A 57,671-nucleotide genomic window follows, 5' to 3' on the forward strand; every position below is an offset into this window, starting at 1 on the left:
CGTCATCGAGATGTGGGCCGACAAGATCTCCAAGACTCGGGTGCAGTCAGCAGTGGTTTCGGTGATCGCCGTCATCGTGGTCGGGCACGCGGTTTACGCCTCGGTCTTCGCGCCGCATCTGGTCACCAAACTTGGTGGGTGGGTGACCGTGGGACCGACCGAGCAGTTGTTCCCCGGGGTCCCCAATCAACCGCGGTAGCGGAGCCGAGGGGGCTACCATCGCAACACATGGCGTCGCTACGCCCACATTATGAGACGTTGCAGTCGATCTACGACATCTCAGACGAGTTCTTCGAGCTGTTCCTGGGTCCGACGATGGGCTACACGTGCTCGTACTTCGATCGCGTCGGCATGTCTCTCGACGAGGGGCAGAACGCGAAGTTCGATCTGGCGCTGTCAAAGTTGGACCTTCAGCCCGGTATGACGTTGCTCGACATCGGCTGCGGCTGGGGTGGGGGATTGCAGCGGGCCGTCGAGACGTATGAGATCGACGTCATCGGTCTCACTCTCAGCCGGTCGCAGCGCGACTACGCCGAGGCCAAGCTGGCCAAGGTCCCAAACGGCCACCGCGTCGAGGTGCGACTGCAGGGCTGGGAGGAATTCGACGAGAAGGTCGACCGCATCATGTCGATCGGGGCATTCGAGCACTTCGGTCACGAACGTTATCCGGCGTTCTTCGAGATGGCCTACAACGCGCTCCCGGCCGGTGGATCGATGCTGTTGCACACGATCTGCGGCATCACTCAGGACGATGCGGTCCGGATGGGAATCCCGTTGACGCTGAGTGTCGCCCGGTTCGTCAAATTCATCATGGCCGAGATCTTCCCCGGCGGTCGGTTGCCCACGGGACCGATGGTCGAGGAACATGCCCGAGAAGCCGGGTTCGAGGTGGCCATGGTGCAGCCGATCGGCCAGTACTACCCGAGGACCTTGGAAGAGTGGGCGGCCAACCTGGAAGCACATCGTGACCAGGCCATCGCCCTGCAGTCCCAACAGGTGTACGACCGGTACATGAAGTACCTCACCGGTTGTCCGGACCTCTTCCGCGGCGGATACCTCGACGTCAATCAGTTCACACTGCGGAAGTAGCGAGGGCCTTTACCGCCGAGCCGCGATCTCAGTAGTTGTTGCAGCTGCCCGCGATCGAGTTGATCGGCCCGAAGTACTCCTGAGCGGCCGGGCTGGCCTGCAGCTGGGCCACCGTCTGCTGGCGCTGGGCCGGTCCCGACGCCAGGAAGTTACGCAACGCACCCTGGGCGAACGGGGACGCGTTGAACTGCTGTGCCAGATCAGGACGCTGGGCGTTGAGTGCCGCCATGACCTGCTCGTAGCTGCAGGTCGTGTTGACCACACCGCTGAAATCGGGTTGGGCGGATGCCACTCCCGTCACCAGCGGAACGGACAGGGCCAGACCGCCGAGAGCGGCCGCGATGTACTTGAAAGACTTGCTCACCTGCTGGAAACCCCCATGTTGTTCGCCCAAGAAGGCGACGCCTTGTACGTTTGCCGGACCCGACCTCACTCGAGGCTAACAGGCGGCAGACGTACAAGGCGTCCTAGCGAAACCGCTCCGGGTCCGCATCAGTCGATGACGGCGGCTTCCTTGCGCTCGGTGATCGGCCGGGCCAGCTCCTGCTCATTGCAGATGCGCTGCAACTTCTCCAGGGTCTCGTCCAGGCCGGGGCCCAGCTTCTTGCCCGGGGTGAAGCGCGCCGGCAGATTTCGCATGCCCTGAATGACGCCGATCGTGTCGTAGTGCACGGTGCCCTCGGCGTCGCACACGTAGTCCGGCATCCGGTCCAGGACCGCGGTGAGCATCGACTTGAACACCGTGCGCGCCACGTTCGAACCCACACAGCGGTGCACTCCGATGCCGAAGCTGAAGTGCCGGTTGCCCTTCCGATCCAGGACAATCTCGTTTGGCTGGTCGAACACCGACGGGTCACGGTTGGCCATCGCCCAGGACAGCCACAGTCGCTCGTACTGCTTGAACTGCTGCCCCTCGACCTCGACGTCCTCGGAGAACGTGCGGCCGTCACCGGGCGCCGGCGTGAAGAAACGCAGGAACTCTTCGGTGGCCGGGTCGAGAAGGGTGGCACGCTCGTCGCTCAGCCGGGTGCGTTCGTCAGGGTGCTCGCCCAGCCATTCCAACGCATGCGCGGTGAGTGCGGTGGTGGTGTCGAATCCGCCGCCGATGACCAGCCCGAGATTGCCGAGGATCTCCATGTCCGGTGCCGGTTCACCATCGATGCGTAGCTGCAGCATCGCGTTGACCAGCCCGGGCCGCGGCGTCTCCCGGATCTCCATCATGTTGTTGATGATGTCGATGCCCATCTCGCGGTGCTGCTCGTTGATCTTCTCGCGATCGGGGGAGTGTTCGGGTGTGTACACCGACGCATGGGTGGGCTCGCTGTAGACGTTCCACTTCTTGAGCTCGATGCCCATCATGGCCAGGGTGAATACCGCGGGCACCACGTTGGCCAGATGCTCGACGAAGTCGATCTCGCCGGACTCGATGTGCTCGTCGAGTGCGGCGCGGGTGATCTCGTCGACGAACGGTACCCACCGCTTGATGGCGGCAGGGGACAGGTACGGGTTCAGCGCACCGCGGTAGGCGCTGTGCTCCGGCTCGTCCATCTCCAGGATGCCGCCCCGCACCACGGTGGCCCGGCTGGCCTTCGGGATCGTGATGCCCTGATACGGCGTCTCGCCACTGATGTCGTGGTGATTCGAGACGACAGGGCAGCGGGCGAGCTCGAAGACATGCCTGCTGTCGGCGGCCACCCAGTGCCCGTTGTAGGCGTCGGTCCACGCCATGGGGCAGCGGGACTGCATCTCCTCGGTGATCTTCTCGAACTGCAACCGGTATTCCGGCGTGTGCCGGTCGAAGTGGTAGTTGTTCTTCTTGCGGTCGTCGTCGGTCGTGACATCGTCGATACTCACGGCGTTGTCTCCCTTGGCCTTTCGGTCTGCGTCAATCTTCGATGACGATGGCTTGCTCAGGGCAGGAGTGCGCGGCCTCGCGGACCGCGTCCTCCTGATCCGCGGGTACCAGGTCAGAAACCGGTGACGCGTGACCGTCGACGTCATCGAGGACGAACGAATCCGGCGCGATCATCGAGCACAGGGTGTGCCCCTGGCAGCGACTGGCATCAACCGAAACCTTCACTACGACAACTCCTTTCGAACCGCTGGTTGCGGAATCAGACGTGGTAGTCGTACCACTTGAGGTAACCGCCTGCGTCGACCCGCAGTTGCATGCCGGTGACGTACCGGGCCTCGTCGGAGGCCAGCCACAGCACCGCGTTGCTGATGTCCTCCGGCTCGATGAAGTTGACCTTCATCGCCTGCTGCACACCGAACACCGGCTCGGCATCGGCACGGGTGGGGTTCTCCAGATCCGGCCGGAACGAGCGGTACATCGGCTCGCTCTGCAGCATGTTGGTGTTGCAGTTGGTCGGGTGGATGACGTTGGCGCGGATGCCGCGCACCGCCAGTTCGGTGGCCAGCGCATGCACGTATTCGGAGATCAACCGCTTGGAGATCATGTAGCCCATGCCGCCTGGATCGGCGCCGGGGTTGGGCTTGTTGTGGGCGTCCATCAGCGCGGCGGCAGATGCGGTCGCGATGATCGAAGCACCTTCCTTGAGGTGCGGTAGCGCGACCTGGATGGCGTTGATGGTGCCGACGAAGTTGGTGTTGATGCCGTCGGTCCATGCCTGCATCGCAGGCTGCCCCTTCATCGCGGCGATGCCGGCCTGCGCGACGACGATGTCGACCTTGCCGAACTCTGCGAGCCCGGATTCCAGCGCGCTGCGCAGTTCGGCCTCGTTGCGGACATCGGCCTGTGCGGTGACGATGCGTCGGCCGGTCTTCTCGACGTAGTTCTTGGTCTCTTCGAGGTCTTCGGCCGTGGCCATCGCATAGCCGACGGTGTCGTAGTTCTTACAGATGTCGACCGCGATGATGTCGGCGCCCTCTTCGGCCAGTCGGATCGCGTGACTGCGGCCCTGGCCGCGTGCCGCGCCGGTGATGAACGCGACTTTCCCGGCAACCCTGCCTTCTCCGCTGTTTCCCACAATTGTCCTTTCGCTGATGATGTTTCGGGTGCGCCTGCGCGTCAGGTGTTACGGCCGCCGTTGACGCCGAGGATCTGGCCGGTGATGTACCCCGCCTCTTCGGAGACGAAGAAGGCGCAGGCGGCGGCGATGTCCTCCGGCTTGCCCATCCGGCGCACCGGCGTCTGCGCGATCTGCTTGTCGGTGTCGCCGAGGAAGCCCTTACCTTCGGCCTTGCGCAGCATCGGGGTGTCGATGAAGCCCGGCGGCACGGCATTCACGGTGATGCCGTTGGGGCCGAGTTCCAGCGCCAGGCTCTTGGTCAGGCCGTTCACTGCGGACTTCGCCGCGACATAGGGCGACATGAAGGGCTGGCCGGAATGCGTACTGGACGACGAGATGTTGACGATGCGGCCCCAGCCGGCCTCGAGCATGTCGGGCAATGCCGCCTGGATGCAGTGGAATACGCCATTGAGATTGACGTCGATGATCTGCTGCCACTTCTCGAACGAGACGTCGCTGAAACGCTTGAAGCAGTCCAGGCCCGCCGCATTGACCAACACCGAGATCGGACCGAGTTGGGCGCGAATGGCATTGAGCGCGGTGTCGACAGCGGCGCGATCGGTCACGTCGGCGACATGAGCGAACTCGTCATCCGAGGGCTGTAGGTCGAGAACCGCGACATTGAGGCCGTCAGCGCGCAACCGGGCGGCGATGGCCGCTCCGATACCGGAACCTCCTCCAGTGACAACGGCATTCTTCATGACAGTTCTCCGGTCGCCGGGCGGGGCCGGACTTTCTCAGGGGTCAAGAATCATCCTTCCGATTATGAGAACCGTACTCTCGGACCGGTGTTCCCCGCAAGATCCGGGCTCAACGTGCGCGCCTCCTGCGGAGATGGTGGATCTGCAGCGAATAGGGCATGACTAGCTGATCTAGCTTTCACTTGAGTTCTCATCGAGCGAATGTATGATTCGCCGGTGATGAGAATGCAGTTTCCATCACAGTAGTGAATCGCCTGAGGAGGATGATGCAGCAGGAAGCGCCGACCATCGCGGCAGAACAGCGGGCTGACCGGAAGTTGTTGATCGGCGGAGAGCTGCGCGAGACGCCGCGGACGTTTCCTTCCGTCAATCCAGCTACCGGTGAGGTGTTCGGATACGCGCCGGACGCAACGGTCGCCGATGCCCAGGCTGCGGTCGCCGCGGCCAGGCAGGCGTTCGACCACACCGACTGGTCCACCAACACCGAGTTCCGGGTCCATTGCCTGGAGCAACTGCACCGGGCGCTGGTCGAGAACCGCGACGAACTCGCCGCACTGACCACCACCGAGGTGGGGGCCACCGCGGCATTGTGCGCCGGTGCCCAGCTGGACGGACCGATCGACATCGTGCGGTACTACGCCGAGCTGCTCAGGACCTACCCGCTGACCGAGGACCTCGGGAACATCGAGAGCCGCGGCATGCAGCATCACCGGTGGGTAGAGAAGGAAGCGGGCGGCGTGGTGGCCGCGATCATCGCCTACAACTATCCGAACCAACTGGCCCTGGCCAAGCTGGCGCCCGCGCTGGCCGCCGGTTGCACCGTGGTGCTCAAGTCCGCACCGGACACCCCGTTGGTCACCCTGGCGCTCGGCGAGCTGATCGCCAACCACACCGACATCCCGGCCGGCGTCGTCAACGTGCTCTCGGGCGCCGACCCGGAGGTGGGTGCGGTGCTCACCACCAGCCCCGACGTCGACATGGTGACCTTCACCGGTTCCACGCCCACCGGCCGGCGCATCATGGCCGCGGCCAGTGAGACGTTGAAGAAGGTGTTCCTGGAGCTCGGCGGCAAGTCGGCCGCGATCGTGCTCGACGACGCCGACTTCAACACCGCCGCACTGTTCTCGGCCTTCAGCATGGTCACCCACGCAGGTCAGGGCTGCGCGCTGACGTCGCGGCTGCTGGTGCCCGCGAAGCACAAGGACGAGATCGTCGAGCTGATCAAGAACAACTTCGGCCTGGTGCGTTACGGCGATCCCACCGATCCCAAGACCTACATGGGGCCACTGATCAGCGAGAAGCAGCGCGACAAGGTCGACGGCATGGTCAAGCGCGCCGTCGAGGCCGGCGCCACTCTGGTCACCGGTGGCGAGAAGGTTGACCCCGGTTACTTCTACACCCCCACTCTGCTGGCCGATGTGGACCCGGACAGCGAGATCGCCCAGGAAGAGGTCTTCGGGCCGGTGCTGGCCGTCATCGCGTACGACGATGATGACGACGCGGTGCGGATCGCCAACAACTCGATCTACGGGCTGTCCGGCGCGGTGTTCGGCAGCGAGGACCGCGCGCTGGCCGTGGCCCGTCGAATCCGGACCGGCACCTTCTCCATCAATGGCGGCAACTACTTCAGCCCCGACAGTCCGTTCGGCGGCTACAAACAGTCGGGCATCGGCCGGGAGATGGGCACCGCGGGACTCGAGGAGTTCATGGAGTCCAAGACGTTCGCCCGGGTGCTCTCATGAGCACCGGCGGGCCACTCGCAGGCGTCCGCGTCCTCGAGGTCGCGATGTACGGCTTCGTCCCGTCGGCGGGAGCCGTGCTGGGGGAGTGGGGTGCCGACGTCATCAAGGTCGAGCACGCCGTCACCGGCGACCCGCAGCGTGGTCTGCGCCAGACCGGGCCGCTGCGCGTCGAGGGCGATCCCAACCCGAACATCGAGCATGCCAACCGCGGCAAGCGCAGTATCGGCCTGGACATGTCGGTGCCGGAAGGTCGCGAGATCCTGCTGGAACTGGCGAAGAAGGCCGACGTGTTCCTCACCAGCTTCCTGCCCGGGCACCGGCAGAAGTTCGGCATCGACGTCGACGACATCCGCGCGGTGAACCCGAACATCATCTACGCCCGGGGCAGCGCCCTGGGCCCCCGCGGTGAGGAGTCGGTGAAGGGCGGTTACGACATGACCGCCTTCTGGTGCCGCGCCGGCACCGCCGCGACCATCACCCCCGCCGGCATGGCGGGAATGATCGCACCGCCCGGGCCGGCCTATGGGGACACCATCTCGGGCACGAACCTGGCCGGCGGCATCGCGGCGGCGCTGTTCAAGCGGGAGCGCACCGGCGACCCGTCGGTGGTCGACGTGTCCCTGCTGGGCAGTGGCCTCTGGTCGATGGGCCACACCGTGGCGCTGACTCAACACCTGAACCAGTTGATGGTGACACCTCCACCCGGTGTGCACGGGTCGCCGATCAATCCGCTCGTCGGGTTGTACGGCACCGCCGACGACCGCTACATCTCGTTCGTGATGATGCAGCCGACCAAGTTCTGGGCTGACGTGTGCCGCCACATGGATCTGGAGAGCTACATCGACGATCCGAGGTTCGCGACTGCCGAATCGTTCGCAGAGAACACGCCCGACGCGGTCGAGATCCTCACCGAGGCGATGAAGAAGCGAACTTTGCCAGAATGGAGCGAGCGATTCACCACGCTGGCCGGACCGTGGGCTCCGGTGCAGGACACCCTGCAGGCGGGACAGGATGCCCAGATCCGGGCCAACGAGTACCTGGTGCAGGCGGGCGAGCTCGAGTTGGTCGCCAACCCAGTGCAATTCGACGTCACGGCGCCGAGCACGGGGCCGGCCCCCGGCTTCGCCGAACAAACCGACGACATCCTGGTAGAACTCGGTCTGGACTGGGATCGCATCATCGAACTCAAAACCGCCGGCGCGGTCACCTAGGCCACCTCCGTCATGCCCCTCGTCTCGTCCGCCGCGCACTGTGTGTCGTGGGGTGCTCCCACCGCAGCCCACGACACGAGCGGTCCTTCATGCGACCGGGGGTGTCCCAATTGTCAACTACCCGAGCAAGTTCTACGTTATTTGCCTCCGCGACAGATACCGGGTCCGATAGCATCAGGCACTCGGGGGGCGGTCACGGGGGCAAGTCTGTCCGGTTTCACCGGTGGGTCCGGTGAAGCGCACGAGGTCCGCAGGAAACAGGAGGTGCGTCAGATGTCCGAACGCGCCCCGTACCTGCTCTTCCTCGTGAAAGGCAATGTGCTCCAGTCGTATTCGTATGTGTCCGAGCGCCCGACCGGCCGGTTGGCATGTGCCGGCTCGGAGGTTGCGGCATGACCCGGCTCGGGCTCCGGGCCGCAGCACACGTAGTAGATCTGTTCGAGCACCCGCGCGGTGAAGCACTTAACATCGGCGCACCGACCGCGGCGTCGGCAGCCACTTGCCGGAACAGGAGTTCTGATGGCAGATAAATGGTCGACCGGAGTATCGCTACGCAACCTGTCGGGCCCGATGCAGGCCGTCGGGGCGCTGTTCGCGATGTCGCTGGACGCCATCCGGTTCATCTTCAAGCGTCCGTTCCAGGGCCGGGAGTTCCTCGAGCAGTGCTGGTTTGTCGCCCGGGTGTCGATGGCACCGACGCTTCTGGTGGCGATCCCGTTCACCGTGCTGGTGAGCTTCACCCTCAACATCCTGCTGCGCGAACTCGGTGCGGCCGACCTGTCGGGCGCGGGTGCTGCCTTCGGTGCGGTGACCCAGTTGGGCCCGATGGTGACGGTGCTGATCGTCGCCGGCGCCGGGGCGACGGCGATGTGTGCGGATCTGGGTTCGCGGACCATCCGCGAGGAGATCGACGCCATGGAGGTGCTCGGCATCAATCCGATCCAGCGTCTGGTGACGCCGCGGATGCTGGCCTCGGGGCTGGTGGCGCTGCTGCTCAACAGCCTCGTGGTGATCATCGGCATCCTGGGTGGCTACGTGTTCTCCGTGTTCATCCAGGACGTGAACCCGGGTGCTTTCGCGGCCGGGATCACCCTGCTGACCGGTGTGCCGGAAGTGATCATCTCGTGTGTCAAGGCCGCGCTGTTCGGCCTGATCGCCGGACTGGTGGCCTGCTATCGCGGATTGACGATCTCGGGCGGCGGTGCCAAGGCAGTGGGCAATGCCGTCAACGAAACCGTGGTGTACGCCTTCATGGCCCTGTTCGTCATCAACGTGGTCGTCACGGCCATCGGTATCCGCATGACGGCGCACTGAGGCAGGGGACGCAATGGGAACCATGACGATCCTGCGGTCGACCTACCCGCGGGTCAGCAGACAGTTCAACAAGCCGGTGTCGACCTTGAGTCGGATCGGCGATCACACGCTGTTCTATCTCAAAGCACTGGCGGGCACTCCGCACGCGGCGTTGCACTACCGCAAGGAACTGATCCGGCTGATTGCCGAGATCTCGATGGGTGCAGGCACATTGGCCATGATCGGCGGAACCGTCGTCATCGTCGGGTTCCTCACCCTGGCCACCGGCGGTGTGCTGGCCATCCAGGGCTATTCGTCGCTGGGCAACATCGGCATCGAGGCACTGACCGGCTTCCTGGCGGCCTTCATCAACGTCCGGATCGCCGCGCCGGTGGTGGCCGGCATCGGCCTGGCCGCCACCTTCGGCGCAGGCGTCACCGCCCAGCTCGGTGCGATGCGGATCAACGAGGAAATCGACGCACTGGAGGCCATGGCGATCCGGCCCGTCGAGTACCTGGTGTCCACCCGCATCGTGGCCGGGATGATCGCGATCACCCCGCTGTACGCCATCGCGGTGATCCTGTCCTTCCTGGCCTCCCAATTCACCACCGTGGTGTTGCTCGGGCAGTCGGGCGGCCTCTACGACCACTACTTCACGACGTTCCTCAATCCGATCGACCTGTTGTGGTCGTTCCTGCAGGCCGTCCTGATGGCCATCACCATCCTGCTGATCCACACCTACTTCGGTTACTTCGCCTCGGGCGGGCCATCCGGGGTCGGGGTCGCGGTCGGCAACGCCGTACGAACCTCACTGATCGTCGTGGTCTCGGTGACCCTGCTGGTGTCACTGTCCGTCTACGGCTCCAACGGAAACTTCAACCTGTCGGGTTAGGGAGAAGAGTTGACACGAAACGTGGGACCGGGCCCAGCCCACCGGTCCGAAACCACAAGTAGCGCTGTGCCGGTGGCAGCACGCCCCGGACGCAGCTTCGGTGCGCGGAGCTCCGCGCGGCCGTTGGCAGGCCTGGCGACCGTGGTCGCGATAGGTCTGATCTTCGGCCTGGCCGTCGCGCTGTTCCGCGGCAGCTTCACCAAGACCGAGCCGATCACGCTCATCTCCGACCGGGCCGGCCTGGTGATGAACCCCGATGCCAAGGTGAAGATGCGTGGCGTCCAGGTCGGCACAGTCAGCTCTATCGAGCACCGAGCCGACGGTAAGGCCGTGTTGCACCTGGCGATGAACCCGTCACAGCTTGGCCTGATCCCAGACAACGTTCAGGCCGACATCGCCTCCACGACTGTGTTCGGCGCCAAGTACGTCCAGTTGGTCGCGCCGGACAAGCCGTCGTCGGACAAGCTCCGCCCCGGCCAGATCCTGCAGGGCGACCATGTCACCGTCGAGATGAACACGGTCTTCCAGCAACTGACCAATGTCTTGAACAAGATCGACCCGGCGAAGCTCAACGAAACCCTTGGCGCGCTGTCGTCCGCGTTCGGCGGGCGCGGCGAGGCGATGGGGCAGTCCCTGTCCGACTTCGACGCGGTGTTGAAGAAGATCGAGCCCAGCCTCCCCAATCTGACCGGCGACATCGAGAGCATGGCTGCGGTGTCACGGGCCTACGGTGACGCGGCACCCGATCTGCTCAAGACCTTCGAAAACACCAACAAGCTGAGCGACAGCATCGTGGCCGAGCAGCAGAATCTTGACAACTTCCTGGTCAGCTCGATCGGCCTGGCCGACGCCGGCAACGACGTCATCGGCGGCAACCGGCAGGCCCTCAGCACCACGCTGAACCTGTTGGCACCCACCACCGATCTGCTCAACGAGTACGCCCCCGGTATCGAGTGCGGACTGAAGGGCATGAATTACATGGCGCACACGCCGCCCCAGCCGGAACCCGGCGTCGTGGTCAACGTGGCCTTCACGCTCGGCATCGAGCGCTACCGTTACCCGCAGAACCTGCCGAAGGTGGCGGCCAAGGGCGGTCCGCACTGCATGGGCCTGCCGTACATCGGATTCGGCAACAAGGCCAAGTACCTCGTCACCGATACCAACGCCAACCCGTGGAAGTACGGCAACCAGGGCATTCTGTTGAACTCCGACGGCCTGAAGCAGACGTTGTTCGGCCCGCTGGACGGCCCGCCACGTAACACCATGCAGATCGGACAACCGGGATGACGCGCGGCAGAAGCACATTCATCAAGTTCGTATCGTTCGCGGTGGTGATGGCCGTCCTCACGGCCTTCCTGTTCATGACGTTCTCGGAGTACCGCGGCGGTTCCTACTCGGGTTACTCGGCGGTCTTCGGTGACGCGTCGCGGCTTGAGGCCGGGGACTCGGTGCGAGTTGCCGGCGTTCGGGTCGGCACGGTGAAAAGCGTTTCGCTGCAACCGGATAAATCGGTCAAGGTCGACTTCGACACCGACCGCAACGTGGCGCTGACCACGAGTACCAAGGCCGCGATTCGCTACCTGAATCTGGTCGGGGACCGCTACCTGGAGCTGGTCGACAGCCCCGGCTCGACCAAGCTCCTGCCGGCCGGCTCACTGATCCCGAAGGAGCGCACCGCAAGTGCGCTGGATCTCGATCTGTTACTGGGCGGCCTGCGCCCGGTGATTCAGGGCCTCAACCCCCAGGATGTCAACGCGTTGACGTCCTCGCTGATCCAGATCTTTCAGGGGCAGGGCGACACCTTAGATTCACTGCTGAGTAAGACTTCGTCGTTCTCGAATACGTTGGCCAACAACGACCAGGTGATCCAGCAGTTGATCGACAACCTGAACTCGGTGGTCGGAACCCTGGCCAAGGACGGCAAGAAGTTCGACGGAACGGTCGACAAGCTCGAACAGTTGATCAGCGGTCTGTCGCAGGACCGCGACCCGCTCGGCACGGCGGTGACGCAGCTCGACAGCGGGACCGCCTCGCTCGCAAGCCTGCTCACCGAGGCGCGGCCGCCACTCAAGGGCACCGTCGATCAGATGAACCGGCTGGCGCCGTTGCTCGATGACCACCAGATCGTCCTCGACCGGGGCCTTCAGAAGGCCCCCGACAACTACCGCAAGCTGGCCCGGCTGGGTTCCTACGGCAGCTGGATCATGTACTACATCTGCGGACTTGCCATCCGTGTCACCGATCTGCAGGGGCGCACTGCGCACTTCCCGATGATCAAACAAGAAAGCGGGAGGTGCTCTGAGCCCTGATGCTTAAATACCGCGAATCAAATCTGATCAAGGCAGGTTTCATCGGCGTCGTGCTGATGATGCTCATCATCGCCGTCGGGCTACAACCTGAGCGGCTGCAGCAATGGGCCTCTTCCGTACGCCATCAGGCATTGTTCACCGAGGCCGGCGGTATCGCCGCCGGCAACGATGTGACCTTGTCCGGCATCAAGATCGGTGCGGTCACCGACGTGTCGTTGGAGAACGGCGACGCGTTGGTCACCTTCACCACCGAAGGCAAGTACCCGCTGGGGTCGCTGACCACCGCGCATATCCGCACCGGTTCACTGCTGGGTGAGCGCGTGCTCACGTTGGAGTCGGACGGCAGCGGAACGCTGCGCACCACCGATGTGATCCCGACGTCGCGCACATCGTCGCCGTACTCACTGACCGAAGCGGTCAGTGACCTGACCACCAATTCGGCGGGCACCGACACGACTTCGCTCAACCAGTCCCTGGACACGCTTTCCGCCACCCTCGACCAGGTCGCACCGAAGCTCGGGCCGACATTCGACGGGCTGAGCCGGCTGTCGAAATCGATCAACGGCCGCAACGAAAGTCTGGCCAGCCTGCTCAAGAGCGCCAGCGACGTGACCGTGGTGCTGTCGCAGCGCAGCGATCAGCTCAACACGTTGATCCTCAACGCCAATGATCTGCTCGGCGTGCTCAACGACCGGCGGCAGGCCATCGTCGATCTGCTGGCCAACACGGCCGCGGTCTCGCAGCAACTCAGCGGTCTCGTCGCCGACAACGAGGCGCAGTTGGCGCCGACGCTCAAGCGACTCAACTCGGTGACTGCGATGCTGGAACGCAACCGCGACAACATCAGCAAGGCGCTGCCGAACTTGAACAAGTTCCAGTTGTCCCAGGCCGAGACCCTGGCGAACGGGGCCTACTACAACGCCTATGTTCCCAACCTGCAGCCTGCTCAGCTGCTGCAGCCGTTCTTCGACTACGCGTTCGGGTTCCGGCGCGGGACGAATGCCGGTCAGCCGCCTGACAATGCCGGCCCGCGGGCCGAATTCCCGCTGCCCTACAACGGAATTCCCGGAGGTTCACGCTGATGAACCGCAGTCGTCTCGGTAAGTGGCTTGCGGTGGCGTTGGTGGCGCTGCTGGTTGTCGGCGCGGCAGTGCTGCTGCGTCAGACCTTCTTCGGACAGAAGACCATCTCTGCTCTGTTCACCTCGGCCACCGGCGTCTACCCGGGTGACGATGTCCGGGTCTCCGGCGTCAAGGTCGGCACGATCGAGGCGATCAAACCCGAGGGCACCCAGACTCGGGTGACCCTCAAGGTCGATCACGGCGTGCAGATCCCGGCGGATGCCAAAGCGGTGATCGTGGCCCAGAACCTGGTGGCCGCCCGCTATGTGCAGCTCGCGCCCGCGTACCGGTCCAGCGGCCCGACATTGCCGGACGATGCGGAGATCGGGTTGGACCGCACTGCCGTTCCGGTCGAGTGGGACGAGGTCAAGGAACAGCTGATGCGGCTGTCCACCGACCTCGGGCCGCAGAGCGGTGTCGACGGGACGTCGGTGTCCCGGTTCATCAACAGCACAGCCGACGCGATGGCCGGCAACGGTGACAAACTGCGCCAGACGATATCGCAGTTGTCGGGCGTGGCCCGAGTGCTGGCCGAGGGCAGCGGCAACATCGTCGACATCATCAAGAACCTGCAGACGTTCGTCACCGCGCTGCGGGACAGTAACCAGCAGGTCGTGCAGTTCCAGAACCGGTTGGCGACCCTGACCAGCGTGGTCGACGGCGGCCGGTCAGACCTCGATGCGGCGTTGACGAACCTGTCGGTCGCTGTTGTCGACGTGCAACGGTTCGTCGCGGGAAGTCGTGATCAGACCTCCGAGCAGGTGCAGCGGCTGGCGAATGTCACCCAGAACCTGGTCGACAACCAGGAGCACATCAAGCAGTTGCTTCACGTCGCACCCAACGCATTCATGAACGGCTACAACATCTACAACCCGGACTCGGGCAGCCCGGTTGGTCAGTTCGTGATGAACAACTTCTCCAACCCGGTCGAGTTCATCTGCGGCGCAATCGGTGCCGTTGAGAACACCACCGCACCGGAGACCGCGAAACTGTGCTCGCAGTATCTCGGCCCGGCATTGCGGCTCGTCAACTTCAACTATCTGCCGTTCCCAATCTCCCCCTACCTGATGCCGTCCGCCAGTCCCGAGATGATCGAGTACTCCGAACCGCGGTTGGCACCCGGTGGTGACGGTGGGGCGCCCACCCCGCCCGAAATCCCGCCGACGATCTCGGCGTACAACCCGGGCCCCGAGCCGCCTCCGCCGTTCACCGGACGGGATCCCGGGGTGCCGCCACCAGGGGCTCAGCAGCTCCTGCCAGGAGGCGAGTACTACCCGCCCAACATGCCGAACACGGTGTCGGACATGCTCAATCCCACTGGCGGTCAACCGGGTCCACCGCCGGGGCCTGCGCCAGGTCCACTGGCGGCCGAAGCCCCCGCGCCTGCGGCACCGTCACCAGCAGAAGGGACGCCACCAGCATGAGCAGGGGAAACCCGGTACGAGTGGCGATCGCCGTCGGATCCTGCGTTGCGCTGACCACCAGCGGGTGCGCCTTCCAGGGCGTGAACTCGCTGCCCCTGCCCGGGGCGGTGGGGCGCGGTGCGGACTCCAGCGTCTACCACGTCGAGATCGCGAATGTGGCAACGCTGGAGCCGAACTCACCGGTGATGATGAACGACGTCGTCGTCGGTAGTGTCCGTAGCCTCTCGGTGAAGGATTGGCACGCCGACGTGGAGTTCTCGGTGAAACCTGGTGTTGTGGTGCCGGCCAATGTGGTGGCCAGCATCGGGCAGACCAGCCTGTTGGGTTCGATGCATCTGGCGATCAACCCGCCCGCCGGTCAGGCTCCCGACGGAAAACTCCAGCCGGGAGCGACGATCCAGCTGAACAACTCGTCGACGTATCCGACGACGGAGCAGACGCTGTCCTCGCTGGCGACCGTGGTCAACGGCGGCGGTCTCGGCCAGATGGGCGACATCATCCACAACTTCAGTGCCGCGATCAATGGTCGGGAAACCGATTTCCGTGACCTGCTCACCCGCCTGGATACGTTCGTCGGTGCTCTGGATGCCCAGCGCGACAACATCGTTGCCTCCATCGAGGGTCTGAATCGCTTGGCCTCGACCTTCGCCGGGCAGCGCGATGTCATCACCCGTGCGCTGGAGAAGATTCCGCCGGCACTCGACGTGTTGATCAAAGAACGGCCGAGATTCACTACGGCGCTGCAGAAGCTGGGGACTTTCAGCAGTACCGCCAACCAGTTCGTCAACGAGTCGCAGGCTGATCTGGTCAGGAACCTGAAGAACCTGGAGCCCGCGTTGAAGGCATTGGCCAACGTCGGGCCGGACCTGGATTCGGTGCTCGAATATGCGCCACATTTCCCGTTCACCCAGAGCTTCATGGATCGGGTGATCCGTGGCGATTACTACAACCTCTATGCGTACTTCGACATGACCATCCCACATCTCAAGCGCAGCCTGATGATGGGAACCCGGTGGGAGCAGGGAGACGCACAGAACGTTCCGGTGCCGGGGGATCCGAGCTATCTGAACTACACCTACGACCCGCTCAAGACCGGGGTCGCTCCGCCACCGCCGGAAGGGTTGCCGCCGGCTCCGGACGGGCCGCCACCACCGGATCTCCCGGCGCCGACCTATTCCGGCCCGGTGCTCCCGGTGGTGCCTCCGGCGCCGATGACCATGCCCGGTGGCATGGCGCAGCCGGCTGCACCGTCGAGTCCGTCGACATCCGTGTTCGCCGGACCCTATGCGCAGCAAGGCGGTCCGGCTCCAGCTGAACGGCCGGCGCCACCTACTGCACCTACTCCACCGACAGGGGGTGGCGGATAAATGCTCACCCGCTTCATCCGGACTCAGCTGATTCTCTTCACCGTCGCGTCGGTCGTCGGTGTGGCCGTCATGCTGTTCGCCTACATGCAGGTGCCGACGCTGCTCGGCATCGGTCGCATCACCGTGAAGATGGAACTGCCGGCGACCGGCGGTCTCTACCAGTTCAGCAATGTCACCTATCGCGGGTCCCAGATCGGCAAGGTCACCTCCGTCGAGTTGACCGACAAGGGGGCCGAGGCGACGCTGTCCCTGGACCGCTCACCGAAGGTACCCGCGGACCTGGCCGCCGAAGTCCGCAGTATGTCGGCGGTCGGCGAGCAGTACGTTGAGCTGTTGCCGCGCACCAACTCTGGGCCCTACCTCGACAACGGTTCGGTGATAGCCGTGTCGAACACCAAGATTCCGCAGCAGGTCGGCCCGATGCTCGATCAGCTCAGCGCCCTGGTGGACACCATCCCGAAGGACAAGCTGAGCCAGCTCCTGGACGAGTCCTACAACGCGTTCAACGGGACCGGCTACGACTTCGGCTCGTTGTTGGACTCGGCGTCGACGATCACCAGGGACTCCAACGCGGTCTCCGACCAGACGCGGGCGCTGATCGACGACTCCAAGCCCTTCCTCGATGCGCAAGCACAGACCACCGATTCGATCCGGACCTGGGCGGCCAGCTTGGCCGGTATCACCGGGCAGGTAGCCGACAACGATCCCGAGGTGCGATCGCTGCTGCGCAACGGTCCGGGGTTCGCCCAGGAGACCACCAAGCTGCTCGATCAGATCAAGCCGACCTTGCCGGTGTTGTTGGCGAATCTGAGCACGTTCGGCCAGATCGCGGTCACCTACAACCCTTCCATCGAGCAACTGCTGGTGCTGTTGCCGCCGTACGTCGCGCAACTGCAGACCTACGCGCACACCAACAACACGAGCGGTCTTCCGATGGCGGACTTCTCACTGGGTCTGGGCGATCCGCCGACTTGTACGGTCGGATTCCTGCCGCCGTCGGCCTGGCGCTCCCCGGCTGACACCACCGTGATCGACACCCCGGACGACATCTATTGCAAGTTGCCGCAGGATTCGCCGATCGGCGTCCGTGGCGCGCGCAACTACCCGTGTATGGAGCATCCGGGCAAGCGGGCTCCGACGGTCAAATTGTGCGATGACCCCAAGGGATTTCAGCCCATTGCCCAGCGCCAGCATGCACTCGGGCCGTACCCGCTCGACCCCAGCCTGATCGCTCAGGGCATACCCCCGGATACGCGGGTGCTGCCGGACGAGAAGATCTTCGGGCCGCTCGGTGGCACCCCTCTGCCTCCGGGGGTGACTGCTCCGCCGCCGGGCGCGGCACCCGAACCGCAGCCGGCGCCGAACTTCGCCGGCACCAATCCCGGGTCGATGTTGCCGGGGCAGCCGATGTACCTGGAGCCGCCGGTGCCCGGCGTGCCACCGCCCCCGGCAGGCGATCCCAACGCGGTTCCGGTGCCTGAGGCGCACACGCCGCAAGCGACCGAGCTTCCAGCCGTCCCGCATGGCCAAGGGGTATTTCCGGATGCTCCGGAGCTGCCCATGCCTGCGGAACCGGGTGTGGCGCCGAGCGCGTTCAAGGGCGGTGCCGGAAACGGGCCGTCGGTGGCGATCGCCAAGTACAACCCGCGCACCGGGGAGTACATGGGCAGCGACGGCAATCTGTACAAGCAGACGGATCTCGTGTCGACGCCGAAGACGTGGCAGGACCTGATGCCGACGTAGCGGACCGTGCAAAAAGAACTGGCCCCGGGCAACAGCCCGGGGCCAGTTCTTTTGTCTTTGTTCGGTTTTGGCGCCGATGCCGGCTCGCCGCTAGGCGGGCCGCATGTAGAACGGCATCCGAACGACGGGCCACTGATTGCGCCCACACGAACCGCTGGGGCCCTTCGTGACGTCCTCGCCGGCGTATTCGGATGAAGCCTGGTCCACATGCCCGTCGAAGCCCACCGGGTAGAACTTGTACACCTGCATGCCTTCGATGGGGGTGCCGTCGGCGCAGAAGCGCCAGTTGGGTACGACCCGCTTGACGTACCAGAGGCCGTTCGTTGTGTAGATGGGTGCCGACCAGCCCGCGTCGCTGGTCACCGTGCCGTTGCATTCGGTGGGGGAGACGCACTGGGTCGAGACGGTCCAGTTGCTCCGTACCGGGGGTTGGTTCTCGTAACGGTCGTTGACCTTGGCCCAATCGCCATTGGACGATGTGGCAAAGGTGCCGTTGATGCCCCACTGCTCGCCCGCACTGGCCGGGGCGGCTCCGCTGAGGACGACAGTTGTCGCGGCGGCGATCGCCACCGCAACAGCACTTACCCGGGAGACTGACATGAACGCTCCTTCTGGCCGGCCTGTCGAGGCGGTAGCCATGTTCTCAGTTTCGGAGAATATCACTATCAGAGCCTGGTCCACGATGAATCTGACCAGTGTGACCCCCCTGGCTGCCGGCCGGAGGACCAGCGGTGGAGTGTTCGTAGTAATATTCTCCAAAACTGAGAGTTTAATTTCCAGCTATGCGAAAGTAGCAACGTGCGTGTGACGGTGATGGCGACCGCTTCAGTGATTGTCGCCGGGATGCTGGCTGCTCCGCAGGCAAACGCGGGACCGCAGACATGTAATGACGCGTTCTGTACGCCGGGTATCAATCCCAATGCGGTGCTCGGTGCTCCGTGCGACAACACCTCCTACTTCGTGTTCGGGGTCGACGCGCGCAACGGGTGGGGGCGGCTGGTGTTCTGCGGTTCGCCCCGGCGCTATGAGCCGCGGTGGTTCCGGTCGCCACCCATGGTGGGTATCCGCGACGAGAACAGCCTGTGCATCAACGAACAGAACTCGGTGGCGCAGGCCCCGGACGGCCTGTTCCTGAGCTGTGTGCCGATGAACGGTGAGACACGCTGGCTTCGCGGCGACGCCTGAGCCGGATGCTCGAGAAATGCCTGGGGGCGACGCGGTTCGCGTCGCCCCCAGGCATTTTGACGTTTCGGTCGTGAGTTCGAGGTCTACCAGTTCCGGATCGAACACAGCGCGCCCTTGGGGCCGCTGTTGGTCTTTACCACCACACCGTCGACTGTCAGTTTGCAGTTGAACCCGGGCGTCGGAAAGTTGGGTGACTCACCGCTCTGCACCAGGACCATCGCCCACAGGTCAGGATCGGCCAGCATCGCATCGAACACCCACGGCCTGTCCGGTGCGATGTCCACGTCGGCTCGCGGGCTGAACTCGTACGGGTTGTGGCTGTAATCCGAGAACTGCACGGGGTCAGTGTCGCGGTAGTAGATGTGGGCCCAGTACGGAGCGTCGGCGGTCACGGTGTACTGCACGTGGTGCAGCGGCGGACCGGCCGGCGCCGGATCGTCGGCGAATGCCGGTGCAGCCGTGGTGATCGCGCCGGACGCCAGCGCGGAGGCCATTGCGAAGGTCAGGGCTCGGCTCATCAGATGGCGCATCGATCACATCCTCGTCAGGCTGAACGGGTAGGTGAAGGAGCCGCCGGGCGCGCCGTCGCAGCCGGCATCGAACGTGGAGACCATCTCGCCCGCGAGGGTGTTCGCGTCCCACGTGTACACGTCGTGGGTCGGGATGGTGGGCCCGTAGTAGATGTCCCCGCACCGCAATCCGTAGAACTCGTCGATCGTCAAGGTGTAGCGACCGTCGACCAATCTCGCGTCTCCCGTATTGGGGACCGCCTTGGCGACCGGTTGCGGGATCGTCCGGATGGTGATGCAGTCCTTCAGGAAGGTGTCGGTCCCCGGTTCGTGGCAGGGCGTGATCGCCGACCAGATCCAGGTGTGGAAGTCCCTGCGGTCGGGCATGTTGAGGTTGTAATTGCCGAAGTACATGGCCTGTGACGGCGGTGCCAACGCGATTGCAGTCCCCAACCCGAGCACGGCGCTCATCGCCATACGGATCAAGCTGGACTTCACAGGCACCTCCACGGATCGGCACTGGTCGGCTGACTATAGAACGAGAGCAGGCCCCACCGTGCCGAAACCGGAATCTCGTCTTCGCCAGCGAGATTGTCATTCTCGCAATCGGAGAATAGCAAATGCGGCGAAGACGAGATACGCGGAATCGTCTGTCGAGCGGCGGTCAGCGCACGGGCTTGAACGTGATGTTCAGGTCGGTCAGTCCGCGCAGGATGAAGGTCGGCTCGTAGGTGTAGTGACGATCGTCGGCGGGGCCGTGGAACTCCTCGTCGATGGCGATATCGGCCATGCGGTCCAGGATCCGTTCCAACGACACCCGGCCCTCGACGCGGGCCAGCGGACCACCCGGGCAGCTGTGGACGCCACGGCCGAACGCGATGTGCTCTCGCACGTTCTTGCGGTCGAGGCTGAAGGTGTGCGGGTCTTCGAAACGGACCGGGTCGCGGTTCACCGCACCCGGGCACACCATCATGGTGGTACCCGCGGGAACGTCGATGTCGCCGAGCTTGGTGTTCTTCTTGGCCAAGCGGAACTGGCTCTTGACCGGAGCGTCCATCCGTAGGGCCTCCTCGACGAAGGTCGGGATACGGCTGCGGTCGTCGCGCAGGGCCTGCTGGATGTCAGGGCGGTCGCCGAGCACGCGCAGCGAGGCCGAGAGCAGCTTGGTGGTGGTCTCCTGGCCGGCGGCGAACAGGAATGTCGCGGACCGAACGACCTCGATGATGGGCGGTACAGAACCGTCCGGGTAGTTCGCCGTGGCCAGTGCCGTCAGCACGTCGTCGCGGGGTTCTGATCGCCGGTCTTCGAGGTAGCCGCTGAACTTCTCGTCGAGCCATTCCAACGGATTGCTGGCAACCAGGTCGCCGTCGAGGGAGCCGACCTGAGCGCCGGGCCGGGGGGCGCCCAGCACCGTCCGGAACTCTTCGTGGTCTTCTTCCGGCACGCCGAGCATGTCGGCGATCACCAGGAGCGAGAAGGGCTTCGCGTAGGCGCTGAGGAACTCGCATTTGCCGTCGGCGATGAAATCGTCGAGGCACTGGTCGGCGAGCCGCCACATGAAGTCCTCGTTCTCCTTCAACCGGCGCGGCGTGAGCAGCCGATTGAGCAGGGAACGGGCGTTGGTGTGGTCGGGCGGGTCCATGGTCACCATGTGCTCGAACATCGGCATCTGCGCGCGGTGCGCCGCAATCTGCTCGGTGATGTCGTCGCCTTCGGGCGTGAAGGGCAGCGGCGGGAATGGTCCGGCGACCGCGATGCAGGACGAGAAGGTGTCGGTGTCCTTGAGGACCGTGGTGGCCTCCTCGAACCCGGTGATCGCCATGACGCCGTAGTTCGGTTCCGTCACGACCGGACACTTGCTGCGCAGGTGGTCGAAGTACGGGTGCGGGTCGGGTACCAGCGACTGGTCGGTGAAGTAGTCGATGGTGTCGTAATCGGTCGTTCCGGAATCGGTCATGGTGTGCGCTGCCTCCCGAATTCGATGTGCGCTGCGGTGGTTTCGCGGCGGGCTGCACCGCGCGAAGAATTTTCGAAAATTGCTGAGCACCTGCTTAGCATGTCGTTAGAGTCATGGTCAAGATCACCTGGCTGCGTGAAAGTTACGATCAGCCATACATTGTCGGGAACTTGTCGTGAGGAGGACCGATGGCATCGGCGCGAAGGATCGGGGCGCCGGACGCGAAGAACCGGATCGTGCTGCTCGACGCCGCCGAGGCGCTGATGATCGAGGAAGGGTACGTCGCGGTCACGTCCCGGCGAGTGGCAGAACGGGCCGGGCTCAAGCCCCAGCTGGTGCATTACTACTTCCGCACGATGGACGACCTGTTCCTGGCGGTGTTCGTGCGACGTGCCGACGAAGGGTTGGCTGCGCAGGCAGAAGCCCTGAATTCGCCGCAGCCGCTGTGGGCGCTGTGGCGGTTCGGCACAGACCCGAGCGCTACGCGCTTGACGATGGAGATGACCGGGCTTGCCAACCACCGACCGGTGCTGCGCGCGGAGATCGGCCGCTACGCCGAGATGTTCCGCGAGGCGGAGACCAAGGCGATCGAGGCGGCGCTGCGGCGCTACGGCGTCGATGCGTCCGAGGTGCCGCCGATCGTGTGGACATTCATCGCGGCCAGTGTGTCGCGGGTGATGGTGATGGAGCAGGCGCTCGGCATGACGGCAGGCCACGCCGAGGTGCTTCAGTTCTGCGAGGACTGGTTGCGACGTCTGGAAGGTGAGCCGCAGCCGCTGGAGCTGCCGGCCTGAGGCCCGAGTCTGCCCGAGCGCACGCGAACGTCCCCCGAAACCACGGTTGCGGGGGACGTTCACTTGGGGGCCCGGGAAACTAGAGCGAGAGGATGGTGGCCGAGGCGGTTCCCGGCGCGCCGTAGACCTGGGCCAGGCCGACGCGCGGGTTGCCCGGTACCTGACGCTCGCCTGCCTCACCGCGTAGCTGACGCACGAGCTCGTGCATCTGGCGTAGGCCCGAGGCGCCGATCGGCTCGCCGTTGGCGATCAGGCCGCCGTCGGTGTTGACCGGCATCGTGCCGTTGATCTCCGTCGCGCCTTCGAGCAGTAGCTTCTCCTGGTCGCCATCGGCGCACAGGCCGGTTTCGGCCATGTGGATCACCTCGGCGCCGGCGTCGGTGTCCTGGAGTTGGGCGATGTCGACGTCCTCGGGTCCGATGCCCGCGGCCTCATAGGCGGCCTTGGCCGCGTACACCGTCGGCGAGGGGTCCTCATCCAGCGGAGCCGAGGTGCCGTGCACCTCGTAGGCGCCGTAGGTACGCGTACGGATCTCGCTGGCCCGCACATATACCGGCTTGTCGGTGTACTTGTGCGCGATGTCGGCGCGGCACATGATGACCGCGGCTGCACCCTCGTCGGGGGCGCAGAACATGTACTGCCGCAGCGGGTAGTTCAGCACCGGCGAGGCCATGATCTCCTCGACCGAGATCTCCTTGCGCCGGAACGCATTCGGGTTCTTCTCGCCGTTGCGGAAGTTCTTGTTGGCCACCCGCGCCAGCATCTCCTCGGAGATGTTGTGCTTGTGGATGTAGTGGTTGGCCTTGATGCCGAAGAACTTGGTGGTGACGAACTGGCCGTTCTCGGCGTACCACTGCGGCAGAGCGAGTTTCGCCGGATCGTCGGTGAACGCGCCGCGCGGGTGCTTGTCCAGGCCGATCGCGATGCCGATGTCGTACTTGCCCAGCCGGATGGTGTCGGCGGTCTGCTGGATCGCGCTGGCGGCGGTGGCGCACGCGTTGAACACGTTGGTGAACGTGATGCCGGTCAGCCCGACCAGGCGGGTGACCGCATCCGGGTTGGACACCTCATAGCTGCCGCCGAATCCGAACTGGATGTCCTTCCACTCCAGGCCGGCGTCCTCGAGCGCCAATTGGATTGCCTCGGCACCCATCTGCATCGCGGTCTTGTCGAAGCGGCCGAACGGGTGCAGGCCGACTCCGATGATGGCTACATCGTTGGTCATGTTGTTGCCTCTCTACACCGGCTGGAAGGCGAAGGTGACAACTTCGTTGCCATCTTCATCGGTGGTGAACGGGATCATGGTGAGTTCGACGTCCATGCCGAATTGCAGTTTGGCGGGGTCGTTTTCGGTGAGTCGTCCTTCGACGCGGATGACGGGTCCGTTGTCGTCGGTGAGCTCGACGAGGCCGACGCCGAAGGGGACGAAGTTCTTGCCGGTGGGGCCTTTGTAGGGGGCGCCGGGTGGGAAGCCCTGGGTGGTCCAGGCGATGACGGTGCCGCGTCGGGGCAGTAGGGCTTGTTCGGTGTTGCCGCCGGAGCACTTGGGGCAGCGGGCCTGGGCGGGGAAGGTGGTGGCCGCGCAGTCGGTGCAACGGCTGCCGATCAGCTGGGGTTCGGCGTCGGGCCACGTCGAGATCTCGGGCGCCAGAGCAATCTGTGTTGACACGTCGCTGACGATAACTGGAAATGCAATTCTCGTCTAGTGAGAACCGCTTCTCGGTAGGCTCTCGTGGGCAGTTCAGACGGGACGGCGGAGGGAGTCGGCTTGAGCGAGGTTCTACCCGGGGAGGTCCGCCAGATCGGGTACGTGGTCACCGACCTGGACGACGCGATATCGGGCTGGCTGAAGATGGGCGTCGGCCCGTGGTTCGTGATCCGCAACCTGCCGCAGCGAGTGAGCTACCGCGGTGAGCCCTGCGAGGTGAGGCTGTCTCTCGCGTTGTCCAACAGCGGTGACCTGCAGGTCGAGTTGATCCAACAACTCGATGACACGCCCAGCATCTTCACCGAGTTCCTCGCGGGCGCTCCGACCGGTGGCGGCTTTCACCAACTCGCCTATTGGACAGCCGATTTCGATACGGCGATGGCGAAGCTCGCCGAGGCCGGTTGGCCCCTGGTGTGGTCGGGTGGCGACGGCGAGGGCGTGCGCTTCGCTTACTTCGAACCGCCGACCGGGGCGGCGATCGTCGAGAGCCGCTGACCCATGCTTCGGGCGGCATGGGTGCCTATGTGCGGGAACAGGCTGTCGCTTGGGACGGCAGTGATCCGGTCCGGGAATTGGGCGGCTGATCCCGGTGCGGTGACGTATGCCCGCCGGCGATGATTCAAGCCGGCGGTCAGTGGGAACCCAGTCGTTCCGAGCGCAAAAAGTGCCCTGGCTGAACTGGAGTCTCACCATGTCAATAACCCGGCCTACGAGGACGGCCCGTAACGGCGACCCTTGGGTCCGTGTCCGGAAGTGGTCGATGACCGTGGGGATGGGCCTCGCGCTCACCGCGGCGCCACTCGCCGGTTGCGGGTCGAGTGAGGACACTGCCCCGTCGACGACATCTGTCACCACGCCCACCACCACCGTCACCACACCCGCCACTGTGGAGACCACGGCTCCGGCCCCCGGTGGCGAAGGCACCGTTCCGGGTGGTCCCACCGGTGGCGGCGGTCCCGAAGGCGGGGGTGGTTCGATTCCCGGTGGCCCGACCGGTGGCGGTGGCCCCGGCGGTGGCGGCGGTGAGATTCCCGGTGGCCCGACCGGCAGTGGCGGACCGGGCGGTGGCGGCGGCTCGATTCCGGGTGGCCCGACCGGTGGCGGCGGACCGGGTGGCGGTGGCGGCTGCGTTCCCGGCGTGGGCTGCGTGCACGTGCCCTGACGTTGCCCGCAAGGCCTACTTACCCTTGTTCATCACCTTGTCCGCGGCGGCCCAGTGCTCGTCGGCGCACCAGAGTCGGGCGAAGGCCGAAACGGCCTCGGTGGTGGACACACCGTTGATCACTCGTTTGACCTCACCGGCCTGACGCCGCGCCAGCAACTGCGCCGTCGACCGCCAGGTCTCGGCGAACTCGGCGCGGGGTACCACCTGGTCGATCAAGCCGAACTGCTCCGCCTCGCGCGCACCGAAGATCCGGCCGGTTCCGGCAAGCAGCAGGGCCCGGCTGCGACCGACCAGAGTGGCCAGCCGTTCGGCCCCGCCCCAGGCAGGCATGATCGCCAGGGCGACCTGGTTGAAGCCGATCTTGATGTCATCGGCGGCGATTCGGATGTCTGCGGCCACGGCGACCTCGGCCCCGCCGCCCAAGGCATGGCCGTTGAGCGCCGCGATGACCGGTCCGTCGAACCCGGCGATGCGGTCGCAGATCGTGCGCATCCGCCAGGCCATCTCCGACGCCTCGAGTTCCGTGCGCAATGCTGCCAGTTCTTTGAGGTCACCTCCGGAGACAAAGGCGCGGTCGCCGCCCCCGGTGATCACCAGAGCGGAGGCGCCGGCGGCGCCGTCCAACGCTTTGTTCAGCGCATCCATGGTGTCCAGCGAGATGGCATTGCGTGCCTGCGGGCGGTCGATCGTGATGACCGCCAGTTCGCCGTCGATTTCGAGGTCGACCATCAAACGTTCTCCAGTTCCGGGATTGGCATTCTCGTTTGATGAGAATAACATCACCGTTGTGCGCGACATCCCCGTTGAGCTGACCAAACGGTACGTCGAAGAAGGCTGGTGGCGGCCCGAAACCTTGGGCCAGATGCTGGCCGACGGTCTGGCTGCCAGCCCCGATGCCGGCTTCCACGTGCATTCCGCGACACGTCCGTACCGCGGCACCTTCGGCGAGGTCGAGCGCACCGCCCGGCGCCTGGCGGCCGGGCTTCGTGATCGCGGAGTCGGGCCCGGCGACGTCGTGGCCATGCAGCTGCCGAACTGGATGGAGGCTGCGATCGCGTTCTGGGCCTCGGCGTTCCTCGGAGCTGTGACGGTGCCGATCGTGCACTTCTACGGACGCAAGGAACTCGGCCACATCATGGCCACGGCGAAGCCGAAGGTGTTCATCACCACCGAACAGTTCGGCCGGATGACGTTCCAGCCCGACCTGTGTGCCGAGGTGCCGATCGTCGGGCTGGTCGGACAGGCCAGTTTCGACGACCTACTCGCCGACGAGCCGATGAGCGGCACGCTGACCGCCGATCCGGCGGCGCCGGCCCTGATCGCGTTCACCTCTGGAACCACCCGTGAGCCCAAGGGCGTCATCCACAGTCACCAGACGCTGGGCTTCGAAACCCGCCAGCTGCTGGAGAACTACCCGCCGGACCGGGGCCGTCAGCTCACCGCCACGCCCGTCGGGCACTTCATCGGCATGCTCGGCGCGTTCCTGATCCCGGTGCTCGAGGGTGCGCCGATCGATCTGTGCGACGTGTGGGATCCGGGCAAGGTGCTGGAGCTGATCGAGCAGGACGAATTGTCGATCGGCGGCGGGCCACCGTATTTCGTCACCAGCCTGATGGACCATCCGCAGTTCAACGAACGCCATCTGGCCCGGTTCACCACCGTCGGGCTGGGTGGCTCGACGGTGCCGGCGGCCGTCACCCGGCGACTGGCCGATCTGGGCCTGTTCGTCTTCCGTTCCTATGGGAGCACCGAGCATCCGTCGATCACCGGGTCCGGCGCAGGGGCTCCTGAAGCCAAGCGGTTGTACACCGACGGCAATGTGCGGCCCGGCGTGGAGATCAGGCTCGGGCCCAATGGCGAGATCTTCAGCCGCGGACCAGACCTGTGCCTCGGCTACACCGACGATGCCCTGACCGCAAAGCATTTCGACGCCGACGGGTGGTACCGGACCGGGGACATCGGGGTGCTCGACGACGACGGGTATCTGACGATCACCGACCGCACCACCGATCTGATCATCCGCGGCGGCGAGAACATCAGCGCGCTGGAGGTGGAGGAGGTGCTGCTCGGCCTCCCGGATGTGATCGAGGCGATCGTGGTGGCCGCTCCCGATGCCCGGTTGGGGGAGCGGGTGGCCGCCGTGCTGCGGGTGCGCGACGGCGGCACGATGCCCACCCTCGATCAGGTCCGGTCGCATTTCGAATCCAACGGGGTGGCCCGGCAGAAGTGGCCGGAAGAGCTACATCTGGCCGAAGACTTGCCCCGCACGGCCAGCGGCAAGGTGCAGAAGTTCGTCATCCGTCAGCAGATTGCTGCAATCGCCCGTTGAGCAGCCTCTGGGGCCAGCTGGGCATTGCGGCAGCTAGCAAGTGAGAATATGATTCTCGTGAATTGCAAAGGAGTTTTCCATGGGACAACTGTCGCATAGGGTCGACATTCCGTTTCCGCTGTTCGATGCGGACAACCACCTGTACGAGCCGCCGGAGGCGATGACCAAGTACCTCCCCAAGGAGTACAAGGACATCGTCCAGTACGTCGAGGTCAACGGCCGCACCAAGATCGCGATCGACGGCCACATCAGCAACTACATCCCGAACCCCACGTTCTCGCATGTCGCCAAGCCCGGCGCCTGGGAGGAGTACTTCAAGTTCGGCAACCCGGACGGCAAGAGCAAGCGTGAGCTGTTCGGTGAGCCGATGCGGTCCATCCCGGCGTTCTTCGAGCCGGCTCCGCGGCTGGAGCTGATGAACGAGCTCGGTGTCGACCGCAGCCTCATGTTCCCGACGCTGGCCAGCCTCATCGAGGAGCGGCTGCGCGACAACCCGGTCGCCATCCACGTCATCATCCACTCGCTCAACCAGTGGCTCGACGAGGTGTGGGGCTTCAACTACCAGAACCGCATCTTCGTCACCCCGGTCATCACCCTGCCGATCGTCGAGAAGGCCATCGAGGAGCTGGAGTGGGCCGTCAAGCGCGGTGCCCGCGCCATCCTGGTCCGCCCGGCGCCGGTGCCCGGCTTCCGTGGCCCGCGCTCGTTCGCATTGCCCGAGTTCGACCCCTTCTGGGAGCGCTGCGTCGAGTACGACGTGTTCGTCGGCATGCACTCCTCCGACAGCGGTTACTCGCGCTACACCTCGGAATGGGACGGCACCGTGCAGGAGATGCTGCCGTTCCAGACCAACGCGATGGGCATCCTCAACGAGTGGCGCCCGATCCAGGACGCGGTGGCATCCTGGGTCATCCACGGAGCCCTGTTCCGGCATCCGAAGCTCAAGGTCGGCATCGTCGAGGCCGGCTCCAAGTGGATGTTCCCGCTACTGGATTCGATGGCCGAGGTCTGGAAGAAGGCTCCGGAAGCTTTCCTGGGCAACCCGATCGAGGAGATCAAGAACCGCATCTACGTCAGCCCGTTCTACGAGGAAGGCATCGACGACCTGATCAACCTGATCGGTGTCGACCAGGTGCTGTACGGCTCCGACTGGCCGCACCCGGAGGGTCTCGCCGAGCCCACCCACTACGTGACTGCGCTTGAGCACCTCGCTGTCGAGGATCAGGCCAAGATCATGGGTGGCAACCTCGGTCGCCTCGTCACCACGTAACGGGTGTCGAACTGGCAGACCATCCCCGAGATGGTCTTGAGTGCAGCGGACCGGTTCGGCGAGGCCGAAGCTGTCGTCGACGGTCCGCTGCGTCTGTCGTTCACCGAACTCGTCGAGCGCATCCGGAGGGCTTCGGGTGCGTTCGCCGAGTTCGGCGTCGACAAGGGGGACCGGGTCGCGGTCTGGGCGCCCAACTCGGCCGAGTGGATCATCGCCGCGTTCGGGATCATGGCCGCCGGCGGCGTCCTGGTTCCGGTCAACACGAGGTTCAAGGCCGACGAGGCCGCCGATGTGGTCGCGCGGAGCGGCGCCAAGGCGGTGATGATTCAAAAGGGTTTCCTGGGACAGGATTTCGCGTTCACCGGGACCGATCTCGATGTTCCGACGATCGATCTGAAGTCGGACTTCTTGAGAAGTGGAACCCCGTTCACCCGGGACGTGAGCCCCACGGACGTCTCCGACGTCATCTTCACGTCGGGTACCACCGGCAGGCCCAAGGGCGCGATGATGAATCATCGTCAGACGCTGCGGGCCTACGAGGAGTGGGCCACCCTGGCGGATCTGCGCGAGGGTGATCGCTATCTGATGATCAACCCGTACTTCCACACCTTCGGGTTGAAGGCCGGGTTGGTGGCTTCCTTCCTCCGCGGTGCGACGATGCTGCCGGTCGCGGTGTTCGACGTCGACAATGCCGTGGAACTCATTGAGCGCGAGCGCATCACGATGCTGCCCGGGCCGCCCACGCTGTACCACTCGCTGCTGGCCGTCGCCGACCGCGACCGGCTGGCGACGTTGCGCGCTGGGGTGACCGGCGCCGCCGACATTCCGGTGGAACTGGTGCGACGCATCCGCGAGGAGCTGCCGTTCCAGACGCTGATGACCGGCTACGGGCTCACCGAGGCGGGCAACGTCACGTTGTCGCGACCCGGTGACTCGGCCGAGGACGTGGCCACCACCGCCGGACTTCCGTGCGGGGACGTCGAGGTGCGCATCGCCGATGACGCGGAGGTGCTGGTGCGCGGATACAACGTGATGCAGGGCTACCTGGACGATCCGGCTGCCACCGCCGAGGCGATCGACCCCGACGGCTGGTTGCACACCGGAGATCTCGGCGAGTTCACCGAATCCGGTCGGCTGCGGATCGTCGGACGCAAGAAGGACATGTTCATCGTCGGTGGCTTCAACGCCTACCCCGCCGAGATCGAAGGATTCCTGCTGGAGCATCCGGCGATTGCCCAGGTCGCCGTCATCGGCGTCGCCGACGAGCGGATGGGCCAGGTCGGCAAGGCGTTCGTCGTGCTGCGGGCCGAGCCCGCGGTCTCGCCTGTGGTGGCCGAGGACCTCATCGCGTGGAGCCGCGAGCGCATGGCTGGCTACAAAGTGCCTCGGTATGTCGAGTTCCTCGACGAACTACCGCTCAATGCCACCGGAAAGGTGATGAAGAACCAGCTCGAGTCCCGGATAACCGCCAGCCCGGGTTAAGTGAACGCACAGCACGTAAACATCATTTCCGCAGGTAAATGGCCATTTAAGTGCCTGCTGTCGATGATGTACTCTCGGGTCACTACCGCAAACTGATAACGTTATTCGCGTTAAGCAGGCTGCTGAACGGACAGGAGGTCGGCATGCCGTCCCGCAAGCCTTCGTCGCCGGTACTCGATACTAGCGAAGATGACGCGTCGCCAGGCGACGCACTCGAACAGGCCGAGTTGGCCGAGGCCGAGGCCGCAGAGGCCGAGGCCGTAGCGGCTGCCGCACGCGCCAGGGCCCGCGCCATTCGGCTGCGCAACCAGGCTGCCGCGGACGCGGTGGTCACGACGGTGGCCGAAGATGCCGACGATCCGGCGGACACCGAAAGCTCCGATACCCCTGAGATCACCGAAACCACCGGCGTAGATGCAGAGGCAGGAGCCGTCGAGGCCGAATCGATCGACGATGCCGAACCGGAGACAGCAGTAGCGGTCGCCGACGGCACGTCGTCGCGTCGCCTGCCGCGGCTACACGTCTCGCGCCTGTTCTGGAAGGTGCTGGCGAGCTGCCTGACGATCATCGTCATCGTGGGCCTGCTCGTCGCCAGCGGCTGGATGATCTGGCACCACCGCCAAGCTGAGCATCGCCAGCAACTCGCGGCCGAGTACACCGCCGCAGCCCGCCAGACCGTCGTGACGCTCATGTCGCTGGATTTCAACCACGCTCAGGACGCCGTCAAGAACATTCTCGACAACTCGACGGGCGAGTTCCGGGACGATTTCGAGTCGCAGTCGAAAGACTTCGTCAAGCTGGCCCAGGACGCCAAGGTGGTGACCGAGGCGAAAGTAACCGCCGCCGCCGTGGACACCATGAGCGATGACAAAGCAGTGGTCCTGGTCGCGGTCAACACCCAGGTCACCAACACCACAGGTGCCAACAAGCAACCGCGGCCGTGGCGGGTGGCCGTTGACATGGTCCGCGAGGGCGACCAGATCAAGCTGTCGAAAGTCGAGTTCGTGCCGTGACCGTGGACATCAAGAAGACCGAGAAGGACACCGAGACGGCAGTCGAGATCGACGGCACCGAGACGGCAGTCGAGATCGACGGCACCGAGACGGCAGTCGAGACCGAGAACACCGACGAGGCCGACGAGCAGCAGGCCGCGACGGAGGCCGACGTGGCAGAGGACGTCACCGACACCGCAGCCGACGAGCCCGCGTCAGGGTGGTCTCAGAAGCTGGCGAAGCTGTGGGTCCCGCTGGCACTGGTGGTGGCGCTGGTCGCGTCGGCAGCTCTGGCCGGATGGCTGTACTTCGCGCAGTTCCGCACCGACCAGCAGGCCGGTGCGGCAGCGTCCGCGACGGTACTCAAGGCCGCGAGCGACGGCACCGTGGCTCTGCTGAGCTACGCGCCGGACAGTCTCGACCGGGACTTCACAGCCGCCAAGACGCACCTGACTGGCGATTTCCTGTCGTACTACACCCAGTTCACTGAGGAGATCGTCGCCCCGGCGGCGAAACAGAAATCGGTCAAGACCACCGCAGCGGTGGTGCGCTCGGCGATCTCGGAGATCCATCCCGACTCCGCTGTGGCGCTGGTGTTCGTCAACCAGGCCACCACGAGCGCCGAGAACCCCAACGGGAGCTTCACCGCCAGCGCGGTCAAAGTGGGAATGAGCAAGATCGACGGCAACTGGTTGATCTCGTCGTTCGACCCGGTGTAGCGGGACCTTCCACCGACTGGCGTCAATCCTGAGCGTGACGCTCGTACTCCCACCGCTCCAGCCACGTCTGCAGCTCGTGCACCGCCAATGCGGTCGCCAATGCGCTGACCGCGACGAGGCCGAGCAGCAACGCACTCATGGCCGGCACCATGCGTTGTCGCTGTGGCGGAGGCCCCCGCGGGCGGCTGGACGGTGCGCAGAGCCACCGACTGCGTAGTGCGTTACCTGCCTCGGCACGGCGCTGTCGGGGATGTCCCGAACAGACTGCTGGATGGCGCGGTAGCGGTCACGCTCGGTCTTGCACCAGGGATCGGTCCAGCCTTCGAGCAGGTCACCGCTGCGCACCAGTCGATGCAGTGTCGGATGAGCGCCCGCAGGCACCGGCCGTCCTTCGATCATGGTCAGCGCCTCGTGCAGGGCGACCGCTTCGTGCCAGTCGACGGTCACCTCGGGCGCCAGGCTGACGTACTGGTGTCGCACGACGAGCAACGCATCGGCGCCCAGCGGTCGTAACCGCCACAGCGCAGAACGTAGCGAGGACACCGCCTTGTGCGGAGGGCTGCCCGGCCACAGCAAGTCACAGACCCAGCTGCGGTGCAGCTCACGGCGCTTCACCGCGGCGAGCGCCACCAACCGGCGACACGAGGGCGGCAACACCAGCGGTTCCGTGTCTCGATACACGGCGAACTCGCCGAGGAGGTTCAGCCTGAATTGCTTGGACATATACACATCCTCGAGTGAGGCCGGAGCCCTGGCATCAGTAGTCGACTACTTGTATTTCGGTGAGTTTCTGCCCACCACGCCGTCGGCAATCCACTGTCCTGCGCCCGGATGCGATGGAATTGCGGGAAAGCGTGGTGAGAAAGGGACACATCAGGTTGAACGAAGACACGCCTAACCCGGTTCAATCCCACCGCCTGAGCAGGATGTCCGGACGCGACCCGCACGAGCAGCATCGGGTGGCGAGTCCGTTGGAATTGCTGTTCGACCTGACGTTCGTCATCGCCTTCGGGGTGGCCGCCTCACAGTTCGCGCATCTGATGGCCGAGGGGCATGTGTCGGCTGGTCTGGTGGGCGTGGATGAACTTCACCTGGTTCGCGTCCGCCTATGACACCGACGACTGGGTATACCGCGTGATGACGATGCTGCAGATGGTCGGCGTCATCATCCTCTCGCTCGGCATACCGGCGATGTTCGCGTCCGTCGAACACGGTGGGCACGTCGACAACTCGGTACTGGTGGCCGGTTATGTGGTGATGCGAATTGCTCTGGTGGGGCAGTGGTTACGGGCTGCTGCGCAGGATCGACAACATCGGTCCGCCTGCCTGACGTACGCCTGTGCGGTCGTCGTCGCCCAGATCGGCTGGATCGTCCAGATCTTCGTGGAGACCTCGGTTCCGGTCTTCTTCGTCACCGCGCTGGGGCTGGTGCTGGTGGAGATCAGCGGTCCGCTGCTGGCCGAGCGGCGCATGGGAGGCACGCCATGGCACGCCCACCACGTCGCGGAACGATACGGACTGCTCGCGATCATCGCGCTGGGCGAAGGTGTGGTCGGCACCGTGGCGTCGTTGACGGCAGCGGTGGGGGAGCACGGCTGGTCCACCGACGCCATCCTGCTGGTGGCTGCAGGCACCGGGCTGACGTTCGGTATGTGGTGGGTGTATTTCCTGATTCCGGCCGGCGAGTTGCTGCACGCCAGGCGCCAACTGTCGTTCTGGTACGGCTATCTGCACGTGGCAGTGTTCGGTGCCATCGTCGCGACTGGCGCCGGACTCCATGTGGCCGCCTACTACGTCGACGGCCAGTCGAAGCTGGATTCCGTCGGCACCGTGCTGGCGGTGGCCATCCCGGTGGGCATCTACCTGTTGTCGATGTTCGTCATCTACTCATGTCTGGTGGGCGAGGCCGATCTGCTCCACGCGCTGTTGCTGGTGCTCGCCGGGGCTGCGCTGGTGGCTGCGGTGGCGCTGGCCGCATCCGGAACGTCGATGGCGGTGTGTCTGTTGATCGTCACCGCGGCTCCCGTGGTTGTCGTCGTCGGGTTCGAGGCCGTCGGGCACCGGCATGCCGCGGCGATCGTCAGTCGGCGTCTGGACATTCATCGACCGGGGTGAGTTTCGAAGCTTTCCAACAGCATTCGTTCCTGCTCGGCAGCCAGTAGGCGGCGCGTCTTGTGGCGGGTGATCAGGATTCCGATGGTGGCCAGGACCCACACCGCGTACTGGACGGACCATGCCACGCGGAACGAGGCGAACGAGTAGCTGTCGGTGCCGGACAGGATCAGTCCCATGGCCTGCATCACCAGCAGTGCCGCCAGGAAACCGCCCATGTTCACCATGCCCTGCGCGGTGCCGAGGTTGTGACTCGGATTGAACGTGCGGGCGAAGTCGAAGCCGACCATCGACCCGGGGCCGCCCACCGAGATGACCACGATGAGCACCACCAACAACCACACCGGCGCCGGGCCGGGCAGGGCCAGCACCACGGTCCACACCAAGGCGTTACTGGCGATGATCCAGAGCACGAGGCGCGACCTGCGGTGTGGATGGCGCCCGGTGAAGATACCGATCATGATCCCGGCGGAGATGGCGGCCACCACCGAGACGGTCAGCAGCGACCCCGCCGCTGTCTCCGAAAGCCCCTGCGCCACGGTGAGATAGGGCACCCCCCACATCAACGCGAAGACCGTCACCGAGAACTGGGTGCCCATGTGGGTGAAGAACCCGAGTCGGGTGCCGGGTCGGAGCCAGACGGTCTTGATGCGAGACAGCGTGGTGTGCATCGAGATCGGCTCGGGCGTCATCGCCGAACCGTGCGGTGTATTGCGGATCAGCGCCAGTGCCAACACGATCACCACCAGGCCGAATGCGGCGACCGACAGATAGGCGGGCGTCCAACCCCTACCGGTGAGGATCGCCAGGAACGGGACCGCGGAGAGCACCTGGCCGAGCTGGCCGCAGATGCCGGTCAACTGGGCCACCAACGGGACCCGAGCCGGCTCGAACCAGTGGGGCACCAGGCGGAGAACCGAGATGAAGGTCAGTGCGTCGCCGAGGCCGACGATTGCCCGTGCACCGATGGCGGCCGGTAACGACTCGCTGAGCGCGAGCACGAGCTGCCCGGCGGTCATCAGCGCGGCCCCGCAGACGATGAGAACTCGGGAACCGAAGCGGTCCAACAGTAGTCCGGCGGGAACCTGTGACGCGGCGTAGACGATCACCTGCAACACCACGAATGTGGACAGGACACCCGGACTCGCGGCAAACCTGTCGGCTGCCTGCAGGCCCGAGACGCCGAGCGTGGTGCGGTCGAGAACGGCGATGATGTACGCGAGTAGCCCGGTGGCCCAAACGATCCAGGGACGCACGCGGGCACCTTTCGTCAAATGTGTTTCGCGGGGCAGGGGTACATCGTCTCTCACCGTAGGCGTCGGAGCGACAGGGCCTGTTTGTCGCCGTTGTGAATTTCGCCTCCAACCCGGCTTCCCACCGATTCACCAAGTTGGCTGAAAATGCACTCTCATGTACGACTTGAGGGAGGGTGTAGGGCATATCCGCAGCTGATCGGGCTGCCGATCCTGCCATCGGGTGATGGAATGCTGGAGCTGCGAATTCGCTCGCGCCAATAACTGGGGAGTAGGGTGTCGGCATGAATCGCTGTTCAAACCGACGCGGAGGACGCCGGCTTGGCTGAGTACCGTCTTGAAGACCTGGCGCGCATTTCCGGCGTCAGCGCTCGCAATATCCGCGCTTATCGTGAACGCGGGTTGCTCGATTCGCCGCGGCGCGTCGGGCGCTCGGCGTATTACGGCGAGCGGCACCTGGATCAGCTGACAGCGATCAGCCAGCTACTGGCCAAGGGTTTCAACTCGGCACACATCGCCGAATTCTTCGTGGCGTTGCGCGGCGGCAAGGATCTGGCCGACGCCTTGGGGATTCGGGCCTCGGACTGGTGCCGGCCGGCGACGCTGGTTTTGAACGTGGACCCGACGGGAGCTGACGTCCACACGCTTGTGGAGTTCGGGTTGGTACGCATCGTGGACGGTGCTGTCGAGGTGACCGATCCCGCCTTGGCCGCGCTCATCAACGGTGCCGAGGACCATCGGCGCCTCGTCCGCAGCATGGCCCACCTCGCCCGGGTGACAGGACCGGCGATCCATCGTCTGGCCGAGTCTGCTGCCGCTGCTGTCGCTGAATGCCAGGAGGGACCTTCGGATGCGGGCCTGCCCGAGCTGGCCCGGGCGGTGGTCTCGGCCGGGGTGGGCCAGGCCCTGCGTGCGGGCGCGGCCACCGCTGAGTGATCGTCCACCCACAGCCAACGGTGCCGGCGGGTCGCCCAATGTCGGAGGCATCGGAGTGGACATCAACCACGTCCTGAAGCCGAGATTCGGTCAGCGGGACTGAATAGTTACCGGTGAGTAAGATATTCCAGCAAACTTTCGGCTCGGATGAGTGTGATTCGCTAGACAGAATCGGCCCGATTGTCTGCTGGTTCGCGGCCGGTTCGCGGGCCTGGATGCGGCGGAAAATTTAGATAACGATTCGATAACAATACTGCCTTGATCTGCGCAGTTATCCCTACTCGACCGTAACCACCTGCCAACAGGACGTTTGTCCCGAATGTCTTTGGGCGCCACTCGACGCGGCGTTACGTTACCGGCGGTTACCCATGCGTAGAACTCGCCAGTAACCAATCTGGGCGGAAAAAGCCCACCACCTCTTATGACACTCTTAGTACGGCGGGAATGTGCGTGACACCGTCCGGAGGGCTCCGGCGGCACCGCGTTCCTCGCCTGATTCGACGCTGAATCGCCGTGGACCTGTCGCCGGGCAGCCACACCGCCCCAGACATGCAGACAGATACCCAAGACCGCACGCGACAGCCACACGCGACACCATTCACCGCAGAACCACAGCAGCACCGAGGAGATAGCGCCAGTGACGATCTATGAACACGACCGGGTGTCCGCCGGTCGCAACGACGACTCAGGATCCGACGGTCGGCAGGCTGACTCCACCCACGCTCTCGTGGACCGGCTGAGCGCCGGTGAGCCCTACGCTGTCGCCTTTGGCGGCCAGGGCAGCGCATGGCTGGAGACTCTTGAGGAGTTGGTGTCCTCGGCCGGTATCGAGGCCGAACTGGCGACCTTGGCCGGCGAGGCCGAGCTGTTGCTCGAGCCCGTGGCCGCCGAGCTCGTCGTGGTCCGGCCCATCGGGTTCGAGCCCCTGCAGTGGGTCCGTGCGCTGGCCGCCGAGGAGCCGGTGCCCTCTGACAAGCAGCTGACGTCTGCCGCGGTGTCGGTGCCCGGCGTCCTACTCACCCAGATCGCCGCCGTGCGGGCACTGGCCCGTCAGGGCATGGACCTGGCCGCCACCCCGCCGGTGGCTGTCGCCGGTCACTCCCAGGGTGTGCTGGCCGTCGAGGCCCTGGCCGCCAAGGGCGCCAAGGACGTGCAGCTGCTGGCGCTGGCGCAGCTGATCGGTGCAGCTGGCACGCTGGTCGCCCGTCGTCGCGGGATCACCGTGCTGGGTGACCGCCCGCCGATGGTGTCGGTGACCAATGCCGAACCCGAGCGCATCTACGAGCTGCTCGAAGAGTTCAGCCAGGACGTGCGCACCGTACTGCCCCCGGTACTGTCCATCCGCAACGGCCGGCGTTCGGTTGTGATCACCGGCACGCCCGAGCAGCTGTCGCGGTTCGAGCTGTACTGCAACCAGATCGCTGAGAAGGAAGAGGCCGAGCGCAAGAGCAAAGTCCGCGGCGGTGCCGTCTTCGCCCCGGTCTTCGACGCGGTGCAGGTCGAGGTCGGTTTCCACACTCCGCGGCTGGCCGACGGCATCGAGATCGTCGCCCGCTGGGCCGAGGCCGTCGGCATCGACGTCGAACTCGCCCGCGCGATGACCGAGTCCATCCTGGTCAGCCAGGTGGACTGGGTCGACGAGATCACCGAGATCAGCGACGCCGGCGCTCGATGGATTCTCGACCTCGGCCCCGGCGACATCCTGACCCGCCTGACCGCCCCGGTGGTCCGCGGACTCGGCATCGGGATCGTGCCCGCCGCAACCCGCGGTGGCCAGCGCAACCTGTTCACCATCGGCGCGGTGCCCGAGGTGGCCCGCCCGTGGTCCAGCTACGCCCCGACCGTGGTCAGCCTGCCCGACGGTTCGGTCAAGCTCTCGACCAAGTTCACCCGTCTCACCGGGCGTTCGCCGATCCTGCTTGCCGGTATGACGCCCACCACAGTGGACGCCAAGATCGTCGCGGCCGCAGCAAACGCCGGCCACTGGGCCGAACTCGCCGGTGGCGGACAGGTCACCGAGCCGATCTTCAACGATCGCATCGCCGAACTGGGTGAGCTGTTGGAGCCCGGCCGGGCCATCCAGTTCAACACCTTGTTCCTTGATCCGTACCTGTGGAAGCTGCAGGTCGGCGGCAAGCGTCTGGTGCAGCGCGCCCGCCAGTCCGGCGCGCCGATCGACGGCGTCATCGTCAGTGCCGGCATCCCGGACCTCGAAGAGGCCGTCGAGCTGATCGGTGAACTCAACGACCTCGGCATCAGCCACGTGGTGTTCAAGCCGGGCACCGTCGAGCAGATCCGCTCGGTCATCCGGATCGCGGCCGAGGTGCCCACCAAGCCGGTGATCGTCCACATCGAGGGCGGCCGCGCGGGTGGCCACCACTCGTGGGAGGACCTCGACGACCTGCTGCTGGCCACCTACTCCGAGCTGCGCAGCCGGTCCAACATCACCATCTGCGTCGGCGGCGGCATCGGCACCCCCGAGCGGTCCGCCGAGTACCTGTCCGGCCGCTGGTCGGCCGCCCACGGCTACCCGCTGATGCCGATCGACGGCATCCTGGTCGGCACCGCCGCCATGGCCACCCTTGAGGCGACCACGAGTCCGCAGGTCAAGCAGCTGCTGGTGGACACCAAGGGCACCGACGCATGGGTTGGGGCCGGCAAGGCCTCGGGCGGCATGGCCTCCGGGCGCAGCCAGCTCGGCGCCGACATCCACGAGATCGACAACACCGCGTCGCGTTGCGGCCGGCTGCTCGACGAGGTGGCCGGTGACGCCGATGCGGTGGCCGCCCGCCGCGACGAGATCATCGCCGCGATGGCCGACACCGCCAAGCCGTACTTCGGTGACGTCGCCGACATGACCTACCTGCAGTGGCTGCGCCGCTACATCGAGCTGGCGATCGGCGAGGGCAACAGCACCGCCGACACCAAGCGTGACCACTCGCCGTGGCTGGACGTGACCTGGCGCGATCGCTTCGAGCAGATGCTCAAGCGCGCCGAAGCGCGTTTGAGTGCACAGGATTTCGGCCCCATCGAGACGCTGTTCGATGCCGCCGGCGACGGCGAGGCACTGCTGGAGGACCCGAAGGCCGCTCTGGCCGCGCTGGTTTCGGCCTACCCGGACGCCGCTTCGGTGCAGCTGCACCCGGCCGACGTGCCGTTCTTCGTCGAGCTGTGCAAGACGCTGGGCAAGCCGGTCAACTTCGTCCCGGTGATCGACAAGGACGTGCGCCGCTGGTGGCGCAGTGACTCACTGTGGCAGGCCCACGATGCGCGCTACGCGGCCGATCAGGTCTGCGTCATCCCCGGTACCGAAGCGGTGGCCGGTATCACCCGGGTCGACGAGCCCGTCGGTGAACTGCTGGACCGCTTCGAGCAGACCGCCGTCGACGAGGCGCTGGCCGCCGGTGCGCAGCCGCAGGCCGTGCTGTCGCGCCGTCAGGGCCGCGACGACGTGACCGGCCCCTTGGCCGTGCTGCTCGACGCCCCCGACGTGTTGTGGGCTGGGCGCACCTCGGTCAACCCGGTGCACCGCATCGCGGCGCCGGCCGACTGGCAGGTGCGTGAAGGATCTGAGAACCGTTCGGCCGCACACCCTTCCACGGGTGCGCGGCTTGAGGTGGCCGACGATCAGCACGTGGTGCTGTCGGTGCCGCTGTCGGGTACCTGGATCGACATCCGGTTCACCCTGACCGACGCCGTCCGCAGCGGCGGCGCACCCGTCGTCGAGGTCGAGGACGCGGCGACCGCGATGCGGTCGGTGCTCGCCATCGCTGCCGGCGTCGACGGACCGGACGCCCTGCCTCCCGTCCTCGACGGGGCCGCAACGGTCACCGTCGCGTGGAACCCCGAGCAGGTCGCCGACCACACCGGCGTCACCGCCACGTTCGGTGCCCCGTTGGCGCCGACGCTCACCGTCGTCCCCGACGCGCTGGTCGGCCGCTGCTGGCCCGCGGTCTTCGCCGCGATCGGTTCCGCCGCCACCGACTCCGGGTTCCCGGTCGTCGAGGGTCTGCTGAGCCTGGTGCACCTGGACCACGCCGCGCACCTGTTGTCGGCGCTGCCGACCGAGCCTGCCGAATTGACCGTCACCGCAACGGCTTCGGCCGCACATGACACCGAAGTTGGCCGCGTTGTGCCGGTTTCGGTGACCGTGACCAGTGCAGATGGCACCGAGCTGGCCAAGCTCGAGGAGCGGTTCGCGATCCGCGGCCGCACCGGCGAGGCCGAGCTGACCGACCCGGTTCGAGCCGGCGGCGCGATCTCGGACAACGCCACCGACACCCCGCGTCGTCGCCGTCGCGACGTCACGGTCGGCGCGCCCGTGGACATGCGGCCGTTCGCCGTGGTCTCCGGTGACCACAACCCGATCCACACCGACCGGGCCGCCGCACTGCTGGCCGGTCTGGAATCGCCCATCGTGCACGGCATGTGGCTGTCGGCTGCTGCACAGCACGTCGTCACCGCCACCGACGGCAAGCCGATTCCGCCGGCGAAGCTGGTCGGCTGGACCGCCCGCTTCCTGGGCATGGTCAAGCCGGGCGACGAGGTCGACTTCCGGGTCGACCGGGTCGGAATCGACGTCGGCGCAGAGGTTGTCGAGGTTCAGGCCCGCATCGGCTCCGAGCTGGTGATGGCCGCGACCGCGCGGCTCGCCGCACCCAAGACCGTCTACGCGTTCCCCGGCCAGGGCATCCAGTCCAAGGGCATGGGCATGGAGGTCCGGGCCCGGTCCAAGGCCGCCCGCAAGGTGTGGGACAAGGCCGACAAGTTCACCCGCGAGACGCTCGGCTTCTCGGTGCTGCACGTGGTCCGCGACAACCCGACGTCGCTGATCGCCTCCGGTGTGCATTATGAGCACCCCGAGGGCGTGCTGTACCTGACACAGTTCACCCAGGTCGCCATGGCCACGACGGCCGCGGCCCAGGTTGCCGAGATGCGCGAGCAGGGTGCGTTCGTCGAAGGGGCGATCGCCTGCGGCCACTCCGTCGGTGAATACACCGCGCTGGCTTGCGTTTCCGGGGTGATCGAGCTCGAAGGTCTGCTGGAGGCGGTGTTCCACCGCGGCTCCAAGATGCACGACATCGTGCCGCGTGACGAGCGGGGCCGGTCCAACTACCGGCTGGCCGCGATCCGGCCGTCGCAGATCGACCTCGCCGATGATGACGTCGAGACCTTCGTCGCCGAGATCGCCGAGCGCACAGGTGAATTCCTGCAGATCGTGAACTTCAACCTGCGTGGTTCGCAGTACGCGATCGCCGGAACGGTGCGCGGTCTGGAGGCGTTGGAGGAAGAGGTCGAGCGTCGTCGCGAGATCAGCGGCGGCAAGCGGTCGTTCATCCTGGTGCCCGGCATCGATGTGCCGTTCCACTCCAGCGTGCTGCGGGTGGGCGTGGACGATTTCCGGCGCAGCCTGGAACGCGTCCTGCCGCGCGACCGCGACCCGGAGTTGGTCGTCGGCCGCTACATCCCGAACCTGGTGCCCCGGCCGTTCACGCTGGACCGCGACTTCATCCAGGAGATCCGGGATCTGGTGCCGGCCGAGCCGCTCGACGAGATCCTCGCCGACTACGACACCTGGCGTAACGAGCGTCCGATCGAGTTGTGCCGCAAGATCGTCATCGAGCTCCTGGCCTGGCAGTTCGCCAGCCCGGTGCGCTGGATCGAGACGCAGGACCTGCTGTTCATCGAGGAGGCCGCAGGCGGACTCGGGGTGGAGCGGTTCGTCGAGATCGGCGTGAAAAACGCGCCGACCGTCGCCGGTCTGGCCACCAACACGCTCAAGCTGCCCGAATACGCCCACAGCACCGTCGAGGTACTCAACGCCGAGCGCGATGCCGCGGTGCTGTTCGCCAGCGACACCGATCCGGAGCCGGAGCCGGAGGCTGAAGAGGTCTCGGCAAGCCCGTCCGCTGAGGCCGCACCTGCGGCCGAGGCCGCCCCGGCACCGGCAGCCGCCCCGGCGGCTCCGTCCGGTGGCCCACGGCCCGACGACATCACGTTCGACGCGGCCGACGCCACAGTGGGTCTCATCGCACTGAGCGCCAAGATGCGTATCGACCAGATCGAGGCGCTGGACTCCATCGAGTCCATCACCGACGGTGCGTCCTCGCGTCGCAACCAGCTGCTGGTCGATCTGGGTTCCGAGCTGAACCTGGGCGCCATCGACGGTGCGGCCGAAGCGGATCTGGGTGCGCTCAAGGGACAGGTCAGCAAGCTGGCCCGGACATACAAGCCGTTCGGTCCGGTGCTCTCGGACGCCATCAACGATCAGCTGCGCACGGTGTTCGGCCCGTCGGGCAAGCGCCCGGGCTACATCGCCGAGCGGGTCACCAAGACCTGGGAGCTCGGTCCGGGCTGGGCCAAGCACGTCACCGTCGAGGTGGCGCTGGGCACCCGTGAGGGCAGCAGTGTTCGTGGCGGCGACCTGGGCGGTCTGCACCCGGGTGCGCTGGCCAGTGCCGCCGATGTCGACAAGGTCATCGATGCCGCGGTCGCCGCGGTGGGTGCCCGCCAGGGTGTGCCCGTGAGCCTGCCCTCGGCCGGCGGTGGTGCCGGTGGCGGCGTGGTCGATTCGGCCGCGCTGAACGAGTTCGCCGAGAAGGTCACCGGTGCCGACGGTGTGCTGGCCTCGGCCGCGCGCACGATCCTGGGTCAGCTTGGTCTGGATGCCCCCGTGGGCGCCCCCGAGGCTGCCACCGATGCCGAGCTGATCGACCTGGTCACCACCGAACTCGGTTCGGACTGGCCGCGATTGGTGGCTCCGGCGTTCGATGCCAAGAAGGCTGTCGTGTTCGACGACCGCTGGGCCAGCGCACGTGAGGACCTGGTCAAGCTGTGGCTGGCCGACGAGGGCGAGATCGACGCCGACTGGCCGCACCTGTCGGAGCGGTTCGAGGGTGCCGGGCATGCCGTTGCCACGCAGGCGAATTGGTGGCAGGGCAAGGCGCTCGCCGCCGGTCGCACCATCCACGCGTCGTTGTTCGGTCGCATCGCGGCCGGTGCTGAAAACCCGGGCAAGGGTCGCTACACCAACGAGGTCGCCGTGGTGACCGGTGCGTCGAAGGGCTCCATCGCCTCATCGGTCGTCGGGCAGCTGCTCGACGGCGGTGCCACCGTCATCGCCACCACCTCGCGTCTGGACGACGACCGGCTGGCGTTCTACAAGAAGCTCTACCGCGAGAACGCCCGCTTCGGCGCCACCCTGTGGGTGGTCCCGGCCAACATGGCGTCCTACTCCGACATCGACAAGCTGGTCGAGTGGGTCGGTAGCGAGCAGATCGAAAGCCTTGGGCCGCAGTCGATCCACCTGAAGGATGCGCAGACCCCGACGCTGCTGTTCCCGTTCGCCGCGCCACGCGTGGCCGGGGACCTCTCCGAAGCGGGTTCACGCGCCGAGATGGAGATGAAGGTCCTGCTCTGGGCCGTGCAGCGGCTCATCGGCGGCCTGTCGACGATCGGCGCCGAGCGTGACATCGCCTCGCGCCTGCATGTGGTGCTGCCGGGCTCGCCCAACCGCGGCATGTTCGGCGGCGACGGCGCGTACGGCGAATCCAAGTCGGCGCTCGACGCGCTGGTGAACCGCTGGAGCGCGGAAAGCTCGTGGGCCGAGCGGGTCAGCCTCGCGCACGCGCTGATCGGCTGGACCAAGGGCACCGGGCTGATGGGTCACAACGACGCCATTGTCAGCGCGGTCGAGGAGGCCGGCGTCACCACCTACAGCACCGCGGAGATGGCGGCCATGCTGCTGAACCTGTGCACGGTGGAGTCCAAGGTGGCCGCGGCCAACGCGCCGATCAAGGCCGACCTGACCGGCGGTCTCGGCGACATCAAGATCGACATGGCTGAGTTGGCTGCCAAGGCTCGCGAGGACATGTCCAGTGCCGCAGGCGAATCCGAGGAGGAGGGTGGTAGCAACACCGTTGCGGCGCTGCCGTCTCCGCCGCGCGGACACAACCCGGCGCCTGCGCCGGAGTGGGCCGACCTGGATGTCGACCCGGCCGACCTGGTGGTCATCGTCGGTGGTGCCGAGCTCGGGCCGTACGGCTCGTCGCGTACCCGCTTCGAGATGGAGGTCTCCGGCGAGTTGTCGGCGGCCGGTGTGCTGGAACTGGCCTGGACGACCGGTCTGGTCAAGTGGGAAGACGATCCCAAGGCCGGCTGGTATGACACCACCACCGGTGACCTGGTGCCCGAATCGGAGATCGTGGAGCGCTACCACGACGCTGTCGTAGAGCGTTGTGGCATCCGCGAATTCGTCGACGACGGTGCGATCGATCCCGATCACGCCTCGCCGCTGCTGGTCAGCGTGTTCCTGGACAAGGACTTCTCGTTCGTCGTCTCCAGTGAGGCCGACGCTCGGGCGTTCGTGTCCTTCGACCCCGAGCACACAGTGGCCCGGCCGGTTCCCGAATCCAGTGACTGGCAGGTGATCCGCAAGGCGGGCACCGAGATTCGAGTTCCGCGCAAGACCAAGCTGTCGCGCACGGTCGGTGCCCAGATCCCGACGGGCTTCGACCCGACGGTGTGGGGCATCACCCCGGACATGGCCAACTCGATCGACCGGGTTGCGCTGTGGAACATCGTCGCCACCGTCGACGCGTTCCTGTCCTCGGGCTTCACCCCGACCGAGCTGATGCGTTGGGTTCACCCGAGCCTGGTGGCCTCCACGCAGGGCACCGGCATGGGCGGCATGACCTCCATGCAGACCATGTACCACGGCAACCTGCTGGGCCGGGCGAAGCCGAACGACATCCTGCAGGAGGTGCTGCCCAACGTCGTTGCGGCACATGTCATGCAGAGCTATGTCGGCGGCTACGGCGCGATGGTCCATCCGGTCGGCGCCTGCGCCACCGCGGCCGTCTCGGTCGAGGAGGGTGTGGACAAGATCCGCCTCGGCAAGGCCGACCTGGTGATCGCCGGCGGCTTCGACGATCTGACCCTGGAAGCCATCATCGGCTTCGGTGACATGGCGGCCACCGCCGACACCGAGATGATGCGGGCCAAGGGCATCAGCGACTCGAAGTTCTCCCGCGCCAACGACCGTCGTCGCCTCGGCTTCCTGGAAGCCCAGGGCGGTGGCACCATCCTGCTGGCTCGCGGTGATCTGGCCGCCAAGATGGGTCTGCCGGTGCTGGCCGTCGTCGGTTACGCGCAGAGCTTCGCCGACGGTGTGCACACCTCGATCCCGGCTCCGGGCCTGGGTGCCCTGGGTGCCGGACGTGGCGGCAAGGACTCGCAGCTGGCCCGCTCGCTGGCCAAGCTGGGTGTCGGCGCCGACGACATCGCGGTGATCTCCAAGCACGACACCTCGACGCTGGCCAACGATCCCAACGAGACCGAGCTGCACGAGCGGCTGGCCGACTCGATGGGTCGCTCGGCGGGCAACCCGCTGTTCATCGTCAGCCAGAAGACGCTGACCGGACACGCCAAGGGCGGTGCGGCGGTGTTCCAGATGATGGGTCTGTGCCAGATCCTGCGCGACGGCGTCATCCCGCCGAACCGCAGCCTGGACTGCGTCGACGACGAGCTGGCCACCTCCGGCCACTTCGTCTGGGTGCGCGAGACTCTCGACCTGCGCGGGAAGTTCCCGCTCAAGGCCGGTCTGATCACCAGCCTCGGGTTCGGTCACGTGTCAGGTCTGGTTGCCCTGGTGCATCCGGAGGCGTTCATCGCGTCGCTGGATCCGGTCGAGCGCGACGAGTACCGCAAGCGTGCCGAGCAGCGCACGCTGGCCGGTCAGCGCCGCCTGGCCGGAGCGATCGCCGGCGGGCGTCCCATGTACGAGAAGCCCGCCGACCGCCGCTTCGACCACGATGTGCCGGAGAAGCGTCAGGAAGCCGCGATGTTGCTGAACGCAGACGCCCGGCTCGGTGAGGACGATCTCTATGTGCGGTGAGTGCGGGCACGGAGAGGTGAGCTAGGTTCGCTTCCATGGCGATTATGGGCATAGGCATCGATGTGGTTTCCATACCTGATTTCGCCGAGCAGGTGGACCGGCCGGGAACCGTATTCGCCGAGACGTTCACGCCGGGTGAGCGCCGGGACGCCGCGGACAAGAGTTCGTCGGCGGCCCGGCACCTGGCGGCCCGGTGGGCGGCCAAGGAAGCTGTGATCAAGGCCTGGTCCAGCTCACGGTTCTCCAAGCGGCCGGCCCTGCCGGAGGGGATCCACCGCGATATCGAGGTGGTCACCGACATGTGGGGTCGGCCCAAGGTGCGGCTGTCCGGCGAGATCGCCAAGCACCTCGAAACCGTGACCATTCACGTCTCGCTCACCCACGAGGCCGACACCGCCGCCGCGGTAGCGATCATCGAGGAGCTCTAGCGTTGCTCCGCGAGCGTGCGTGTCTGCTGCCAGACACGCCGTGATCGAGCGGCACTTCGTGCACGTTCGCAGCATTCGAGAGTGCGGCTAGTGTCGACACCATGACTGATGTCGTGCAGCGGGTACAGCAGGTGTTGCCGTCGGTGCGGTCGGATCTGGAGGATCTGGTACGTATCCAGTCGGTGTGGGCCGACCCGGCCCGCCGTGACGAGGTGCACCGCAGCGCCGAGGCCGTCGCAAAGCTGTTGGCCGAGACAGGCTTTCCTGAGGTCCGCATCGTCAGCGAAGGCGGTGCGCCCGCCGTCATCGCGCATTACCCGCCACCTGCGGGAGCACCGACGGTGCTGCTGTACGCCCACCACGACGTGCAGCCTGAAGGGGATCCGGCCCAGTGGGATTCCGCACCGTTCGAGCCCACCGAACGTGACGGCCGGCTCTACGGCCGCGGCACCGCCGACGACAAGGCTGGTATCGCAACCCATCTGGCGGCCATCCGGGCGTTCGACGGCAAGCCTCCGGTCGGCGTCACGGTGTTCGTCGAAGGCGAGGAGGAATCCGGTTCTCCGTCACTGGGTGCACTCCTGGCTGCCCACAAGGAAGCACTGGCCGCCGACGTCATCGTCATCGCCGACTCCGACAACTGGAGCACCGAGATCCCGGCGCTGACCGTGACCCTGCGTGGCCTGGCCGACTGTGTGGTCGAGGTGGCCACCCTGGACCACGGCCTGCATTCGGGCCTGTGGGGTGGGGTGGTGCCGGATGCGTTGAGCGTGCTGGTGCGGTTGCTGGCCAGCCTGCATGACGACGACGGAAACGTCGCGGTCGCCGGCCTGCACGAGGCCACCGCTGCCGACGTCGACCGTGGCGCCCACTGGGTCCGCGAGGAATCCGGACTGCTGGACGGGGTGGCCGAAATCGGTTCCGGCTCAGTGGTGCAACGCATGTGGGCCAAACCCGCGATCACCGTCATCGGCATCGACACCACATCCATCGACAAGTCGTCGAACACGCTGATCCCGCGGGCCCGCGCCAAGATCAGCATGCGGGTCGCGCCCGGCGGTGACGCCCACGCGCATCTCGAGGCGTTGACCCGCCACCTCGAGACCCATGTGCCCTGGGGAGCCCAGGTCACCGTGACTCCCGGCGATGTCGGCCAGCCCTACGCGATCGATTCCTCCGGTGCGGTGTACGACGCGGCCCGCACGGCGTTCCGGACCGCCTGGGGCACCGACCCGGTGGACATGGGTATGGGCGGATCGATTCCCTTCATCGCCGAGTTCGCCGAAGCCTTCCCGGCCGCGACGATTCTGGTGACCGGCGTGGAGGACCCTGGAACCCAGGCGCACAGCGTGAACGAAAGCCTGCATCTCGGGGTGCTTGAGAAAGCGGCGACGGCCGAAGCGTTACTGCTCGAGGCACTGGGCAGTTAGCCCGAGATGGCCAGCAGCGTCGGCTGGTTCGTCGTCGGCCTGATCGCCTTGGCGATCGGCGCGGAGGTGATGGTCCGCGGCGGTGCGAAACTTGCTGCGCGCCTGGGAATCAGCCCGATCCTGATCGGACTGACCGTGGTGTCGATCGGCACCAGTCTTCCCGAGCTGGCTGTCGGCATCACCGCCGCGACCACCGGCAGCGGCGAACTGGCCGTCGGCAATATCGCCGGCACCAACGTCGTCAACATCTTGTTCATCCTCGGGCTCAGTGCGTTGATCCGTCCGCTGGCGATCCAACAGCGCACCTTGCGCTTCGACCTGCCAGTGATGGCGGGAGCCGCGGTCCTGCTCTGGGTGTTGGCCGTCAACGGCGTGCTGTCGCGCGTGGACGGGCTGATCCTGGTGTCTGGAGCCATCGTGTACACCGCTGTGCTGATCCGGATGTCGCGGCGGGAGAGCCGGGCAACTGTGGCCGGGTACGCCGAAGCCTTCCCGTCGGGACAGGCAAGCGGTGCCGCGGCGAAACCGCTTGGCGGCGGCGCACTTCAGGATACGGTCATGACGGTAAGTGGTATCGCCGTGGTGATTCTCGGGGCCGAATGGCTGGTAGGCGGGGCGGTGGGGATCGCCCGCGGATTCGGGGTGTCGGACGCGCTCATCGGCCTGACCGTCGTGGCGATCGGAACCTCGGCCCCGGAGTTGGTCACGACGATCGTCTCGACGGTGCGCGGCGAACGCGACATCGCAGTGGGCAACCTACTTGGCAGCAGTGTCTACAACATCCTGCTGATCCTGGGCATCACGTGCCTGGTACCCGCGCACGGGCTGGAGCTGACACACAACCTCGTGTGGATCGACATCCCACTGATGGTCGCGGCGAGCCTGGCCTGCATCCCGATCTTCGTCTCGGGCCGGCGGGTGCACCGAGCGGAGGGGGCCGCGATGATCGCGGCCTACCTCGGCTACCTGATGTTCCTGCTGACGACCCAGTTGTGACCAGTGTCAGACCGACAGTTCGCGGCGCAACTTGGCGACGTGGCCGGTGGCCCGCACGTTGTACTGCGCGACGGCGATCTTGCCCTTCTCGTCGACGAGGAACGTCGACCGGATCACACCCTGAATGGTCTTGCCGTACATGGTCTTTTCGCCGAAAGCGCCCCAGGCCGTCAACACCTCACGGTCCGGATCGGACAGCAACGGGAAGGTGAGTTCCTCCTTGTCGCGGAACTTGGCGAGCTTCTCCGGCTTGTCGGGGGAGATACCGATGACATCGAGGCCGGCGCCGTTGAGCTCGGCGAGGCTGTCACGGAAATCGCACGCCTGCTTGGTGCAGCCGGGTGTCGATGCCGCGGGGTAGAAGTACACGATGACCTTGCGGCCCTTGTAGTCGGAGAGCTTGACGACGTTGCCGTCGGCATCGGGCAGGCTGAAAGCGGGGGCGGTGTCTCCCACCTCGAGGCGCGGGGTTTGCGGCATTCGTGGGTATCCCTTCTTGTCGACCGGTTCCGTCGTCACGGCGCCGGCTGATCTAGGGTAGTGCGGCAGGGCAGCACGACATGGAGCGGCTTGGAGGAGCAAACAGTGGCGAACCGGGACCCGGAGAGCATCAAGCGGGATATCGATCAGGCTCGCGATCAGCTGGCGGTGACTGTCGACTCCCTGGCAGAGCGGGCCAACCCGCAGCGCCTGGCCGACGATTTCAAGTCGGCTGTGATCGGCTTCATCAAGAAGCCCGCCGTGACGGCGTCATTGGCCGGTGCAGGAGTGCTGGTGGTGTTCGTCGTCGTGCGACGGATCAAGCGGCGCTGAGTGTAGATCCGCAGGGCGCGCGTTGTGCGCCCTGCGGAGATGCCGCGTTCAGCGGCCCCGGCCCATTCGCCGCTCAGCGGCGGCGGAACAGGAGCCAGTCCGCCAACGAGAAACTCGGCGGATTGGCGATCCGGCCCAGGCGGTTACACGTATACACCATGACGGGCTGGTTCGCAGCAACAAATGCGGCGGTCGATGCAGCTGTGGGATCGGCGCCACCTACGGCAGGCATCAGCTAACACCCCTCATCTTGGCGCAATCGCCACGCGGTACCGGATCGCAATTAATCAGCTAACTTGAGATTAACACGGTTTCTGCCGTCTGACCAGCGGAAGCGCTGGAGTTGAATTCTAAGCAGTAACTTACGACTACGTCAACGCCAGAGTGTTGCCGTGACTCGTCGGGTTGCGTCACGGTTATCAGCACATTATCGAAGTATGTCGTCGACGGGCCTCTGGCTGTTACGGGTACCGTTCACCGCAAATTCGGCCGGGCCCTCTGGTGGCAGATGGAGAGTGGCTGCGTAGCGCGGGATGGAATCGGATCGGTTCACAGAAAAGTTTGCTGGCATGTTGGCGTCGCGTGACGCGTGGTCAGCCGTTCTGTCCTGATCCACGCTGATTTGGTGGGGAAAACGATTGGCAAACACGTATCGGTCTGATAATCGCCGGGTCTCTGTGCAACTCGGTGTCGAGCGGGCGCGATAGCTGAAATCTGCTGCATAGCAGGGTGGGAACGGCTCTTTCTTGTCGAACCGGTTGCTAGTGCATAGGTGTCCAGCTAAGGTCGACGTCGGGTCAGGATCGGGGAGGCGACCCTGGGTATTGATCCCGACCGCAACACGGGACAATCGTGTGACAAGGGGGTATTGCGTTGCAGCTAACTTATTTTCCGTTTGCCAGGATCGCTGCATGGGCTATCGCCGGTCGAGCCGATCCCGGCGGGCTCATCGTCGGGATTCGCTGACGACACCCAATGGCTCATGTCGAACTTCTGTAAGGCGATGTGGGCCGTGGTCACACCGACGGGAGGTAGCCATATGGCGCATGTGAGCGACGAGACCCTGGGCGATCTGCGCAGGGAGCTCGACCGCTTCAAGAGCGAGCAGTACCGGGATCGCGGTTATGCGGCCGCACATCTGGCCGGGGCCGTGGAGATGTTGTTGGAAGAGGCTGAACCCAGCATCGGCGACCGACTGGCCGAGAGGTACCGAGCCTGACAGACGATGAGCAATCCCGGTAACGCCGAAACCCTGAAACGCAAAAACCCTGCCGAGGCAGGGTTTTTGGTTGGTGCGCCGTCAGGGTTTCGAACCCCGGACCCGCTGATTAAGAGTCAGCTGCTCTACCAACTGAGCTAACGGCGCGCGAGAGAGACAATAACAGGAGTTTCTCTCAACAGTGAAATCCGCTGGTGGCGGGCCTGGGACGCGCTTCTGGTCGGCCCGATCCGGCCAGAACCCTTAGACTATTGCCAAGAATTTGCTATCGACCATGCGAGGGGTAGGACGACCATGGGGCAGGCCCAGACGGTGACCCGTCCGTATCGGGGTGTGTTCCGGCGGGCAGTGGTTGCCATGGTGCCGGCAATGATGTTGGGGCTTACCGCGTGCGGGGGTGAAGACCCACAGGGGCCGACTCCGGTGATCACTGACAAGGGCACTCCCTACGGCGATTTGTTGGTGCCCAGGGTCAACGCGTCGGTGACCGATGGCGCCGTCGGCGTAACCGTCGACGCGCCGGTCACGGTGAGCGCGGAGAATGGTGTGCTCGGCGGCGTCACCATGACCAACGAAGAAGGCGCCACCGTCGCAGGCAAGTTCAGTGCCGACGGGCTGACATGGTCCACCACCGACCCACTCGACTACAACGAGCAGTACACCCTCAACGCGCAGTCTCTGGGCCTCGGTGGCGTCGCCAACCGCAGACTGCGGTTCGAGACGCACTCCCCGGCCAACTTGACGATGCCGTACGTCCTGCCGAACAACGGGGAAGTGGTCGGGGTGGGGCAACCGGTGGCAATCCGGTTCGACGAGAACATCTCCGATCGACTGGCTGCCCAACGTGCCGTCACCGTCAAGACCGATCCGCCTGTCGAAGGTGCGTTCTACTGGCTCAACAACCGCGAAGTACGTTGGCGCCCCGCGAAATACTGGAAGCCCGGCACCTCGGTGGACGTCACGGTCAACACCTACGGTGTCGAGTTGGGCGATGGATTGTTCGGTCAGGGCAATGTCACGACCCACTTCACGATCGGCGATGAGGTGATCGCGCAGGCCGACGACACGACCAAGACACTGACCGTCCGGCGCAACGGCGAGGTCGTCAAGGCCATGCCGATCTCCATGGGCAAGAACAGTTCTCCGACCAACAACGGCGTCTACATCGTCGGCGACCGTTTCGACCACATGGTGATGGATTCCTCCACCTATGGGGTGCCCGTCAACTCGCCGAACGGCTATCGCACCGAGGTCGACTTCGCGACCCAGATGTCCTACAGCGGCATCTACGTGCACGGCGCCCCGTGGTCGGTCGGCAGCCAGGGTTACAGCAACGTCAGCCATGGCTGCCTCAATGTCAGCACCGCGAACGCCAGGTGGTTCTACGAGAACACCAAACGCGGCGACATCGTCGAGGTCGTCAACACCGTGGGCTCGGTGTTGCCGGGCACCGAGGGCCTGGGGGACTGGAACATCCCGTGGGACCAGTGGCGCACCGGCAACGCCAGTACCTGACCCGATTACCCCTGCGGTAATCGACATCTCGCTTCGAGTCGGTGAATCTGGCTGAGTCCCAGTCGATTACCGTGAAAGAGGCGAAATGGCCGAGCTCAACGACACCGTCACCGCGTACCTCAGTACCTGGAATGCCACCGATGCCGCCGACCGACGGGCCTTGTTGGAACGGCACTGGTCGGCCGGCGCCACCTACACCGATCCGCTGGCTGAGGTGAGCGGACACGACGGGGTGTCCGCCGCCATCGAAGCGGTCCACTCCCAGTTTCCGGGATTCGTATTCACCCTCGTCAGCGGGCCCGACACCCACCACCGGCAGGCGCGTTTCCAGTGGGGGCTCGGTCCGCGCGACGCCGACCCGATAGTGGTCGGATTCGACGTACTCGCCACTGACGATGAGGGCCGGATCCAGACCGTGCTCGGGTTCCTGGATCAGGTGCCGGCCTGACTAATTCGATGAACGATCCAGTGCCGCAAGCGATTCGTCGAGGAATTCGGACCCGAACGGTGGCATCCCGCCGATCTGGTCGCGGAAGCTCTGCGGGGTGTCGGTCCAGTCGTAGGTGAGGGTGACGTCGGTCTGGTCCCCGTTGGGGGCCAGGTCGTACCGCCACCACCAGCCACCGGGCGCATGGTGGCCCTGCTCGTCGAGCTGGCCGGGCAACCAGGCGATGGTCCGGTCCTGCTCGAACTCGGTCACCAGGTTGTGCATGACGTAGTGGCCACCGGCCGCCGGTAGGAACATGTTGACCGCGAAGATCTGGCCGGTCCCGGTGATCGGTTCGGGGTCGATCGCGTCGCGCACCCAGTCGCCGGGCTCGGTGTCGCAATGCCGGGCCGGGTTGGCCAGGACGGCGAACACCTGCGCGGGGGAGGCGGAGATGGTGCGGGTGACGACGTAGCGCTGGCTGTCGGTTGCCGTCGTGTCGGTAGATGAAGTCACAGGGAGTCCTTTCCATACAGCTGGGCGATGTCGGGGCTGTCGAGCCAGCCCGAGTAGGTCGGCTGTTTGGGCCAGCCGTCGGGGGAGTCCTGCCATTGTTCCTGCCGGCCCCACGGCAGCAGGTCGATCAGCGCGAACGAGTGGCTGAGTTGTTCGGTGCCACGGCCATTGGTGTGCCAGGTGCGGTAGACGGTTTTTTCACCCGATGGCGCCGTCGCACAAAAGAACACGTTGACCGCGAAGCCTTCGCCAGGCGCGGCGTCGACGTCGGACCCGAAGGAGCTCTCCGATGAGGAGAACCAGTCCATGCGGTTGCCGACCTTCTCGCGGTACGCCAGTGCCTCCTCTATGGGCCCGTTGGTGACGATGACGAAGCGGGCGTCGTAGTTGTCCAGAAAGTCGAGACGCGTGAACTGCGACGTGAAGCCGGTGCAGCCGCCGCACTGCCATTCGGCACCGTCGGTCCACATGTGGTGGTAGGTGATCAACTGAGCGCGTCCGTCGAATACATCGGCCAGGCGCACCGGGCCGTCGGCACCGATCAGTGTGTACTCGGGCAGCTCCACCATCGGCAGCCGGCGGCGTGCGGCGGCGATCGCGTCCAGTTCCCGGGTGGCGGCCTTCTCCCGGCGCCGCAGGTCGTCGAGCGCGGTGCGCCACGCCTGCTGGTCGACTATCGGCGGTTTTCCTGTCGTCATGAAGGGCTCCTGACTGCTGCTCGGAGAATCTCGTTCTCTTAAGTGGACCCACCGAGCGTCCGGAATTCATCGCACCCGGTAATGTCCGACGAGCGAAGGGTGACCTAACACCTCGAGATGAACCATGGAGGTTGATCCAGAATGAGCGGTCAGCGAGCCGACGCAGCAGGGCTGCGTCTCCTCGTCGTCGGTGCTTCCTCGGGCATCGGCCACGCTGTTGCGGTCAGTGCCACCGAACGCGGCGCCAAGGTCGCCGTCGCCGCGCGACGCGTCGATCTGCTGAATTCCCTGGCAGACGCCATCGGCGGATTTGCCTTCGAGCTCGACGTCGAAGACTCCTCGGCCATCAGTCGCGTGGTCAACGAGGCAGCGGACGCGCTCGGCGGCCTGGACGCCGTGGTGTTCACCAGCACCGTGATCCCCTTCGCCTACATCGAGGACACCGACGTCGCCACCTGGTTGCACGCGTTCAGCGTCAACACGGTGGGTGCCAACAACGTATTGCGGGCGGCGACACCGCGGCTGTCCGAGAACGGTGTGGTGCTGGTCGCGTCGAGCTATGACGTGGGCCGTCCGCGGGCCGGTGTGGCGGCATACAGCGCGAGCAAGGCCGCGCTCGACGAGATCCTGAACTCCTGGCGCATCGAGCATCCCGAGCTGTCGCTGATTCGGGTGGGCGTCGGCCCCACCGACGACACCGAGATCCTGCGCGGTGCGGACCGCGACCTGCTGGACCAATTGGTCAAGACGTGGGTGGCCCAGGGCGCCCTGCCGGCCCGGATGTCGGCCCTGGGCGACGTCGCCAACACCCTGGTGTCGCTGGTGACCACCGCCTACGAGAATCCGACCGTGGTGCCCGAGATCGTGCAACTGGCGCCGCGGATCAGGAAGAAGACGGACGCGGTCGACGCGACGAAGTAGTCCGCGGTAGCCCGCAACGCGATCTCGCGGCCGGTGACTCCGGTCGCTGCGATACCTCGAAGGGTGTGAGGGCCGTTCGGCCACACGGCCTTTGGGGTCCTTTGTGTGCCTGCGCTGTGCACTCCGCGACGCATGATGTCCGCGATGTCACGTAGTGGCCTTCGTCGGCGGGTTCATCGCTGTGCCCGAGCGACACGCCGGGTAGTAGATCTCGCAGTTCTCGGCACGGTGCCGTGGCGATCCTGCAGACCTTGAAGCTGCTTCCGGACGGCTTTCTATGAGTTTCAAATGGATTGATTGATAACGACAATCGTATTCAATAACTTGGACCCTTCGGGTAGATGGTCTACAGGGAGGGTTTCTCGTGGTCGCGGTATGGATGGCCTCGCCGCCGGAGGTGCATTCAGCGTTGCTGACCAGCGGCCCGGGTCCTGGTGCGATGTTGGCCGCGGCCGGCGCATGGTCGTCCTTGAGTGTCGAATATGCCTCGGTGGCAACAGAACTCGCTGCAGTGCTGGGTGCGGTGCAAGCAGGAGCATGGCAGGGTCCGAGTGCCGAACAGTACGTGGCTGCTCACCTTCCGTACCTGGCGTGGTTGCAGCAGGTCAGCGCCGACAGCTCGGCGATCGCTGTCCAGCATGAAACCGCGGCCGCGGCTTACACCAGTGCATTGGCAGCGATGCCCACCCTGGCCGAGCTGGCCGCCAACCATGCTCGGCAGGCGGTCCTGGTGTCCACGAACTTCTTTGGGATCAACACCATCCCGATCGCGGTGAACGAGGCCGACTACGTGCGGATGTGGATTCAGGCTGCGACGACGATGACCGTCTATCAAGGGGTCTCCGAGACGTCTGTGGCATCCGCGCCATCCACCCCGGCGGCGCCGCGGATCCTGCACCACGACCACGACCACGACCACGACCACGAGGACGACCACGAACACGACGACGATCATGACCATGACCATGACCATGACGGCGACCACGATCATGACCACGACGACCATGGCCACGGTGACCTGAGCCCGCTCGACCCGCGGTGGTGGCTGGAAGTCGGCCACGAGCAGATCGAGAACATCGGCTTGCTGATCGACAACCTGCTGAACGACCCTGCTGCGTTGTTGACCAATTTACCGATGGTGTTGGCCGACATGGCTTTCCATGCGGCCCAGCTGCTGCAGGTCGTCGTTCAGTTGTCCCCAGCCCTGATCCAGCCCGCCCTGAGTGTCGTGATTGCCAACCTGGGGTGGGCGATCACCGGCCTGGCGGCAATCCAGCCGCCCGCCTTGGTCGGCGCGGAAATTCCGGCCGGCGCCGATCCTCAATCATGGCCGGCGGCCGGGGGCGCATCGACGGTAACGAGCGGAACGCCGGCTTCGGCTGCGCCGTCGGCTCCCGCGGCCCCCTCGACCGGCGCGTCGGCGTCGGCACCCGTCGCCTCCGCATCGGCGCCCTCGGCTGCTCCGGGTGGTGGACCGGGATTCTTCCCGCCCTATCTGATCGGCGCGCCGGGCGCCGCCGTCCCGGCTGCGGCGCGGGCCAACGCCGCGGCCGGCGCCAAGAGGAAAGCCACCGAACCCGATGCCGCTGCGGCCGCCGCCGGCGAAACGGCCCGCGAGGCCCGGGCCCGCCGCAGGCGCTGCGCAGCGATGCGCGAGAAGGGCCACGGCTACGAATACATGGACCTGCAAGCTGATCCGGACGGGAACACCGCACCGGAGACGTCACCGACGGCCTCGGGCCGCGGTGCGGGGCCGCTGGGCTTTTCCGGAGTGCTCGACAAGCCGGAAGCGACGACAACCGGCTTGGCGACGCTGGGCGGCGCCGAGTTCGGCGACGGTTCGACGGTGCCACTGTTGCCATCCACCTGGGATCCGGACTCGAAGGAGTGAGGCGGCGGGGCTGTGTCGGCCGAACACCGCTGACGCAGCTGCCAGACTCTGTGCGTGCGTTGGGATTGGTTGCTGCTAGGTGCGTTGGTGTGCACTCTGGCCGGTTGGCTGTTGCGCCGCTACGGCCCTGATGCGCCTGATCTCCAGGTGGCGGCCAGGGTTCTGATGATCGGCGGACTGTCGGTCGTTGCCGCCGTGACGGCACTGTACGTGGGGTTTTTCGCCCTGCTGCTCTACTGGCCGGTGGTGCGGGTCTTCGACGACGGTTGGCCTATGACGTTCGCGGTCTACGCTCAGGCGGCTGTGATGTTCGGCCTCGTCGTCATCGCAGTGCGGCGAAATGTGCTGAGCCGGCTCCCCGTGCTGGTGTTCGCCGCGACGACGCTGGCGTTCAGCGCGTGGCTCTGCCTGCATCCACTGGAATGGCTTCCACAACCGAGTTGAGCTTCATCGAGGCCCGAAACCAGAAACGCCGCCTGCTTGCGCAGACGGCGTCCCCGATATCGGGGTGGCTGACGGGACTCGAACCCGCGACAGCCAGGATCACAACCTGGTGCTCTACCAACTGAACTACAGCCACCATCGCC

General features: G+C 65.6%; 50 protein-coding genes, 2 tRNA genes and 2 pseudogenes (1 of these 54 cut by a window edge). 35 read left to right on the forward strand and 19 right to left on the reverse strand.

Translation table 11 applies throughout. The features are described 5' to 3' along the window. Together AC4ELH_RS05260 and AC4ELH_RS05265 are read left to right on the forward strand one after the other, a co-directional pair. Positions 1-199, forward strand: the 3' portion of a protein-coding gene (locus tag AC4ELH_RS05260) for a spirocyclase AveC family protein (RefSeq protein ID WP_498883405.1). 581 nt of this gene lie to the left of the window's left edge; the window shows 199 of its 780 coding nt (coding positions 582-780); the start codon falls outside the window, past its left edge; it ends in the stop codon at positions 197-199. 29 nt (positions 200-228) lie between these two features. Further along, positions 229-1,089 (forward strand): cyclopropane mycolic acid synthase family methyltransferase, encoded by an 861-nt coding sequence (locus tag AC4ELH_RS05265; RefSeq protein WP_498883406.1) that lies wholly within the window; start codon positions 229-231, stop codon positions 1,087-1,089. A gap of 28 nt (positions 1,090-1,117) precedes the next feature. Here the strand turns inward: AC4ELH_RS05265 and AC4ELH_RS05270 are convergent, their stop codons facing one another. From AC4ELH_RS05270 to AC4ELH_RS05290, 5 genes are all read right to left on the reverse strand, one after another. Continuing rightward, a complete protein-coding gene (locus tag AC4ELH_RS05270) occupies positions 1,118-1,453 on the reverse strand; it encodes a hemophore-related protein (RefSeq protein WP_064886229.1) in 336 nt (111 codons plus the stop codon). 128 nt (positions 1,454-1,581) lie between these two features. After that, positions 1,582-2,943: a cytochrome P450 gene (locus tag AC4ELH_RS05275; protein WP_064886230.1), complete on the reverse strand. Its 1,362-nt coding sequence runs from the start codon at positions 2,941-2,943 to the stop codon at positions 1,582-1,584. Between the two features lie 31 nt (positions 2,944-2,974). Next, positions 2,975-3,169: a ferredoxin gene (locus AC4ELH_RS05280; RefSeq protein WP_064886231.1), complete on the reverse strand. Its 195-nt coding sequence runs from the start codon at positions 3,167-3,169 to the stop codon at positions 2,975-2,977. A gap of 34 nt (positions 3,170-3,203) precedes the next feature. Continuing rightward, a complete protein-coding gene (locus AC4ELH_RS05285) occupies positions 3,204-4,079 on the reverse strand; it encodes a mycofactocin-coupled SDR family oxidoreductase (RefSeq protein WP_055115888.1) in 876 nt (291 codons plus the stop codon). A 41-nt stretch (positions 4,080-4,120) separates the two neighbouring features. Continuing rightward, positions 4,121-4,822, reverse strand: coding sequence for an SDR family NAD(P)-dependent oxidoreductase (locus tag AC4ELH_RS05290; RefSeq protein WP_064886232.1), 702 nt, complete (start codon positions 4,820-4,822; stop codon positions 4,121-4,123). 263 nt (positions 4,823-5,085) lie between these two features. On the opposite strand from AC4ELH_RS05290, the gene AC4ELH_RS05295 reads away from it, so the two are divergent. The 11 genes from AC4ELH_RS05295 to AC4ELH_RS05345 all read left to right on the forward strand — a co-directional run bounded on the left by AC4ELH_RS05295 (position 5,086) and on the right by AC4ELH_RS05345 (position 17,924). Further along, positions 5,086-6,564 carry an aldehyde dehydrogenase family protein gene (locus tag AC4ELH_RS05295; RefSeq protein ID WP_064886233.1) on the forward strand — a complete coding sequence of 493 codons (1,479 nt, stop codon included), beginning with the start codon at positions 5,086-5,088 and terminating at the stop codon, positions 6,562-6,564. After that, on the forward strand, positions 6,561-7,775 hold the full coding sequence (locus tag AC4ELH_RS05300; RefSeq protein WP_498883407.1) for a CaiB/BaiF CoA transferase family protein: 1,215 nt from the start codon (positions 6,561-6,563) through the stop codon (positions 7,773-7,775). The genes AC4ELH_RS05295 and AC4ELH_RS05300 overlap by 4 nt, the downstream gene beginning before the upstream one ends. A 273-nt stretch (positions 7,776-8,048) precedes the next feature. After that, positions 8,049-8,171, forward strand: a complete 123-nt coding sequence (locus AC4ELH_RS05305; RefSeq protein ID WP_302050795.1) for a hypothetical protein — start codon at positions 8,049-8,051, stop codon at positions 8,169-8,171. Positions 8,172-8,294: 123 nt separating this feature from the next. After that, positions 8,295-9,089: an MlaE family ABC transporter permease gene (locus AC4ELH_RS05310; protein ID WP_047037647.1), complete on the forward strand. Its 795-nt coding sequence runs from the start codon at positions 8,295-8,297 to the stop codon at positions 9,087-9,089. A gap of 13 nt (positions 9,090-9,102) precedes the next feature. Further along, complete coding sequence (locus AC4ELH_RS05315) at positions 9,103-9,960, forward strand: MlaE family ABC transporter permease (protein ID WP_064886990.1); 858 nt, start codon at positions 9,103-9,105, stop codon at positions 9,958-9,960. 66 nt (positions 9,961-10,026) lie between these two features. Further along, entirely contained in the window at positions 10,027-11,247 is a 1,221-nt protein-coding gene (locus AC4ELH_RS05320) for an MCE family protein (protein WP_448448786.1), read from the forward strand. Then, positions 11,244-12,269, forward strand: coding sequence for an MCE family protein (locus AC4ELH_RS05325; protein ID WP_448448788.1), 1,026 nt, complete (start codon positions 11,244-11,246; stop codon positions 12,267-12,269). The genes AC4ELH_RS05320 and AC4ELH_RS05325 overlap by 4 nt, the downstream gene beginning before the upstream one ends. Continuing rightward, the gene (locus tag AC4ELH_RS05330) at positions 12,269-13,351 is read left to right on the forward strand and encodes an MCE family protein (RefSeq protein ID WP_448448789.1); all 1,083 of its coding nucleotides are present in this window, start codon (positions 12,269-12,271) and stop codon (positions 13,349-13,351) included. The genes AC4ELH_RS05325 and AC4ELH_RS05330 overlap by 1 nt, the downstream gene beginning before the upstream one ends. Further along, on the forward strand, positions 13,351-14,814 hold the full coding sequence (locus AC4ELH_RS05335; protein WP_448448790.1) for an MCE family protein: 1,464 nt from the start codon (positions 13,351-13,353) through the stop codon (positions 14,812-14,814). The genes AC4ELH_RS05330 and AC4ELH_RS05335 overlap by 1 nt, the downstream gene beginning before the upstream one ends. After that, positions 14,811-16,181 carry an MCE family protein gene (locus AC4ELH_RS05340; protein ID WP_448448791.1) on the forward strand — a complete coding sequence of 457 codons (1,371 nt, stop codon included), beginning with the start codon at positions 14,811-14,813 and terminating at the stop codon, positions 16,179-16,181. Before AC4ELH_RS05335 ends, AC4ELH_RS05340 begins: the two co-directional genes overlap by 4 nt. Continuing rightward, positions 16,182-17,924 carry an MCE family protein gene (locus tag AC4ELH_RS05345; protein ID WP_448448793.1) on the forward strand — a complete coding sequence of 581 codons (1,743 nt, stop codon included), beginning with the start codon at positions 16,182-16,184 and terminating at the stop codon, positions 17,922-17,924. 90 nt (positions 17,925-18,014) lie between these two features. Here AC4ELH_RS05345 and AC4ELH_RS05350 read toward each other — a convergent pair whose 3' ends face one another. Next, positions 18,015-18,524, reverse strand: coding sequence for an Rv2253/PknI dimerization domain-containing protein (locus AC4ELH_RS05350; RefSeq protein WP_498883408.1), 510 nt, complete (start codon positions 18,522-18,524; stop codon positions 18,015-18,017). A 213-nt stretch (positions 18,525-18,737) separates the two neighbouring features. On the opposite strand from AC4ELH_RS05350, the gene AC4ELH_RS05355 reads away from it, so the two are divergent. Further along, on the forward strand, positions 18,738-19,109 hold the full coding sequence (locus AC4ELH_RS05355) for a hypothetical protein (protein ID WP_064887002.1): 372 nt from the start codon (positions 18,738-18,740) through the stop codon (positions 19,107-19,109). 83 nt (positions 19,110-19,192) lie between these two features. On the opposite strand, the gene AC4ELH_RS05360 is transcribed toward AC4ELH_RS05355, so the two are convergent. The 3 genes from AC4ELH_RS05360 to AC4ELH_RS05370 all read right to left on the reverse strand — a co-directional run bounded on the left by AC4ELH_RS05360 (position 19,193) and on the right by AC4ELH_RS05370 (position 21,575). Then, positions 19,193-19,627 (reverse strand): Rv2576c family protein, encoded by a 435-nt coding sequence (locus tag AC4ELH_RS05360; RefSeq protein ID WP_498883429.1) that lies wholly within the window; start codon positions 19,625-19,627, stop codon positions 19,193-19,195. Positions 19,628-19,642: 15 nt separating this feature from the next. Next, entirely contained in the window at positions 19,643-20,095 is a 453-nt protein-coding gene (locus AC4ELH_RS05365) for a hypothetical protein (RefSeq protein WP_498883430.1), read from the reverse strand. Between the two features lie 187 nt (positions 20,096-20,282). Beyond that, positions 20,283-21,575: a cytochrome P450 gene (locus tag AC4ELH_RS05370; RefSeq protein WP_064886997.1), complete on the reverse strand. Its 1,293-nt coding sequence runs from the start codon at positions 21,573-21,575 to the stop codon at positions 20,283-20,285. A gap of 188 nt (positions 21,576-21,763) precedes the next feature. Between AC4ELH_RS05370 and AC4ELH_RS05375 the strand changes: the two genes are divergently transcribed. Further along, entirely contained in the window at positions 21,764-22,369 is a 606-nt protein-coding gene (locus tag AC4ELH_RS05375; protein WP_064886998.1) for a TetR/AcrR family transcriptional regulator, read from the forward strand. Between the two features lie 79 nt (positions 22,370-22,448). Here the strand turns inward: AC4ELH_RS05375 and AC4ELH_RS05380 are convergent, their stop codons facing one another. Both AC4ELH_RS05380 and AC4ELH_RS05385 read right to left on the reverse strand, forming a co-directional pair. Continuing rightward, positions 22,449-23,594 (reverse strand): thiolase family protein, encoded by a 1,146-nt coding sequence (locus tag AC4ELH_RS05380; protein ID WP_448448799.1) that lies wholly within the window; start codon positions 23,592-23,594, stop codon positions 22,449-22,451. Between the two features lie 12 nt (positions 23,595-23,606). Then, positions 23,607-24,050 (reverse strand): Zn-ribbon domain-containing OB-fold protein, encoded by a 444-nt coding sequence (locus AC4ELH_RS05385; RefSeq protein WP_064957794.1) that lies wholly within the window; start codon positions 24,048-24,050, stop codon positions 23,607-23,609. 87 nt (positions 24,051-24,137) lie between these two features. On the opposite strand from AC4ELH_RS05385, the pseudogene AC4ELH_RS05390 reads away from it, so the two are divergent. Together AC4ELH_RS05390 and AC4ELH_RS05395 are read left to right on the forward strand one after the other, a co-directional pair. Then, positions 24,138-24,661: pseudogene (locus AC4ELH_RS05390) on the forward strand (VOC family protein). 176 nt (positions 24,662-24,837) lie between these two features. Next, positions 24,838-25,239, forward strand: a complete 402-nt coding sequence (locus AC4ELH_RS05395; protein WP_448448801.1) for a hypothetical protein — start codon at positions 24,838-24,840, stop codon at positions 25,237-25,239. 15 nt (positions 25,240-25,254) lie between these two features. Here the strand turns inward: AC4ELH_RS05395 and AC4ELH_RS05400 are convergent, their stop codons facing one another. Then, positions 25,255-25,971, reverse strand: coding sequence for an enoyl-CoA hydratase/isomerase family protein (locus AC4ELH_RS05400; RefSeq protein WP_448448803.1), 717 nt, complete (start codon positions 25,969-25,971; stop codon positions 25,255-25,257). 58 nt (positions 25,972-26,029) lie between these two features. Here AC4ELH_RS05400 and AC4ELH_RS05405 point away from each other — a divergent pair, with 58 nt between their 5' ends. From AC4ELH_RS05405 to AC4ELH_RS05425, 5 genes are all read left to right on the forward strand, one after another. Beyond that, on the forward strand, positions 26,030-27,571 hold the full coding sequence (locus tag AC4ELH_RS05405; protein WP_498883409.1) for an AMP-binding protein: 1,542 nt from the start codon (positions 26,030-26,032) through the stop codon (positions 27,569-27,571). A gap of 79 nt (positions 27,572-27,650) precedes the next feature. Then, positions 27,651-28,841, forward strand: coding sequence for an amidohydrolase family protein (locus AC4ELH_RS05410; protein WP_064887039.1), 1,191 nt, complete (start codon positions 27,651-27,653; stop codon positions 28,839-28,841). Between the two features lie 3 nt (positions 28,842-28,844). Beyond that, a complete protein-coding gene (locus tag AC4ELH_RS05415; protein WP_498883410.1) occupies positions 28,845-30,323 on the forward strand; it encodes a FadD3 family acyl-CoA ligase in 1,479 nt (492 codons plus the stop codon). A gap of 143 nt (positions 30,324-30,466) precedes the next feature. Further along, positions 30,467-31,336, forward strand: a complete 870-nt coding sequence (locus tag AC4ELH_RS05420) for an Rv1363c family protein (protein ID WP_498883411.1) — start codon at positions 30,467-30,469, stop codon at positions 31,334-31,336. Positions 31,337-31,410: 74 nt separating this feature from the next. Continuing rightward, positions 31,411-32,034, forward strand: a complete 624-nt coding sequence (locus AC4ELH_RS05425; protein WP_498883431.1) for a twin-arginine translocation pathway signal — start codon at positions 31,411-31,413, stop codon at positions 32,032-32,034. Between the two features lie 135 nt (positions 32,035-32,169). Here the strand turns inward: AC4ELH_RS05425 and AC4ELH_RS05430 are convergent, their stop codons facing one another. Beyond that, positions 32,170-32,757, reverse strand: coding sequence for an AfsR/SARP family transcriptional regulator (locus AC4ELH_RS05430; protein WP_463794568.1), 588 nt, complete (start codon positions 32,755-32,757; stop codon positions 32,170-32,172). Between the two features lie 203 nt (positions 32,758-32,960). Between AC4ELH_RS05430 and AC4ELH_RS05435 the strand changes: the two are divergent. Beyond that, positions 32,961-34,149 (forward strand): annotated as a pseudogene (locus AC4ELH_RS05435) (low temperature requirement protein A). On the opposite strand, the gene AC4ELH_RS05440 reads toward AC4ELH_RS05435, so the two are convergent. Next, positions 34,134-35,402, reverse strand: a complete 1,269-nt coding sequence (locus tag AC4ELH_RS05440) for an MFS transporter (protein WP_498883412.1) — start codon at positions 35,400-35,402, stop codon at positions 34,134-34,136. The pseudogene AC4ELH_RS05435 and the gene AC4ELH_RS05440 overlap by 16 nt on opposite strands. 318 nt (positions 35,403-35,720) lie before the next feature. Here AC4ELH_RS05440 and AC4ELH_RS05445 point away from each other — a divergent pair, with 318 nt between their 5' ends. The 5 genes from AC4ELH_RS05445 (at position 35,721) to AC4ELH_RS05465 (ending at position 49,084) form a co-directional block, all read left to right on the forward strand. After that, the gene (locus AC4ELH_RS05445; protein ID WP_110916827.1) at positions 35,721-36,335 is read left to right on the forward strand and encodes a MerR family transcriptional regulator; all 615 of its coding nucleotides are present in this window, start codon (positions 35,721-35,723) and stop codon (positions 36,333-36,335) included. A gap of 637 nt (positions 36,336-36,972) precedes the next feature. Beyond that, positions 36,973-46,230 carry a fatty acid synthase subunit beta domain-containing protein gene (locus AC4ELH_RS05450; RefSeq protein WP_498883413.1) on the forward strand — a complete coding sequence of 3,086 codons (9,258 nt, stop codon included), beginning with the start codon at positions 36,973-36,975 and terminating at the stop codon, positions 46,228-46,230. 35 nt (positions 46,231-46,265) lie between these two features. Then, the gene (gene acpS / locus AC4ELH_RS05455) at positions 46,266-46,658 is read left to right on the forward strand and encodes a holo-ACP synthase AcpS (RefSeq protein WP_003880044.1); all 393 of its coding nucleotides are present in this window, start codon (positions 46,266-46,268) and stop codon (positions 46,656-46,658) included. 101 nt (positions 46,659-46,759) lie between these two features. Beyond that, positions 46,760-48,088 carry a dipeptidase gene (locus tag AC4ELH_RS05460; RefSeq protein ID WP_448448230.1) on the forward strand — a complete coding sequence of 443 codons (1,329 nt, stop codon included), beginning with the start codon at positions 46,760-46,762 and terminating at the stop codon, positions 48,086-48,088. Positions 48,089-48,094: 6 nt separating this feature from the next. Next, a complete protein-coding gene (locus AC4ELH_RS05465) occupies positions 48,095-49,084 on the forward strand; it encodes a calcium/sodium antiporter (RefSeq protein WP_064938066.1) in 990 nt (329 codons plus the stop codon). Between the two features lie 6 nt (positions 49,085-49,090). Here AC4ELH_RS05465 and bcp read toward each other — a convergent pair whose 3' ends face one another. Next, positions 49,091-49,564, reverse strand: coding sequence for a thioredoxin-dependent thiol peroxidase (gene bcp / locus AC4ELH_RS05470; RefSeq protein WP_498883414.1), 474 nt, complete (start codon positions 49,562-49,564; stop codon positions 49,091-49,093). A 105-nt stretch (positions 49,565-49,669) separates the two neighbouring features. Here bcp and AC4ELH_RS05475 point away from each other — a divergent pair, with 105 nt between their 5' ends. Together AC4ELH_RS05475 and AC4ELH_RS05480 are read left to right on the forward strand one after the other, a co-directional pair. Then, complete coding sequence (locus AC4ELH_RS05475; protein ID WP_044524135.1) at positions 49,670-49,897, forward strand: DUF3618 domain-containing protein; 228 nt, start codon at positions 49,670-49,672, stop codon at positions 49,895-49,897. Between the two features lie 982 nt (positions 49,898-50,879). Next, on the forward strand, positions 50,880-51,116 hold the full coding sequence (locus AC4ELH_RS05480; RefSeq protein ID WP_498883415.1) for a hypothetical protein: 237 nt from the start codon (positions 50,880-50,882) through the stop codon (positions 51,114-51,116). Positions 51,117-51,187: 71 nt separating this feature from the next. On the opposite strand, the gene AC4ELH_RS05485 is transcribed toward AC4ELH_RS05480, so the two are convergent. Continuing rightward, positions 51,188-51,263: transfer RNA gene (locus AC4ELH_RS05485), tRNA-Lys, on the reverse strand. 147 nt (positions 51,264-51,410) lie between these two features. Here AC4ELH_RS05485 and AC4ELH_RS05490 point away from each other — a divergent pair. Further along, entirely contained in the window at positions 51,411-52,631 is a 1,221-nt protein-coding gene (locus AC4ELH_RS05490) for a L,D-transpeptidase (RefSeq protein WP_498883416.1), read from the forward strand. Between the two features lie 85 nt (positions 52,632-52,716). Then, positions 52,717-53,079, forward strand: coding sequence for a nuclear transport factor 2 family protein (locus AC4ELH_RS05495; RefSeq protein WP_064887029.1), 363 nt, complete (start codon positions 52,717-52,719; stop codon positions 53,077-53,079). On the opposite strand, the gene AC4ELH_RS05500 is transcribed toward AC4ELH_RS05495, so the two are convergent. Together AC4ELH_RS05500 and AC4ELH_RS05505 are read right to left on the reverse strand one after the other, a co-directional pair. Beyond that, positions 53,080-53,574, reverse strand: coding sequence for an SRPBCC family protein (locus tag AC4ELH_RS05500; protein WP_064957806.1), 495 nt, complete (start codon positions 53,572-53,574; stop codon positions 53,080-53,082). Beyond that, positions 53,571-54,272: a DUF899 family protein gene (locus AC4ELH_RS05505; protein ID WP_064957807.1), complete on the reverse strand. Its 702-nt coding sequence runs from the start codon at positions 54,270-54,272 to the stop codon at positions 53,571-53,573. The genes AC4ELH_RS05500 and AC4ELH_RS05505 overlap by 4 nt, the downstream gene beginning before the upstream one ends. A 141-nt stretch (positions 54,273-54,413) precedes the next feature. Here AC4ELH_RS05505 and AC4ELH_RS05510 point away from each other — a divergent pair, with 141 nt between their 5' ends. The 3 genes from AC4ELH_RS05510 (at position 54,414) to AC4ELH_RS05520 (ending at position 57,528) form a co-directional block, all read left to right on the forward strand. Continuing rightward, positions 54,414-55,193: an SDR family oxidoreductase gene (locus AC4ELH_RS05510; protein WP_064957808.1), complete on the forward strand. Its 780-nt coding sequence runs from the start codon at positions 54,414-54,416 to the stop codon at positions 55,191-55,193. A 379-nt stretch (positions 55,194-55,572) separates the two neighbouring features. After that, complete coding sequence (locus AC4ELH_RS05515; protein ID WP_498883432.1) at positions 55,573-57,084, forward strand: PPE family protein; 1,512 nt, start codon at positions 55,573-55,575, stop codon at positions 57,082-57,084. Positions 57,085-57,138: 54 nt separating this feature from the next. Then, complete coding sequence (locus AC4ELH_RS05520) at positions 57,139-57,528, forward strand: hypothetical protein (RefSeq protein ID WP_131811705.1); 390 nt, start codon at positions 57,139-57,141, stop codon at positions 57,526-57,528. A 63-nt stretch (positions 57,529-57,591) separates the two neighbouring features. Here AC4ELH_RS05520 and AC4ELH_RS05525 read toward each other — a convergent pair. After that, positions 57,592-57,664: transfer RNA gene (locus tag AC4ELH_RS05525), tRNA-His, on the reverse strand. Positions 57,665-57,671: the final 7 nt, after the last annotated feature.

The sequence above is a fragment of the Mycobacterium shunyiense genome, assembly GCF_058270075.1.

What these genes read in the sequence shown, in the direction of transcription:
- AC4ELH_RS05400 (WP_448448803.1), bottom strand. Translation starts at nt 25,971, where the DNA reads ATGGTCGACCTCGAAATCGACGGCGAACTGGCGGTCATCACGATCGAC.
- AC4ELH_RS05345 (WP_448448793.1), top strand. Translation starts at nt 16,182, where the DNA reads ATGCTCACCCGCTTCATCCGGACTCAGCTGATTCTCTTCACCGTCGCG.
- AC4ELH_RS05340 (WP_448448791.1), top strand. Translation starts at nt 14,811, where the DNA reads ATGAGCAGGGGAAACCCGGTACGAGTGGCGATCGCCGTCGGATCCTGC.
- AC4ELH_RS05290 (WP_064886232.1), bottom strand. Translation starts at nt 4,822, where the DNA reads ATGAAGAATGCCGTTGTCACTGGAGGAGGTTCCGGTATCGGAGCGGCC.
- AC4ELH_RS05420 (WP_498883411.1), top strand. Translation starts at nt 30,467, where the DNA reads ATGCCGTCCCGCAAGCCTTCGTCGCCGGTACTCGATACTAGCGAAGAT.
- AC4ELH_RS05490 (WP_498883416.1), top strand. Translation starts at nt 51,411, where the DNA reads ATGGGGCAGGCCCAGACGGTGACCCGTCCGTATCGGGGTGTGTTCCGG.
- bcp (WP_498883414.1), bottom strand. Translation starts at nt 49,564, where the DNA reads ATGCCGCAAACCCCGCGCCTCGAGGTGGGAGACACCGCCCCCGCTTTC.
- AC4ELH_RS05375 (WP_064886998.1), top strand. Translation starts at nt 21,764, where the DNA reads ATGGCATCGGCGCGAAGGATCGGGGCGCCGGACGCGAAGAACCGGATC.
- AC4ELH_RS05300 (WP_498883407.1), top strand. Translation starts at nt 6,561, where the DNA reads ATGAGCACCGGCGGGCCACTCGCAGGCGTCCGCGTCCTCGAGGTCGCG.
- AC4ELH_RS05350 (WP_498883408.1), bottom strand. Translation starts at nt 18,524, where the DNA reads ATGTCAGTCTCCCGGGTAAGTGCTGTTGCGGTGGCGATCGCCGCCGCG.
- AC4ELH_RS05515 (WP_498883432.1), top strand. Translation starts at nt 55,573, where the DNA reads ATGGCCTCGCCGCCGGAGGTGCATTCAGCGTTGCTGACCAGCGGCCCG.
- AC4ELH_RS05265 (WP_498883406.1), top strand. Translation starts at nt 229, where the DNA reads ATGGCGTCGCTACGCCCACATTATGAGACGTTGCAGTCGATCTACGAC.
- AC4ELH_RS05360 (WP_498883429.1), bottom strand. Translation starts at nt 19,627, where the DNA reads ATGAGCCGAGCCCTGACCTTCGCAATGGCCTCCGCGCTGGCGTCCGGC.
- AC4ELH_RS05460 (WP_448448230.1), top strand. Translation starts at nt 46,760, where the DNA reads ATGACTGATGTCGTGCAGCGGGTACAGCAGGTGTTGCCGTCGGTGCGG.
- AC4ELH_RS05305 (WP_302050795.1), top strand. Translation starts at nt 8,049, where the DNA reads ATGTCCGAACGCGCCCCGTACCTGCTCTTCCTCGTGAAAGGCAATGTG.
- AC4ELH_RS05355 (WP_064887002.1), top strand. Translation starts at nt 18,738, where the DNA reads ATGGCGACCGCTTCAGTGATTGTCGCCGGGATGCTGGCTGCTCCGCAG.
- acpS (WP_003880044.1), top strand. Translation starts at nt 46,266, where the DNA reads ATGGCGATTATGGGCATAGGCATCGATGTGGTTTCCATACCTGATTTC.
- AC4ELH_RS05395 (WP_448448801.1), top strand. Translation starts at nt 24,838, where the DNA reads ATGACCGTGGGGATGGGCCTCGCGCTCACCGCGGCGCCACTCGCCGGT.
- AC4ELH_RS05465 (WP_064938066.1), top strand. Translation starts at nt 48,095, where the DNA reads ATGGCCAGCAGCGTCGGCTGGTTCGTCGTCGGCCTGATCGCCTTGGCG.
- AC4ELH_RS05315 (WP_064886990.1), top strand. Translation starts at nt 9,103, where the DNA reads ATGGGAACCATGACGATCCTGCGGTCGACCTACCCGCGGGTCAGCAGA.
- AC4ELH_RS05410 (WP_064887039.1), top strand. Translation starts at nt 27,651, where the DNA reads ATGGGACAACTGTCGCATAGGGTCGACATTCCGTTTCCGCTGTTCGAT.
- AC4ELH_RS05505 (WP_064957807.1), bottom strand. Translation starts at nt 54,272, where the DNA reads ATGACGACAGGAAAACCGCCGATAGTCGACCAGCAGGCGTGGCGCACC.
- AC4ELH_RS05495 (WP_064887029.1), top strand. Translation starts at nt 52,717, where the DNA reads ATGGCCGAGCTCAACGACACCGTCACCGCGTACCTCAGTACCTGGAAT.
- AC4ELH_RS05365 (WP_498883430.1), bottom strand. Translation starts at nt 20,095, where the DNA reads ATGGCGATGAGCGCCGTGCTCGGGTTGGGGACTGCAATCGCGTTGGCA.
- AC4ELH_RS05430 (WP_463794568.1), bottom strand. Translation starts at nt 32,757, where the DNA reads ATGTCCAAGCAATTCAGGCTGAACCTCCTCGGCGAGTTCGCCGTGTAT.
- AC4ELH_RS05335 (WP_448448790.1), top strand. Translation starts at nt 13,351, where the DNA reads ATGAACCGCAGTCGTCTCGGTAAGTGGCTTGCGGTGGCGTTGGTGGCG.
- AC4ELH_RS05310 (WP_047037647.1), top strand. Translation starts at nt 8,295, where the DNA reads ATGGCAGATAAATGGTCGACCGGAGTATCGCTACGCAACCTGTCGGGC.
- AC4ELH_RS05295 (WP_064886233.1), top strand. Translation starts at nt 5,086, where the DNA reads ATGATGCAGCAGGAAGCGCCGACCATCGCGGCAGAACAGCGGGCTGAC.
- AC4ELH_RS05330 (WP_448448789.1), top strand. Translation starts at nt 12,269, where the DNA reads ATGCTTAAATACCGCGAATCAAATCTGATCAAGGCAGGTTTCATCGGC.
- AC4ELH_RS05380 (WP_448448799.1), bottom strand. Translation starts at nt 23,594, where the DNA reads ATGACCAACGATGTAGCCATCATCGGAGTCGGCCTGCACCCGTTCGGC.
- AC4ELH_RS05370 (WP_064886997.1), bottom strand. Translation starts at nt 21,575, where the DNA reads ATGACCGATTCCGGAACGACCGATTACGACACCATCGACTACTTCACC.
- AC4ELH_RS05325 (WP_448448788.1), top strand. Translation starts at nt 11,244, where the DNA reads ATGACGCGCGGCAGAAGCACATTCATCAAGTTCGTATCGTTCGCGGTG.
- AC4ELH_RS05480 (WP_498883415.1), top strand. Translation starts at nt 50,880, where the DNA reads ATGTCGAACTTCTGTAAGGCGATGTGGGCCGTGGTCACACCGACGGGA.
- AC4ELH_RS05510 (WP_064957808.1), top strand. Translation starts at nt 54,414, where the DNA reads ATGAGCGGTCAGCGAGCCGACGCAGCAGGGCTGCGTCTCCTCGTCGTC.